30 protein-coding genes, 1 pseudogene and 1 CRISPR repeat array are annotated in these 45,743 nt (G+C 57.6%); of the genes and pseudogenes, 13 read left to right on the top strand and 18 right to left on the bottom strand.

Annotation, left to right across the window (positions count from 1 at the left end):
• The first annotated feature begins 457 nt into the window (after positions 1 to 457).
• Together VPK24_RS04455 and VPK24_RS04460 are read left to right on the top strand one after the other, a co-directional pair.
• Entirely contained in the window at positions 458 to 1,261 is an 804-nt protein-coding gene (locus VPK24_RS04455; RefSeq protein WP_393010911.1) for a DUF561 domain-containing protein, read from the top strand.
• A 208-nt stretch (positions 1,262 to 1,469) separates the two neighbouring features.
• Positions 1,470 to 5,063, top strand: coding sequence for a UvrD-helicase domain-containing protein (locus VPK24_RS04460; RefSeq protein ID WP_393010912.1), 3,594 nt, complete (start codon positions 1,470 to 1,472; stop codon positions 5,061 to 5,063).
• 4 nt (positions 5,064 to 5,067) lie between these two features.
• On the opposite strand, the gene VPK24_RS04465 is transcribed toward VPK24_RS04460, so the two are convergent.
• Complete coding sequence (locus tag VPK24_RS04465; protein WP_393010933.1) at positions 5,068 to 7,032, bottom strand: sensor domain-containing diguanylate cyclase; 1,965 nt, start codon at positions 7,030 to 7,032, stop codon at positions 5,068 to 5,070.
• Positions 7,033 to 7,492: 460 nt separating this feature from the next.
• On the opposite strand from VPK24_RS04465, the gene VPK24_RS04470 reads away from it, so the two are divergent.
• The 3 genes from VPK24_RS04470 to VPK24_RS04480 all read left to right on the top strand — a co-directional run bounded on the left by VPK24_RS04470 (position 7,493) and on the right by VPK24_RS04480 (position 11,121).
• Positions 7,493 to 8,173: a CsgG/HfaB family protein gene (locus VPK24_RS04470; RefSeq protein ID WP_158234356.1), complete on the top strand. Its 681-nt coding sequence runs from the start codon at positions 7,493 to 7,495 to the stop codon at positions 8,171 to 8,173.
• 225 nt (positions 8,174 to 8,398) lie between these two features.
• A complete protein-coding gene (locus VPK24_RS04475; protein WP_393010913.1) occupies positions 8,399 to 9,940 on the top strand; it encodes a glycosyltransferase 61 family protein in 1,542 nt (513 codons plus the stop codon).
• 560 nt (positions 9,941 to 10,500) lie between these two features.
• Entirely contained in the window at positions 10,501 to 11,121 is a 621-nt protein-coding gene (locus VPK24_RS04480; RefSeq protein WP_393010914.1) for an alpha/beta hydrolase, read from the top strand.
• Between the two features lie 40 nt (positions 11,122 to 11,161).
• On the opposite strand, the gene VPK24_RS04485 is transcribed toward VPK24_RS04480, so the two are convergent.
• Both VPK24_RS04485 and VPK24_RS04490 read right to left on the bottom strand, forming a co-directional pair.
• Positions 11,162 to 11,548: a hypothetical protein gene (locus VPK24_RS04485; RefSeq protein WP_199312387.1), complete on the bottom strand. Its 387-nt coding sequence runs from the start codon at positions 11,546 to 11,548 to the stop codon at positions 11,162 to 11,164.
• A 399-nt stretch (positions 11,549 to 11,947) separates the two neighbouring features.
• Positions 11,948 to 12,796 carry a (2Fe-2S) ferredoxin domain-containing protein gene (locus VPK24_RS04490; protein ID WP_393010915.1) on the bottom strand — a complete coding sequence of 283 codons (849 nt, stop codon included), beginning with the start codon at positions 12,794 to 12,796 and terminating at the stop codon, positions 11,948 to 11,950.
• Between the two features lie 279 nt (positions 12,797 to 13,075).
• On the opposite strand from VPK24_RS04490, the gene VPK24_RS04495 reads away from it, so the two are divergent.
• The gene (locus VPK24_RS04495) at positions 13,076 to 14,137 is read left to right on the top strand and encodes a dipeptide epimerase (RefSeq protein ID WP_393010916.1); all 1,062 of its coding nucleotides are present in this window, start codon (positions 13,076 to 13,078) and stop codon (positions 14,135 to 14,137) included.
• Between the two features lie 36 nt (positions 14,138 to 14,173).
• Here VPK24_RS04495 and VPK24_RS04500 read toward each other — a convergent pair whose 3' ends face one another.
• Complete coding sequence (locus VPK24_RS04500; RefSeq protein ID WP_393010934.1) at positions 14,174 to 14,728, bottom strand: DUF2854 domain-containing protein; 555 nt, start codon at positions 14,726 to 14,728, stop codon at positions 14,174 to 14,176.
• Positions 14,729 to 14,899: 171 nt separating this feature from the next.
• Here VPK24_RS04500 and VPK24_RS04505 point away from each other — a divergent pair, with 171 nt between their 5' ends.
• Complete coding sequence (locus VPK24_RS04505; RefSeq protein ID WP_099532295.1) at positions 14,900 to 15,088, top strand: hypothetical protein; 189 nt, start codon at positions 14,900 to 14,902, stop codon at positions 15,086 to 15,088.
• Positions 15,089 to 15,329: 241 nt separating this feature from the next.
• On the opposite strand, the gene VPK24_RS04510 is transcribed toward VPK24_RS04505, so the two are convergent.
• Positions 15,330 to 16,418, bottom strand: coding sequence for an NAD(P)/FAD-dependent oxidoreductase (locus VPK24_RS04510; RefSeq protein ID WP_393010917.1), 1,089 nt, complete (start codon positions 16,416 to 16,418; stop codon positions 15,330 to 15,332).
• A 414-nt stretch (positions 16,419 to 16,832) separates the two neighbouring features.
• Between VPK24_RS04510 and VPK24_RS04515 the strand changes: the two genes are divergently transcribed.
• Positions 16,833 to 17,681: a YaaW family protein gene (locus VPK24_RS04515; RefSeq protein ID WP_393010918.1), complete on the top strand. Its 849-nt coding sequence runs from the start codon at positions 16,833 to 16,835 to the stop codon at positions 17,679 to 17,681.
• 16 nt (positions 17,682 to 17,697) lie between these two features.
• Positions 17,698 to 19,020: an O-antigen ligase family protein gene (locus VPK24_RS04520; protein WP_393010919.1), complete on the top strand. Its 1,323-nt coding sequence runs from the start codon at positions 17,698 to 17,700 to the stop codon at positions 19,018 to 19,020.
• 89 nt (positions 19,021 to 19,109) lie between these two features.
• Here VPK24_RS04520 and argZ read toward each other — a convergent pair whose 3' ends face one another.
• On the bottom strand, positions 19,110 to 21,233 hold the full coding sequence (gene argZ, locus VPK24_RS04525) for a bifunctional arginine dihydrolase/ornithine cyclodeaminase (protein WP_393010920.1): 2,124 nt from the start codon (positions 21,231 to 21,233) through the stop codon (positions 19,110 to 19,112).
• Positions 21,234 to 21,447: 214 nt separating this feature from the next.
• The gene (locus VPK24_RS04530) at positions 21,448 to 22,542 is read right to left on the bottom strand and encodes a DUF3153 domain-containing protein (protein WP_393010921.1); all 1,095 of its coding nucleotides are present in this window, start codon (positions 22,540 to 22,542) and stop codon (positions 21,448 to 21,450) included.
• Positions 22,543 to 22,951: 409 nt separating this feature from the next.
• Between VPK24_RS04530 and VPK24_RS04535 the strand changes: the two genes are divergently transcribed.
• A complete protein-coding gene (locus tag VPK24_RS04535) occupies positions 22,952 to 23,971 on the top strand; it encodes a carbohydrate kinase family protein (protein ID WP_393010922.1) in 1,020 nt (339 codons plus the stop codon).
• Positions 23,972 to 24,161: 190 nt separating this feature from the next.
• Positions 24,162 to 24,314, top strand: coding sequence for a chlorophyll a/b-binding protein (locus VPK24_RS04540; protein WP_393010923.1), 153 nt, complete (start codon positions 24,162 to 24,164; stop codon positions 24,312 to 24,314).
• A 494-nt stretch (positions 24,315 to 24,808) separates the two neighbouring features.
• On the opposite strand, the gene VPK24_RS04545 is transcribed toward VPK24_RS04540, so the two are convergent.
• Positions 24,809 to 25,666, bottom strand: a complete 858-nt coding sequence (locus VPK24_RS04545) for a hypothetical protein (RefSeq protein WP_393010924.1) — start codon at positions 25,664 to 25,666, stop codon at positions 24,809 to 24,811.
• Between the two features lie 122 nt (positions 25,667 to 25,788).
• Here VPK24_RS04545 and VPK24_RS04550 point away from each other — a divergent pair, with 122 nt between their 5' ends.
• Both VPK24_RS04550 and tpiA read left to right on the top strand, forming a co-directional pair.
• Complete coding sequence (locus VPK24_RS04550; protein WP_393010925.1) at positions 25,789 to 26,901, top strand: peptidoglycan DD-metalloendopeptidase family protein; 1,113 nt, start codon at positions 25,789 to 25,791, stop codon at positions 26,899 to 26,901.
• A 90-nt stretch (positions 26,902 to 26,991) separates the two neighbouring features.
• A complete protein-coding gene (gene tpiA, locus VPK24_RS04555; protein WP_190354424.1) occupies positions 26,992 to 27,717 on the top strand; it encodes a triose-phosphate isomerase in 726 nt (241 codons plus the stop codon).
• A gap of 335 nt (positions 27,718 to 28,052) precedes the next feature.
• Here the strand turns inward: tpiA and VPK24_RS04560 are convergent, their stop codons facing one another.
• The 10 genes and pseudogenes from VPK24_RS04560 to VPK24_RS04605 all read right to left on the bottom strand — a co-directional run.
• Positions 28,053 to 29,540, bottom strand: coding sequence for a polysaccharide biosynthesis/export family protein (locus VPK24_RS04560; protein WP_393010926.1), 1,488 nt, complete (start codon positions 29,538 to 29,540; stop codon positions 28,053 to 28,055).
• Positions 29,541 to 29,665: 125 nt separating this feature from the next.
• Positions 29,666 to 30,460 carry a cyanoexosortase B system-associated protein gene (locus VPK24_RS04565; protein WP_393010927.1) on the bottom strand — a complete coding sequence of 265 codons (795 nt, stop codon included), beginning with the start codon at positions 30,458 to 30,460 and terminating at the stop codon, positions 29,666 to 29,668.
• A gap of 313 nt (positions 30,461 to 30,773) precedes the next feature.
• Positions 30,774 to 35,144 (bottom strand): CHAT domain-containing protein, encoded by a 4,371-nt coding sequence (locus tag VPK24_RS04570; RefSeq protein ID WP_393010928.1) that lies wholly within the window; start codon positions 35,142 to 35,144, stop codon positions 30,774 to 30,776.
• A 109-nt stretch (positions 35,145 to 35,253) separates the two neighbouring features.
• A CRISPR array of direct repeats spans positions 35,254 to 41,208; the repeat unit is 36 nt; unit sequence GTTTCCAATCAAGTGGGTGCCCCAGCGAGTGGGGCC.
• 197 nt (positions 41,209 to 41,405) lie between these two features.
• Entirely contained in the window at positions 41,406 to 41,681 is a 276-nt protein-coding gene (gene cas2, locus VPK24_RS04575; protein WP_393010929.1) for a CRISPR-associated endonuclease Cas2, read from the bottom strand.
• Positions 41,682 to 41,693: 12 nt separating this feature from the next.
• Positions 41,694 to 42,683, bottom strand: a complete 990-nt coding sequence (gene cas1 / locus VPK24_RS04580) for a CRISPR-associated endonuclease Cas1 (protein WP_393010930.1) — start codon at positions 42,681 to 42,683, stop codon at positions 41,694 to 41,696.
• A gap of 20 nt (positions 42,684 to 42,703) precedes the next feature.
• Positions 42,704 to 42,976, bottom strand: a complete 273-nt coding sequence (gene csx18, locus VPK24_RS04585) for a CRISPR-associated protein Csx18 (RefSeq protein WP_393010931.1) — start codon at positions 42,974 to 42,976, stop codon at positions 42,704 to 42,706.
• Positions 42,977 to 43,019: 43 nt separating this feature from the next.
• Positions 43,020 to 44,270 carry a hypothetical protein gene (locus tag VPK24_RS04590; protein ID WP_190529141.1) on the bottom strand — a complete coding sequence of 417 codons (1,251 nt, stop codon included), beginning with the start codon at positions 44,268 to 44,270 and terminating at the stop codon, positions 43,020 to 43,022.
• A gap of 20 nt (positions 44,271 to 44,290) precedes the next feature.
• Positions 44,291 to 44,896: a hypothetical protein gene (locus VPK24_RS04595; protein ID WP_190529143.1), complete on the bottom strand. Its 606-nt coding sequence runs from the start codon at positions 44,894 to 44,896 to the stop codon at positions 44,291 to 44,293.
• Positions 44,897 to 44,934: 38 nt separating this feature from the next.
• Complete coding sequence (locus VPK24_RS04600; protein ID WP_393010932.1) at positions 44,935 to 45,615, bottom strand: hypothetical protein; 681 nt, start codon at positions 45,613 to 45,615, stop codon at positions 44,935 to 44,937.
• Positions 45,616 to 45,635: 20 nt separating this feature from the next.
• Positions 45,636 to 45,743, bottom strand: a pseudogene (locus tag VPK24_RS04605) (IS5/IS1182 family transposase); the annotation flags it as partial.

The following is a 45,743-nucleotide window of genomic DNA, read 5'->3' on the forward strand; positions in this document are numbered from 1 at the left end:
CTACCACTACCGCAATGCTTGATCAACTGCTGGCGGTTGCTCTTCGATTAATTGATCCCCAATATCTCAGAAACTGGTTTGCTCATTGCTGCTACTGCACCTCATAGCACTGGAAAGTGCTGTAATTACGCGAATCTCCGATGAATTACTCGGATTTTCAGAGTTTGCAGTCGATAGACTAAGGTTTTGCATGACCAATGGGCATGGGGATTATGCGGATTGATTCGATCGCATTGTAATGATTTTTTGATAAGCAAAAATACTTACTCTATTGCTGATGCATGATCAGTCAACAATTTCTGAACTATTGCCCCACCTCGCACCCGCTCAATTGATGGTCGGTTGCCCATCTTTGGGGGCCAACGGTCGATTCGGGCGCTGCCGCTCCAGACGCTTGATACACCAGACGCTTGATACAATTGCCGACATCTGCAAATCACGCTAATCAGGTGAACCTATGAGTGCAATGTCCCAACTGCAATCCGCCCTCGATCGCGGCCAAGCCTTGAAAGCGATCGCTGGTTTGAACAATTTCGACGGCGATCGGGTCGAAGCGATCGTCAAGGCAGCCGAGCTGGGCGGTGCAACCTTCGTGGACATTGCCGCCGATCCCGCCTTGGTGCAACGGATTAAGGCGATCACCAGCTTGCCCGTCTGCGTGTCTGCCGTGGAACCCGCCAAGTTTGTGGACTGCGTGGCGGCCGGCGCTGACCTGATTGAAATCGGGAACTTTGACAGCTTCTATGCCCAAGGCATTCGCTTTGAAGCCGCCGAAGTGTTGGCCATGACCCAAGAAACCCGCCGCCTGCTGCCCGATGTGCTGCTGTCGGTGACGGTTCCCCACATTTTGGCCCTCGATGAGCAAGTGGCCCTGGCGGAAGCCCTGGTGGCCGCTGGCGCAGACATCATCCAAACCGAAGGTGGCACCAGCAGCCAACCCGTCCATGCCGGTAGCTTGGGCTTGATTGAAAAGGCGGCTCCCACCCTGGCCGCTGCCTACGAAATCAGCCGCGCGGTGTCCGTGCCGGTGCTTTGCGCGTCGGGGATCTCGGCGGTGACGGCTCCCCTGGCGATCGCGGCGGGTGCTGCGGGCGTGGGCGTGGGTTCGGCCATCAACAAGCTGGACAGTGAAATCGCTATGGTGGCTGCTGTGCGCTCGATCGTTGAGTCGTTGACGGGCACTGGCACAGCTTTGGGCACTAAGAACCTGCAAGCCGCCTCAGGCACTGGCACTGGTACAGCTTTGGACACCGAGAACTAGCGCCTCAGAGTTCCGATCGCTGCCAATTGCGGTGGGCGATCGGGATTGAGCCTAAGCTCAGCCAGCAACCTCACGGATGGCTGATTTTCCCAAACCTCAAAAATGAGCACAGAAGCCGCCTCTCAAGGGTGGCTTTTTTGGTCTTGTTTTTCTGATTTGATAGGATCAATCGCGATCATCCACCCATTTAGCAACGGCGGGATCATTGATGCTCACTCCTGATCAGCGGCGGGCCGCGGAAGCACCCCAGAGCGTGGCAGTGTTGGCAGGGGCCGGCACGGGCAAAACCCACATGCTGGCTGCACGCTACCTGTACCATGTGACGGCATTTGGCTTCTCCCCGATCGAGATTGTGGCGGTCACCTTCACCCGCAAAGCGGCGGAGGAGTTGCGATCGCGCATTCGGCAGGATTTGCAACAGCTTTTGGCCACCGAAGCCGCAGCTCTGGCCAGTGGCCATCCATCAGCCCTGACCCAACTCTACGATCGCTGGCCAGGCTGTGACCTATTGGCCGATTTGGAAGCGGCGGCCGTGAACACTTTCCATGCCGTGGCGGGACAAATTTGCCGAGAACAAGCGCACCATTTAGAATTAGCGCCCAACTTCACGATTCAAGAGGCTTGGGAAACGAGTCTTTGGCAAAAGGAACAGTTAGATTTGGCGTTAGATGAGCTGCCAGAGTCGCATTATGCGGCTGTGCCCTATTCCACTTTGCGCCCTATTTTGGAAGGATTATTAGCCGATCGCTATACGGCAGAACAGGCCTTGCAGCGCGATCGCGCCGATTGGGAAACACAGGTCGAAATTTGGCGACAAGCAGCGCTCGATCGGCTGGTGAATGCTCCCAGTTGGCAATCGGCACAACAGTTTTTATCCCAATGGGCTGGAAAGCCCGGAGACGGAGCCGAGGGCAATCGGCAGCGAATTTTAGAATTAATGGATGCGATCGCCCAAGATCGCAATTCCGATCAATGGGCCACTTGGGCAAAGGCGATTGATTTTAGTAAAGGACGAGGCAGCAAGAAAAATTGGGATTCTGCGGATCTTTTAGAATCCGTCAAAGCAGCGATGAAGGCTGTGAGAGGTCAGATTAACCAGGCCTTGAAAGAAGGAGCCATTCTTTGCAAATTAGGAGAAGTTGACGATCGCTTTGAGGAAAAACTGAAAACTATTCGCCAAGTCTATGGTTGGGTGCGTTCTCGCTTGGAAGTGGCGAAAAAGCAAGCCCGGCTCATGGACTTTAGCGATCTGGAATGGTATGCCCTCAAGGCGTTGGAAATGCCGGAAGTTCAAGCCTACTATCGTCAGCGATGGCAAGCATTTTTGGTGGATGAATTTCAAGATACAAATCCGGTGCAAAGCGCCTTGCTCGATCGCCTGCAACACGATCGGGCAAAGGTGACGATCGTTGGCGACGGCAAGCAATCAATCTATCGGTTTCGCCGGGCAGAAGTGGGGCTATTTCAAGATTGGTGCGATCGCCTGGCCCGCTCTGCCGAGGGCGATCGGGTCAGTTTGTCCCAGAGCTTCCGCACCCATCGGGATTTGGTGGCCGCTGGGAATGCGCTTTGTGAGCCGTTGTTGAACGAGTTGCACCAACCCTTGCGGGGCGATCGGGCAGAACCACCGCTCGATCGCCCCGTGACCCTGTTGGCGGTGGCGGCCACCAGCAAGGCGCAGAAGGTTGCGATCCGGCGGGTGGCTGAGGCCCAGGCGATCGGTCAACGATTGCGCGATTGGGTCGATCGGGGATTGCTGATTTTTGACAAGGCCTTAGGAACCCCTCGCCCGCTGGAATTTCGCGACATTGCAATTTTGGGGCGCACCCATCGGCAACTGAGCATCATTGCCCAAACCCTAACGGCGGCGGGGTTGCCGGTGAATCTCTGCTCCGGCGACTTGCTGGATACCCGTGAGGCAAAGGATGGAACCGCTTTGCTCCGGTTTTTGGCAGATCCGCAAGATAGCGTGGCCCTGGTCACGATTTTGCGTAGTCCTTGGTTTGCAGTCAGCGATCGGGCCCTGTTCGCGGTCAGCCGCCAGTTTCCAGCGCCGGAACCCGCCACCCCCGATGGATCCCCCGCCCCGCGCCGATCGCCCAATTGGTGGGCCGCTCTGCAAGAGTTGCTCACCGATTCAGCGACTTTCAATCAGTTGGACGAGGGCGATCAACAGGCCCTGAAGCGGGCGGTGGAGCAGTTGCGGCGCTGGCGGGGCGATCGGCGGCGGGAACTGCCCTCCCAGTTGCTGCACCGGGCCGATCGAGCCACGGGCTACAGTGCCACGATCGCTAACTTACCGGACGGGGCCCGCCGCCTGCGGGATTGGCGCGACTTTGCCGACTGGATCGCCCAATTGGAGGAAGGGGTGGGCGACACCTTTGGCGTGGTGCGGCGGTTGCGACGCATTGAAACCGTGCGCCGGCTGAATTCTGGTGACCTCAAAACCCTCTTTGCCCGATCGCCCCTGGAAGCCGGTAACGCCATTGACCTGATGACCATCCATGCGTCCAAAGGGTTGGAATGGCCGGTGGTGGTGTTGCCGGATCTGAATCCCCAGCGAGATTTCCAACAGTCAACTTCTTGGCGAATGAGCGCGGACTTGGGATTCGTGTTCCAGTGGCGTGACCAACCCCAGGAAAATCCGCAAATTCCCGCCCTGTGGCACTTGCTGGCAGCGGCCGATCGGGAAGCGGAGCAGGCGGAAACCCGCCGATTACTCTACGTTGCTTTGACTCGGGCCCGCGATCGGTTGCTCCTGAGCGCCAATTTGCCTTGGCATGAACAAAAGGCTGAAAAGGCTGAGAAACCGGACAAATCGGACAAACCCGAAACCAGCGAGGACGAAACGGGCGATCGCTTCCGTCCTTGGGATTGGGTGCAAGGGGTAGCCCAGGCCCAAGGCTGGCTGATCGACTGTGTGATGATCCCCGCAGACTCGCCGGATCTTCCCGATCGACCTGATTCAACCAATCAACCTGATCCAACCGATCAACCCGATCAGCCCGATCCAACCAATCAAGCTAATTCCCAAAGCCCCCAAGACCAAACTGCTCCGGGCAATTGCCCCCCAACCGCCCCCCGCCCACTTCCCGGCGACGGTCAGCCCCTTTGGGGTTGGGTGTCCTCCGGCTTGGATGAATTACCCGTAGTGGCGCTCAGGGAATATGCACGCTGTCCCCGGCGGTTTGCTTGGCGCATTGTGGACGATCGCCCCCCCAGCGGTGACGGGCCCGCCCGATCGCGCCGGATTGGCACGTTGGTTCACCGGGCGATCGAACGGCGCATTCAAAATGTTGCTACCCTAGCGGCCCAGGATCCCGGATTGGATCTCGAAGCGGTCAGCGAAGCCCTGACCCTCGCCGATCGATTTTGGCAAGATCCCGCCTTGGTGCCCCTGAGCCACGATTCCCAAGCTCAGCAAGAAGTGCCGATCGGGTTTGATTTGGCGCTGCCTCACGGCCAAACCCTGCGGCTGAATGGGGTGGCCGACTGGGTGGGAACCGCTGGAGTTTTGGACTTCAAGACCGATCGCGATCGCGTGCCCAGCGAACACCGACTGCAACTGTGGGCCTATGCCCATGCCTTGGGGGCCGATCGCGCCGCCCTGGTCTACTTGCGCCATCCCGATCGCCCGATCGAATGGTTCACTCAGCCCCAACTGCAACCGCTGCAAGCCCAAGCGATCGAGATTGCCCAACGAATTCGGGCAGGACAATTTGACCCCACGCCGGGCCCCGCCTGTCAGTTTTGCCCTTACCACGACACCTGTGATGCGGCCCCACGGGACATTTCAACCTAGGCCATTACCGAGAACTGGGGCGATCGCGCGGCACATCCCCCGCCAAGGAAGACGGTTGCCGGATTGCCTCATAGGGCAGCGCCACAATTCGATCGCGCCCCTGCTGTTTGGCTTCGTATAGGGAGCGATCGGCCCCGGCAATCAAATCAGAAATTTCATCTCCCGACTGGGGAATATGGCTCATAATTCCAATGCTTAAAGTCACGTGTCTACTCACCTGGGAACCACTGTGGGGAATCGCCAACTGATGAATTTGTCCGCGAATTTGATGTGCTAATTGCACCGCTTCCACTAGGGTCGTGTTGGGTAGCAAAACCGCAAATTCTTCGCCCCCATAGCGTGCCGCCAAATCACTACTTCGGCGGGCATGTTCCCGAAGAACTTGAGCGATCGCCGCCAAGCATTGATCGCCCATTAAGTGGCCATAGGTATCATTATATTTTTTAAAATAATCCGCATCACAGAGCATTAAAGATAAGGGTTGGGTCGATCGTAAACATCGATTCCATTCCGATCTCAACACTTCATCAAAATGCCGACGATTGGCAATTTGCGTCAGTCCATCGATGCGAGCTTGGTGAGCTAATTGTAATTCCAGTCGCTTGCGATCGGTAATATCCATTACCAAAAATCCAACACGATAGGGCTGATGATTTATATCAAAAATTGGAAAATAGGACACTAGCCAGGTATTCTCAATTCGAGATTGAGTAGAAATTTGGGCATTAATTTCTTGATTCAAAATCGAATCACCTGTGCTAAAAACCGCTTGAAACAGTGGCTCCAAACTCGATCGCAACCCAGGAACCACATCCCAAATCAAGCGCCCCAAATGCCCCGACTCCGGCAATCTATTAATCTTCGCCAATACCTGATTCACCCGCACATAGCGATAGTGATGATCAATAATTCCCATGCCCCAAGGCGCTGCCGAAAAAAACGCATCCAGTTGCGCTTCACTTAACCGTAAGTCAGCAGTTCGCTCTTCAATCCTAATTTCCAATGTTTCAAGCATTTGCACCAAATCTGATCGAATGGCTTGGCGCTCTTGAACCGTTGCCGATAAAATCAGCCCCGTAATTGCAAGAATTCCGATAAATGATTGCAGCAAAATAATGGATTCATTGGGCGTGCGATCAGAAAATGATCCTGTTCCTTGAGAAGTGGCGATAATTGCTGCTAAGGAAATGATCGCAACTCCCAATGCTGAAATCAGCTCCCCCAAGCGGAAAACGCTCCAAATTAAAATTGCAAAGAGAATATAAGCCAAAGGATAGCCATAAAAGAAGTCAATCCAGACAATGGCTGCCGTAATAACCACAATGGCACTACTTTCAAAATTCCAGTCCATTGCTTGGTGTAACCCCGCAAAAATCCGTCGCCACCCCAATTCCTTCAGCAGCAAAATTGGAGGAGTAAAGATTAAGTGAGCTAACGTGCTCGCCAGCCACCAGGACAACCAGCAAACTCCATAGTCTTGCCAAGTAATTGTGCCAATCCAATAGGAAATGGTGATGCCCATGGTGGCAGATACGAAGGGCCCGGCGGCCGCTGAAATGACGAAAAAGGATGCTGATTTCACTCGACCGGAGGCGCGATCGAGCGTGGCGTTCTTCTGAAAAATCCACGTGCTGATCAAGGGCTGAAGGCAGTTAGCCAGGGTGCAGACTAAGTTGAGAAGAACAAAACTCGCAAAAGAAAATTTCCAATCAAAAAATAGTGGAATTAGACCAAACATTGATCCACAGATAATTCCGGGGATTGCTTTAAGTCTGTAATAGTAAAAAATGGCAAAAGTTAGCCCTGAAGGCAGCCAAACTGAAGCAACTTTACCCGGCAAAGAGATAAATTCTAAGCTAATGGTTGCTAAGAGGGAGTAAACAACGGCGATTGCTAGGTTAGAACCAATAATCTTGAGAGAGTCTTGACCAGAGAGATGCTGGCGATCAGAATCAATCTCATTGAAAATTTGTTGCCAAAATTGTCTCATCGTTTCATGGGTCTCTTGATGTTTATCTACGTGTCAACGCATATAACAGACCTGTAATATTTTAAGCTTGCAACTTTTGTTCTACAGCTTAATAATCATAAATCCAAAAAAAATTAATGAGAAGATTAATTTTCGATCAATATAGATCTTTTCATGAATTTGATTCAAAGATCTGATCTGATTGGCACAATCTTAAGGGCCTTGAAAATGTACGATCGCCTAGAGTTGTCCCACTTTGGGGAAAACACCAAAGAAATGACAAGCCTTAAGGATTTCACCAATTTTTACCCATTGTCGATCTCAAGATCGCCAGCCTAAGATAGGCGTTGCGTTTATACAGCATCCAGCGCTGCATTCTGGTTAACGAATTAACGAAACGTTGACCCAATGCCGATGGATTGTTCAAGGAAGTTCTCGATCGAGCGACAAGGACATTTTTATGAAATCAACGATTGGACTGGGTTTTGCGAAAACATTGGTTGTCACCCTGCTGACAACGGGGGTCGCACTGCCGGCGGTGGCGTTGCCGGTGGCCACGGCCCACAGTGCGACTGCCGCGCAGACAGATAAACAAACCCAAAAGAAGCGCATTGTGGTGCTGGATTTTTATTACGGCAATACGGGCGACACGGGCTATTGGTCGAGCTACCGGGGCGGTGCAGCGGGCACGGGGGTGAGCGAGTTGGTGACCAATGCGCTGGTGGAAGGGGGTAAATATCGCGTGGCCGATCGCAGCCAAGTGGCGCGCACGGACGGAGAAGTGAGCACGGCGCGGGCGGTGGAAATTGGCAAGGCCAACGGGGTGGATGCGGTGATCATTGGCACGGTCACGCAGTTCACGGTGGAAAGTCGGCGGGCCAGTGGGGGCGCTTTTGGAATTGGAGGCAACTCGGAAGAGACGATCGCCCGGGTGAAGTTGTCGGCCCGCATTGTGGACACGGCCACGGGTGATATTTTGGGCACGGCGCGGGGGGAAGCGGAGGCCAGTTCCCGCAGCGGTGGCGGCTCGGTGTTTGGTGTTGGTGGCAGCAGCAGCAGCGCCGATGGCAATGCCCTGTTAAGCAAGGCGGTTGAAGAGGCCGTTGGTAAACTAGCAACGGATATTCAAGCGAAGTTTTAAGCGGCTTGGGCGGATCTCTTGTGCTGGTGCTCACGGATGCTCCCAAATGAGGGTTCCAACCGATCGCCCTGTTCCATAGCTCCTAGTCCATAGCTCCTAGCCCATGACTCTTAGGGGGCCTGAAAAGCCAAAACTGCCACCTTGCGGGTTTCAGCGATCGACGAAGACAAGGGGCTTCAGCCCCTTGCCCCACGACTAGATGCTTTTCAGACATCCTCTTAATCCATGGCAAAATCGTCGTTTCGATCGCGCCGATCGGGGTTGGCTTCTCGCCTGCCACCGGTCTCGCCCCCTGCTCCGCCGCCCGAATCTGCCCCACCGGCTCCTGTCCTGGTGCAGGAACCTGTTACGGCCCTCGCGCCGCTTGCCACTCCCTGGCAACTGACTTGGGGCCATGACTTGGCGCGATCGGGCGATTGGGACGGCGCGGCGATCGCCTATGGTCAAGCCTTGGCAGCCTACCCGGGAGATGGGTTAGCGGCCTTGGCGTTGGCGCGGGTGGAGCTACGGCGCGATCGGCCTGCTGCGGCCTGGGCCGTTTTGGAACCTCAGTTGCCCCAATGGCCCACCGCTGGGCCTCTGCTGCTCACGGCCAGCCAGGCCCAAGCGGCCCAAGGAGAACTGGCCATGGCGGAAGATTTGGCATTGCGGGCCTGGTTGGCGGATCCCGATCGCCCGGAAGCTCGCCGTTGGTTAGCCCAGCTCGATCGCCTGGCCCATTCTCCCTTTCAGCTCATCGATAGCTGGCGGGGGCGACTGGCGGATCATTGGCTTTGGGCCCTGGCCGATCGATTGGGCCATCAAGAGCAACTCACTCGTCTGGAAACCGAGACTCCCCTGGACGATCGTCCCTTTGCGGCCCAGGTGGACAATGGCTCCCTCTGGCATTGGCGGGGCATGGTGGGGGTGTTTGATGCCCAGCAACGGTTAATTTTGGAGCTGTCCGATGGGGCCTTGCCCCGTTGGCTGCAAATGCAACCGCCCAGACCCATGCCAACTGTGCAAGTGGCGGGTCGGGTGGCGGTGCTGGCCAGCGGCGCGGGGGATGCGATCGACCGTTGGTTTCAGGAACTGTTGCCTCGACTGCAGATTTTGCAAAGTTTGGAATCGGAGGGGGGAGCCTTTTGGGAACCCTTTGCGGCGATTGTGGTCGATCGCTTAGCCCATCCTTGGCAACGGGAAACCCTCGATCGCCTGGGCATTCCCGCCGATCGGCTGCTGGAACTCGATCAACACCTGCAAATCCAAGCCGACAGTCTTATTGTGCCGCGCCGCTTCAATGGCCCTTCCAGCTATGGGGTGGCCGCTCTGCGGGCCTTGGGAGCAGACTCGAATCGATCGACCCTGGTTGGGCTTCGGCAAACTGTGCCCAACCGTCGCCGTTGGGTACTTTGGGCCAGCGATGGGCGCGATCGCCCTTGGTTAAACGGCCCCGCCGTGGCCCAAGACTTGGCTCGTTGGGGGTTCAGCTTGCTGGATCCAGCCGCCTGCTCATTGGCAGATTTAATCGGGATCTTTCAAACGGCCGAGGCGATCGTCTCCCCCAGTCATCCGGCCCTGACGCTGCTGCCCCTTTGCCCGCCGGACACGATCGTCCTGGAAGTTGGCTCCCGCACCTATCAACCCTTGGCACAACTGGCAGGACTGCAAGGGCGATCGATCCCTGCGGAACCCTTGCTCCCAGGCAACACCAGCCCAGTGCTTTGGGTGCGATCGGCCGAAGTGCGTGCCGTGCTAGCCCGTTGTTTACGAGGCTTGCGGGTTTAGCACCGCAGCGCTCAGTTGACATCCCCTGAGAGTTTGGAAAACAACGCAACATCCAGAGTTCGCGCTCCTTATATTCCTGTATTCCTGGTTTCTCGCTGAGACAACCGTAAGGTTTGTTGCAGAGAATGAAGGAGTGGCTGCACCAAGACTTGATCCAAGCTATCTAGCCAAATCGTTGGTGACAGAAGGTGTAATTTCGCACTCTGAGTATCAAGTGCTGATGAATGCGCTTTTATTGCGTAATGTAGTTGCGCATGGCTTGAGGGCAATGCAAATCACGCAAGATCAATTACGCAAGAGTCTATATACAGCCTTTATGCCTACTAAGCACAGTCACCCGTAGGGTGGGCACTGCCCACCTCATAATTGCTCCGTAGCATCTGCGAGATGGCGTACCAATCGTTCTAGGTAAAAGCTGTATCAGCTCAGTATCAGCTACATCAGCTAATTGATATTGCAGAGCAATTGTTGACAATTTCACATATGAGTACCAAACCAGACTAATAACTCAAATGCAGCAGATAATTTCAACCCACCGGCACTGCGTTAGAGGTTCTCTGTTGTCGCTGATTTGGCCGAACCAAGTTGATTGCGCCTCGCTACCCGATCGCGCCCTGGCCCGTTGGATGATCGGTTCGATCGCCAGCCTCGCGATCACCTGGGGAGGCGGGACTGGCCCCGCGATCGCGGCGGAAACCATCACCCTCCGCTACGGCCCTTTGGGGGGAGCTTTACCGGTCACCGATTTGGTGACTTGGGCAGATCGGGGAGAACTCTCGGATGATTTGGAAACCTATTTGATCTTGAGCCAGCAACGACCCGATCGGGTGCGCCAAATTCTGACCCAGCGGGTGACCATGCCCCCTGCGTTGCTCGATCGGGCCCTGGCCAGTTCCCAGGGAGCAATCCTGTTGGAGCAGTTGAGCCAAGTGTTGCAAGGGCCCAAGCGCACCGATAACCATCAAAATCTCCGCCGGGCCCTGATGGCCGCAGCGGAGAATGACGGTCAAATTTCCCTGTTGGAGTTACTGCAAAAGTACCCGACCCCAAATGTGGATCTCCGGGTCGATCGACTGGTGAATTTAGCGGAAACTTGGCAACAATGGCGCGATCGGGGTGGTCAGTGGCTGGAGCAGCTCAATCAATGGGGAGACCGACTGCGATCGCGCCTGTTGTTTTGAGAGGGCATTACCCTGGCGACCATTCCCAGGTCTTGCAACCCTAGCGATACAGCAGTCGATTCAGAATGCTGCGACCATTGGGCGAAAACACTTCCACCCGAATCGTGTCCGGATCCGACGGTTGCCAGCTCACCCGATAGCGATGGCCGCTATTGTTCCAGGTGTAGGTGCGGCGGCTGGCATTGCCACCCACGGAAGCCCCGCTCAAAAACAATGAATCCCCGCTATTTTCATTGCGGCCGTAGTAGGTGAGCGCGTTGCCTTGGTAAGCAATGCGCACGGTCCATTCCCCATCGGAAAATGTGCCGGTGGGCAAGCTTTGGGCCAAAACCACCGACGGGGCGATCGCGCTTTCAATCACTGGAACTGCCAAACCGAGTCCAATGGCCAAGGCGATCGCCGGCAGAGACATCATCGACTGCTTCATAGGTTGGAAAACATTGGGAAACGGATCCAAAACGGCTGAGGAGCTGAGAAAAACAATCGGCAGAGATGTTACACACCCCCGCCGAGAAGATCCAACTCGATTTTTATCTACCGCTTCTGAACCCCAGAATATCGGTGGAACCCTGAGATGGAAAGGAGTTGTGACCGATCGCTCGCAATTTTTAACAGACTGTAGAACTTTGCATTGGTTAGTTACCAAAGCGCGAGTTCTCTGGGCAATGCCTCCGTTTCTCCAGGCCGCGCGACGCAAACATCAGGGTTTCAGAAAGAAGACGACAGACCCTAGGGCCTGTCGTTTGTTCCTGGAATCCAGCGGAAATGGTTAATTTTCGATGCCCAAATCGTCGTCGCAAGGGGCTTAGGGATTGGAAGACAACCCCTAAGACAGTTGCCCGAAGTGGGTTTCAATCAGCTCGGGGATCCGATCGGGCGAGATCCGGGTGTGGCGGGTTTTGTCCGGAAGGGTCACCACCGCCGGGCCGCGGCTACATTCCTTGAGACAGCCCGTGGTTTGTACCTTGACCCGATCGCTCAGTCCCCGATCGGCCAACGCCTGGTTAATGGCCCGGCAAACGCCATCGCTGCCCCGCTTCCGACAACTGGACTTTTGACAAATCAGAATTCTGCCGACGGGACGGTTAGAAGGGCCCGTGGTGGAGCGATCGGTTGGGCGATCGGTTGGGCGATTGGTGGAGCGATCGGTTGGGCGCGCAAATGACCGATCGGGTGAGGTGGACTGTGCAGGCGGCGTGAAGGGGGCCCGTTGGGGCATGGGAGCCGCAGCGGGGCGCGTGGGGGGCGCTGCCGGTTGCCGAGTCCAGGGCAAATTAGCCGAGCGATTGAAGGGCGATCGCCCTGCCGGTTCCATGGGTTGCACCGACGATCCCGTGAGGGCCTTGGCCTTGAACTTCACCCACCCTTTGTAGGGATGACATTTGGCCGTGCCCGCCAGGGAAACCCAACTGCCCACGTGCAGGGTGTGGCCCAGGCGCGATCGCAACGGCTTGGCCAATTTGATCTGCTCAATGCGTCCGTCGGTTTCGAGTTGAAGCGCCTTGCAGCGGCCGGCCTTGTCGGTGCGGGTGGCACAAATGCGACCGCTCAGTTGGAAAAATTGTCGTTTTTTAAAGGGATAAAAGACCGATTGCAGCCCAAGCCGAGGGGGCGTGGCGGAGTTGAAAGGATTATGCGCGTTATGCAAGGGGCGATCGAACGAAAACGGCTTCACGAAGTCCTCCAACTATCCAGAAAGATTTGCAATAAGGGAGGCTAAACAAAGGGGGCACGTCGATCGCCACCCCCGCTTCAGCCCATCAGGCTTGATTTATTGAGAAAACTATTCAATTAGAGTTTAGTGGATCTTGGCGCACTTGCATCAAGGTGATTGAAAGAGTTTGCAAGAGGTTGCCTGCGCACAGTTGGATGGGTTAACGGCGAATTAACGTTTGATTAATGGGGCGATCGGTTATGGATTGCCCTTTAGCCACTTATTCCCTCCTCTCTCGCAATGCAAATTTGCGTCGAACGTTTCATGGTCACCAAGCGATCGCCCCTCACCATCAGTCGCGGCACCAACCACGGCAGCACCAATCTCTGGCTGCGGATTTTTGCAGAGGGCTACGAAGGGTGGGGCGAGGCTTCCCCGGTGGTGCATGGGGCCCACGCCCAAACCACTGAGGCCTTGGCCAAGGCTCTGGAGTCGATCGGTCCGCAACTGGCCGGCTGCCACCCGCTCGATCGCCAGCAAATTGCCGATCGGGTGCGCTCGTTGCCCTCGGCGGCGCGGGCGGCGATCGATCTGGCCCTGTGGGATTGGACGGGCAAGCGATCGGGATTGCCCCTCTGGCAACTGTGGGGAGGCGATCGGGAACGGATTCCGCCCATTTCCGTAACGATCGGGATTGGCTCTCCGGTGGCGGCCCGGGAGCGGGTTCAACAGTGGCGATCGGTGATTGAAACCCCTTGGCTAAAGTTGAAGCTCGGTAGCCCCGAGGGGTTGGCGGCTGATCGGGCCCTGGTGGAAGCCGTGTTGGCAGAAGTCCCAACGGCCAAGATTTTGGTGGATGCCAATGGAGGTTGGGATTTGGCCGGGGCGATCGAGATGGCCCGCTGGTTAGCCGATCGGGGCGTGGTTTATCTGGAACAGCCCTTGCCCGTGGGCCAAGAAACCCAACTCGCAGAACTGAAGGCGCGATCGCCCCTCCCGATTTTTGTGGATGAAAGCTGTTTTGATGAGCGAGATATTCCGCAGCTTGCGCCCCACATCCACGGCATCAACATCAAGCTGATGAAATCCGGCGGTCTGACGGCAGCCACGGGGCTGGTGGCCACGGCGCGGGCCTGTGGCTTGCAAGTGATGTTTGGCTGCTATTCCGACAGTGCCTTGGCCAACACCGCCGCCTTGCAGCTAGGCCCCTGGGCCGATTACTTGGACTTGGATAGTCATCTGAATTTGATGGACGATCCCTTTGTGGGCGCGGCGATTGCGCCCGGTGGTCGGTTGTTGCCCCCGATCGAGCCAGGGCTAGGGGTGCAACGGCGCGATCAACCCGCCATTGAAGAGCCTTAGGCAGCAGCAGCCCCCGATCGAGACGGTTGGGAAGATCTAGGCCGTCGGGGCTGGTGAAATCAATGACACAACCACGATCGAACCTTCGCCTTGGGCCACCTCCGCTCGCAAGTTGGGGCCAAAGAAGCGCTCAATCTTGTCCCGCTTGGTCTGCCAGGTTTCAAAGGGCATTTTTGGAGATTCAAACTCCAGGATCAGCCCATAGTCTCCTTGCAAATCCACCTCTTCCACGCTGACCAGTTTGGGCCGTTCAGGATCCGTGGGAGCCAAGCCTAAACGCTCCAACGCCAGGGAAAGATGGGCCTCTTCGCCGTAGCGATAACGGGTGACATCCTTGCGCACCTGGTTTTGGGTGGAGGTGGCCAGGCGATCGCGCAGGGCAACGACCTCCGGCGACGTGGGAGTTTTGTAGGGGGCTGGTTTCAACTCCGCAGCCTTCAGGGCCAAGCCCCCCAACAGCAGCGGCACGCCGTAAAAAAAGGTGATCAGATTCAGGGTTGAGTTACCAATGACGTAGGCCACTGCCGCGATCGCCGTTAAGGCTCCACCGGCATAGAGCAAAATTCGAGCAAGGGGAAGGCTGCCAAACACGATCGCGTTCCGGGTATTCATTAACTAATGTAAATTCTGAGATGGAATGGCCCATTCGTCTAGCGGACGGGACGACCCCCAACTCCGCACCGACAGGACTGGACAACCGACCCGAACCCTTTTGCCCCCAACCCTTTAGAACGCTTTCGTAAAGCTGAGGATGACTGTGCCATGGATGTGCAAGTGCTGAAAGATCAGGTGCGATCGATTGCGGCCAAACGAGATTATTTATTGTCTCTGCTCGATCGAGCCGATTTGGGCCCGATTCGGATTGACGTGAACCAGGCCTTGGAAGAATTGGATGATTTGATTGCGGAATATGAGGAAGCTTTTCCCGGTGAGGCGATTCCCCAGGTCTAATTCCCCAAACCTGGGGGGCGCGATCAATCCCCAATCCCATCGGTAGCGGGGCCCCGCAGGAGACCCGAAAAACGTAGTAGCGCGACAAGCTTAATACATTGGGTCAAAGTTGCGGAGCCAGTCGTGGTAACAAGGGGCTTAAGCCCCTTGCTGCTTAACGATCAGGTGACGGTAATAGCTATGTAATTTAACCCAGATGAATTAAGGTAGCTACTTTAGTAGGGTCTTAAAAGTAAGGGCCTTAAAAACAGTGAACTAGCAGTCCTTGGGCGGCAGATAGTCCCGATCGCATTGCCGCTTCTAGGGATTGTCCCGGCGGATGAGCTGCACACCAGTCCCCCGCCACCGCCAGGGCGCGATCGGGATCAATCCAAAACCCGTCATCCAGCGGGTTTCGGGTGATCGCATAACGCCAACGGTGTACCTGAATCCATTCGGGCTGTTGTAGGTGCAAGCCCAGATCGGCCCCGGCGCGATCGAGCAGCGCTTGCCCCACGGCCTCCAGCGTTGGCACATCCCACAGCCGCTCGGCCACCGCGGCCGAACTTTGCAACAGCAACACCGGTTGCCCCATGGCCCAGATCCCGTCGGCCTTGCTGTCTTCGCGGGCTAACCAGCGCCAATCGGTGGGAATTTGGGCCCGAATTCCCTGCCAAGCTTCCCCACTGGGCAACTGCAATTCCCGATCGGGGCCATAGGCGGCCGTGACGCTGAAGCAGGGATCGAAGGTCACTTGGCGGGCCCGGCTGGCCCAGTCGGGAGCCACCGACTCCAGCAAGTCCGCCGCCTGGGGAGCCGGGATGGCCAGCACGATCGCCCCAGTGGTCCAAAATTCCTGCTGTTGCTCCGGTTCGATCGCCGCCGGAAAATCACACTGAATTGTCCAAGGTTCTCCCGGTGCCTCGGGAGCCGTCAGGGCGATGGCCCGGTGGCCACGGGCGATCGTTAACCCCGCTGCCAATTGTTTGGCCGCAACGCTCAGGCCAGCGGGCATGGCCCAGCGTTGATCCCCCGGGATGGTTTGCAAGCCCTCGGCGGTCAGGTGATGGAGCGGTTGGGGCCAAGGTTGCAGGTCGCCAGTGTTTTGCAGTTCCTGGATCCAAGCTTCCGTTAAGGGCCCCTGAGGTTCCAAGTAGGGCACGCCTCGATCGGCCCGACTGTCCAAATGGCGACGGGTATTTAACCGCCCACCCAAGCCCCGGGACTTTTCCAGCACCACGACCGATCGCCCGGCCGCTTGCAGTTGGCGGGCTGCCGTGAGTCCCGCCAAACCTGCGCCAATCACCACGACCGAATTAGAGGGAGTCAAAGCCGAGGGAAGCGTTGTCATAGGGACTTGATATCGGGGCGATCGGGCCAGGAATTTTACGGAGACTTTGCGTTATTTTTGGGGCAACCCAGCATCACGGGCTAAACGGCCAAGCCAATGGTCAGGGTTACCTGAACTTCAGACACCTAAGACGGAATGCAAAGAAAACCTAAAGATTGTAGCGAGATCTTACGTCAAGGCCATGGGCGTTTTCCCATCCCTTTGTACAATGGGGCTGACCCCAGGGCAAAGCAAATTTAGGCGTTGAGTTGCCATTCCTGCGCCCTTGTGTGACACCCTTGGGGGCGGTTGGCGCTGACTCATCCAAGCCATAAAAACCAAGCCATAAACAGGCTATTAGCGAGCCATTCATCGGCGGTTCAAACGCTATTTAAACGCTGGCAATCACGCTGGAAATGATGCGGAGTGGGGGCTGTGGACGAACTGCGAGCAGCATTGGAATTAGCAACTAATGATGAGTTGCGCGAACTGACGGAGATGCTGTTCGCGCGGAAGTTTAACCCATTGGACTACGTTGCTACGCCCGATCCCCTGTCGGTGCAGAGCCGCGATCGGGAAGCTTGGTTAGATGCGATCGACCGTCGATTTCGCTACTTGGCCGCCGATGGGCTAACGGTCTTGCGAGGGCGGTTCCATGAGGTGACCTACCGCGATGTGTTGGTCAGGGTTTGCCAACATTTGCGATTGCCCTACGGTGAAACCTGGACGGCAACGGAGTTGGAGGCGGAAATTTTTCTGCATTTGCTTGATCGAGCCTGGAAGCGATTGCCCAAGCGCCAGCGGGCCGCCCTGACCAAGGACTTGCAACGGTCGATCGCCACGATTCCCGGTATAGATGCCATTCCCGCAGCCCTGCGGCGTGATCCGGTGCGGCTGCTGTTGGAAGGGGGCGGCGCGATCGCCCTGGATGCGGTGGTGCGGCCCCTGGTGTTGCGGCAAATTGCCCAGCAGTTTGTGACCCACATGGTGCGATATCAGTCGGCCCAGGTGGCGATCGCGGCTTCCGGCGGCGCGGCGGCGGCCCTGGAAACCCAAGTGGCGGCCAAGATGGCCCAACGGGGAATGATGATGACGGCCGCTCGCTATGGTGCTGCGCAAACGGTATTGGCGGTGATGGGGCCCCTGATGTGGGGCTGGTTTTTTGCGGATTTGGGTTGGCGAACGATCGCTACCAACTACGGGCGGATTGTGCCAGCGGTGTTTGCCCTGGCCCAAATTCGGATGACGCGCGGCGATGACGCGATCGCCTACGGATTTGCCTAGGGAGCGAGCCTAGGCCATGGGGAAGTTGGCCGCGCTGGGGCGGGTTTGGCTGTGGCCCACACGCTCGATTGTGATTGACCCGGCCCTGTTGGGGCCTTGGGCGGGGCTTTGGTGGGGGCTGTTGGTTTTGCCCCTGAGTCCGGCCATGGGGGCGGTGGCGATCGGGCTGGGGATCCTTGCCACCTATTGGCAACGCTGGAATGCAATTCGGCGAGATCGGCTGGTTTGGGCCTGGGGGGCGATCGGCCTGGTGATGTTGCTGTCCTTGCCCGGTTCGCCCAACTTGGAGCGGGCGGCGTTGGGGCTGGCGAATTTCTTACCGTTTTTTTGGGCCTTTGGGGCCTTCAGCCAACTGATCACCCATCGATCGCACCTGCGGCCCTTGGCTCAGGCGATCGTGTGGGGTTGCCTGCCCGCCGTGGGGTTGGGGTTGGGGCAACTGTTTGGGGGATGGCGCGGCCCGGTGCGCATTGTGCCGGTGATTGACTGGATTTTGGCCGCGGGCGGCAATCCGCCAGGGCGACTGTCTTCGGCTTTTGAATATGCCAACGTGACCGCCAGCTACTTTGGGGTGGCGCTGGTGCTGGCCCTGGGGTTGTTGGTGATGGATGGGGAACGGTGGCGACAAGCGCAAACCCATCGATCGACCCATGCCGCCCTCGGTTGGGGGGTGATCCTGGGCAATGGATTATCGGTGCTGTTGCTGCTGGGGGCGATCGGGCTGACGGACTCGCGCAGTGGGTGGGCCCTGGCTGCGATCGACCTGTTGGCCACAGGACTATACGTTGGTTGGTTTTGGTTGTTGGCCCTGGCGGGCGGGGCGATCGCCTTGGCGCTGGGGGCGGCCTTTGGCCCGGAACCGGCCGCCGGGCCCCTGAGGGCGATCGTCCCGAAGGCCATTTGGGGCCGGCTGAATGATGCCCTTTATCCCGATCGCCCCGAAGCCACCCTGCGCCGGAGCCAGTGGGACTTTGCTTGGAATTTGGCAGCCCAGCGGCCTTGGACGGGGTGGGGATTGGGAAACTTCACAGGACTGTATCAACAGGCTACGGGCAATTGGCTAGGCCATCCCCACAACTTGGCCCTAATGTTGGCCATGGAAACGGGTTGGCCAGCGGCTTTGGGGCTGATTTGCCTCTGTGGCTGGATCATGACCCAGTTCACCCGGGCGATCGGTCGTTGGAGCGATCGGGAATCCCAAACCCGCTTAGCCGCTTGGGGCTTGGGATTCGCCAATCTTGCCGCTTACCATTTCTTGGATGTCACCCTGTTTGATTTGCGGGTGAATTTATTGGGCTGGGTGTTGTTGGCGGGAATGCATGGCTTGCTCAAGGCCTAGGCCGGTTGTGGCAGGCATGGGCTGACAGGGGCTGGGATCGGTTGCCAAAGCGGATGGCCCCGAAACCCAGCCCATTGAGCGCCTAACGCCTAAACTGCCAGTTCGTAGGGGCTTTCCAGCTTATCCAACTGCCGCATCAGCAGGCTCAGGAACAGACCCACATCGGTCACCACGCCCACGGACTCCAGAGAGCCGCGATCGGCCAGTTTTGTCACCACCGCCGGGTTGATGTCCACGCAAACCAGCTTCACACCCGCTGGGGTCATGTTGCCCACCCCGATCGAGTGGAGCATGGAAGACAGCATGATGATGGTGTCTGCCCCTTCCAGCAGTTTGGCGTAGGCCTGCTGGGCTTCCACCATGTCCGTCACCGTATCCGGCAAGGGGCCATCATCGCGGATTGATCCCGCCAGCACAAAGGGCACATCCTGTTTGACGCACTCATACATGATCCCGTTGGTCAACACGCCCTGTTCAACGGCCTTGGCAATGTTGCCGCAACGGCGAATGGTGTTGATCGTCTTCAGGTGGTGGCGGTGGCCGCCGCGCACGGCGATTCCTTGCTTCATGTCCACCCCCAAGGAAGTGCCCATCAAGGCCTGTTCCATGTCGTGAACGGCGATCGCGTTGCCGCCCAGCAATGCATGGACATAACCTTCGCGGATCAGCCGCGAAAGGTGCTCACCGCCGCCCGTGTGGATCACCACTGGCCCCGCAACCACAACGGTTTTGCCGCGCCGTTCCCGCACCTGGCGCAGTTCCCAAGCAATTTGTTCCACCACCAGTTCCACGCGGCGCTCGCTGGAAACGCCGGATCCCATGAAGGTAAATTCCTGGGACTCGCGGGCCGTGCGATCGCCCCGGGCCTCTGCCTTGCGCACCGTGCGGATGCCGTCAATGCCGGTCACCACATATTCACCCAACTCCAGATCCCGCAGCAGTTTGCAGCGAGCCACCGGTTGCCCTTCGTTCAGACCCGAGATCGCGATCGCCCCGTCCATGCGTTGGTTTTGCAGACGCACCCACCGGCCTTGGATCCGCACTTCCGTGGGGTAAATGGTGGTGACGTAAAAGTCATCGGGAGCCACGCCGGGCAGCTCAACGGGTTCCAACTGAGCATCCCGTTCGGAGCGATCGTCCGGAGCCACGGCCCCCAGATCGATCAACTGAGCCATCAATTCTTCCATCACCTCATGGGACGGTGCGGAAACCTTGATCCGAGCGGCGGAGGTGCTTTGGCGCTGCTCACCCAACCGGAAATCCAACACTTGGAAGCTGCCGCCTCCTTCCACAATCAAGTCCAGGGCGCGGTTAATTAGCCCCGAGTCCAGCAAGTGCCCTTGCATTTGGATCACACGGGTTTCAACGCCGGCCACCGCATGGCGATCTTCCATCACCGGCTCATTCACCCGCAGGGTCAGGCACTTGGCCGCACCACCCGCTTTCAGAAATTCCGTGAGGGGCGTTTCCACCACCTCAAACCCGGCCCGCGCCAGGGCGGATTTCAGGCTGTTGCTGGCCTTGTTCATGACCACCACTTGGCCCAGGTTCACGGAGTTGCAGGCAAAGTTCACCGCGTCGGCTTCCTCGATCGCGATCCGCTTGGCCGCCGGAACCCGTCGCTCAATCAGTTGGTTGGAGTAGGCATCGAATGCACCGGGATAGTAGAGCAAGTAGCCGCCTTCGAGGGGGCAGAAGCAGGTATCCAGGTGATAGAACCGCTCATCAACCAAGTGCAAAGACAGCACCTCAATATCCAGCCATTGGGCCAGGTAGGGGTGCGAGTCCAATTCGGAGCGGAAGCCATAGCCCGCCCAGAGCCAACGCCCTTCGCGATCGAACAGGGCATCGCCGGCCCCTTCAAAGGGCAAATCCTTGGGCAGTTCGTAAACCGTGAAGCCGTTTTGCTCAAACCAGGCTTTGAAGTAGGGTTCTTCGCCCTGCCGTTCCTTGTGATAGAAGCGACTGAGAACGGCCTTGTCTCCCAGCACCAGGCCGGCGTTGGCGGTGAACACCATGTCGGGCCAACCTTTGGCCGGTTCCACCAAATCGACGATCGCCCGAGCCTTGAGCACTTTGTAGAGTTTTTGCCACTGCTCCACTGCCCGATCGCGCGAGGACTTGTGGACATTGCCCTCCATCCAGGGATTAATCACATAATCCACGTCGTAGTGGTCAGGCGAGCACATCAGAATGCGAAGCTGGGCGGTCATAACAATGTCAGGTTGTGTGTGGGCCGAGGTTGAGCAAACAAGCCGTGGTCTAAACCCCGATCCAAGGTTGAATCAGGGAGTGATTGGGGCGCGGGTTCTGTGGAGGTTATTCTAAAAAATGCCCCCGTTCCGCAAGGTTCACAGGCGACAGTTTTCAGAGTCATTTTCAGGGCCGAGGTTGGGGCGATCGGGTGCCGATGGGCACGGAAACGGCTCAGTGGGCAGGGGTGGAATCGGTTGGGTTGGGGGTTTGGGCGGGTTCCGTCTCTGAGGGAGAACTGATCGGGATCGGTCGCCAACGCCACCACCCGATCGCCCCCAATAGCCCAATCATCAGGCCGCCAATGCCCACCCAACTAGGAACCCAAAACACCGCTTCGATCGTGGTGACCGTACCCGGCTCCAGAGTCCAAACCCAGCGCCCCAGTTGCCGTTGGGGGCTGGGGCGGTTGGGCTGGATCGGGCCCGGTTGTCCCGTTTGGGGGTTCAAGTCGGGTTCCGGGTGGGGCGGTTGGATGGTGCCTTGGCCCCAATGGGGCACTCGCAAGCCAAATTGCCAACGCAGGAGCCGGCTCGTGTCCACCAGGGCCAACTGCTCGCCGCCCAGGGCCGCCAGCGATCGCAAGTCCACCTCGTAGCGAAGTTGATTGCGGACGGCGACTAACCAATTTTGCTGCTGCAATTGGAACTGGCTGGGAAAGGCCAAGGAATCGAGCAAAGCCGGATCCGGCAACGAATTCCCATTCACCTTTGGCGTTTGATCGGCCAGCCGATCGCCCCCTCTGGCAATGGACTTCGTTTGGGCTGCGGTGGTCTGGTGGCCGGAGCGATCGCCAGACTTTGCCGCCTCTTGATCGACGAGTCCCAGGGTCTGGCCGAATGTCTGAAAGGTGGATTGTAAATCTTGCCCGTTCTGGAAGGGAATGGCGATCGTCAGGGTTCGATCGCTTTGTTCCAACACTTGCCCTCCGATCGTCCTGGCTTGGGCGGCCCAGCGATCGAGCCAAGCCTTAGCCGTGGCCTCGCCCCACACCTGCCACCCTTCACTCAGTCGCACCGTTTGCACCAACGTGCCATGGTTGGCATCCGGAAACCGCACCTCCGTATCCAAATCCACACAGCCACCCAGCAACACCAGCCAAGCCACCACCAACAACACCCGCAACGGGCGCAACCCCCACGCCCCCCTCGATCGCCCCCGACGTTGCCCAATGTTTGACCGCCTTCCGGTTCCCGTTAGTCCAGCAGGGCGAGGATGAACGGTGGAGGCTGGGGTTGAGAGAGGCGATCGCTGCGGCATGATCCTCATGAAGGCCTGGGCAAAGGTTAATCAACTGCTTTTAAATCAACTGCTTTTAACAGAGGGATGCACTCGTTAACAGAGATTCATTTTTTGTCACAAGCAGCCTAGAAGTGGCTTGTTATGCTGGATTCAGAGGACAGACCCCATTGAACCGGGCTAAAAACCCTCGGTCTTCGGAAGATCCTGCCGATTGCCGATGGGAGTGGCAACATCCGCTGAATTGAATTGGCTGAATTGAAATCAAATTTGCTGAATTTTGCTGAATTGCCTTCGTGACTGGCGGGAGCACCATGAGGCGGTGATCTACGGCCGAATAACCGCGAGTAACCGTCTAATCAATAAACCGCCCAAATAAGTCCAATAACTAGATAGATCGGCATTGACCGATCGAATCCAGCTTAACCGAGGAGAGATCATGACGACTGCGCGCGTCTCCTCCCCGCAAGTCCTTTGCGTGGGTGAATTGCTTTGGGACTGTCTGGCTGATCAACCCGGCCTATCGATCGAAGCGGTGGAGTCTTGGACAACCTACCCCGGTGGTGCGCCGGCCAATGTGGCTTGTGCCCTCAGCCGGTTGGGGGTGTCGGCTGGGTTTGTGGGCTGTATGGGCAGTGAGCAGTCGGCCGATCGCCTGCTGGGGGAACTGCAAAGTTTGGGAGTGAATTTAGAGGGGGTGCAACGTCATCCCACGGCCCCCACCCGTGAAGTTTGCGTCTTGCGGGACGATCGGGGCGATCGACAGTTTGCCGCCTTTCGCAGCGGTGGATACATTGGCCACGACACCCGAGAATTTGCTGATACCCGGCTGCAGGCTTCCTTGCTGTTGGCGCGGCAGTTCCAAGCTGCCGATTGCTTGGTGTTGGGCACTTTGGCCTTGGCCTATCCCGACAGCAGCGCCGCCATCCGCCGGGCCTTGGACTTGGCCGATGAGCACTATCTCAAGATTGTGTTGGATGTGAACTGGCGATCGGTCTTTTGGCCCGACCCAGGTATCGCACCGGGATCGATCATGCCGTTGCTGGAGCGGGTGGATTTTCTGAAGTTGGCGCGGGAGGAGGCCGATTGGCTGTTCCATACCCACGATCCCATCGCGATCGCGGACAAGCTGGATCACCTAGAAGCCGTGCTAGTCACGGACGGGGAGCGCGGTTGTCATTACTGGATCAGTGGCCATGGGGGAGTGATGCCCGCTTTCAAGGTGCCTGTGGTGGACACCACCGGGGCAGGCGATGCTTTCACGGCGGGGTTTGTGGCGCAACTGTTGGAACGGGGGCTGGCGGCCTTGGCGGATCCGGCCATTGCCCGATCGGTCGTCGCCTTTGCTAGCGCGGCCGGGGCCCTGACCACCACCAACCCGGGGGCGATCGATGCCTTACCCCTGCGATCGGCCATTGAGGATCTGTTGCGATCTCAGGGATTGTCAGGCTTGAGCTGAGGTTGCCATGAACCACGAGTGATGATTGCGATCGACCATGCGACAACCAGGGTGGATCAACGGGGCTGATCCATGGGGCTAATCAACGGTCAAAAAATGCCCATTTCCGTTGATTTGGCAAGCACTTGAGAAACAAAGTTGCACGATCAACAAGTATTTGTTACATTATTTTACAAATAGGAGTTGGTCGATGAAAACCAACAGTCGCACAGCCCATCCGTGGGGCTTCACCGCCACCGCCGAAGTTTGGAATGGTCGCTTGGCAATGCTTGGCATCCTTGCGGCTATGGTCACAGAATTGCTTTCCCGACAAGGGGTCATGCACTTTTGGGGACTGCGCTAGCGGCAGCACGAGGGCAGATAGCGACTGTCGTGATTCGGATACCAGTCTCTCTAGTCTCTAAGGTCTCTAAAGTCAGGTGAGTGGGAGTTTTAAACGGCTCCCATTTTTTTATGGATAGTTTTTTATGGATAGTTTGGGTCTTTTTGATGCGTGCTGATGGATTGTTTATGGCTGTTTTTGATCAATATTGCGACCCTCGGCATTGCGACCCTCGGCATTGCGACCCTCAGCCTGAGAGGATGCCTGAGAGTTAACTTGGGGCACTTACACAGCAGGTAGTGTTGGGGTAGTGCCGTAGTGCAGTAATGATGGGCTAGTGAAAGGCTGACGCTGTAAGCGATCAATTGCCAAAAAATATTATCAATTCACAAAATTAACTCTTTCAAGTATAAAGATATAAACTATAAAAAATACACTATAAAAATGCACGCTATTTATGTTTTTGTGAATAGCAAGCTTGCCACTTTGAAAACCTGAGCAAACGAGCCACTCGTTCAGGTCGATCGGGACAGGGGCGATCGGGAGGAAAGGTCGGCACTGGAATTGGAATTGGAATTGGATGAAGAAGGGTTGCGGGAAGAGTTGGGGAAAGCGGGCAATTCATGCACCGACTCAGCGGGAGGATTCAGAGGTGGAGCCGGAGCCACCCGCTGGGCTGGGCGGGGCAAATCATCGCGCCAAGGGCCCAACAGTTGCACCGAAACCCAGGCATAGCCCGCATAGGCCGGAATGGTGGCCGCCGCGAGTAGGGCGGCAATCCCCCAACCCCAATTGCGGAAGCCGGGCCCTTGGTATTGGGTGCGATAGGGATCAAAGGGCAGAGCCGATAGATCCAGTTCGTCGCGCAAGTGCAGCGGCCGCCGAAATCGCACCCGACGATCATCAAACTTTTCCAACAAAATCCAACCGGCCAGGGCTTCTTCGCGACAAAGTTGGGCAAAGGTGACAGGATTGGCAAAGAGGGGGCGCTTGGCTCGCACAATTTTGTATTCCCACTCGATCGCCTGGCGCTCCGAAGGCGCGGTGTCTAGGGGGGGTAAGGCGGCCACGGCCGGATCGATCGGGCGGTGCAAGCTCCGCAAAAACTCAACGCAATCGATTAAGTCGGGCTGTGGTGCGAGGTCGCGTTGCCCGGCGCTGGGGTCTATTTCCCGCAGCACCGATGTGAAGTCTTGGGGCGATCGGCTGGCGGGGGAACGGGTCATCCGGCGCGTGGGCCACAATGGCACCTCACGGGAATCGGCATCGTAATCATCGCGATCGTAATCATCGCGGTAATGATCAAAACCTTCTTCACGAGCTTCATCCGCCGAGGGGAAGCCGGAAGCATCGGGGCCGGATTGCACCGTCATTGCTGCTGAAGCCTGTTGGAATGCGTATGGTGGAATGCGTATGGTGAAATGCGTATGGTGAAATGCGTATGGTGAAATGCGTACCGTGGAAGATATATCCGCTTTGGGCATTGGGTGGCGAGATGAGCCTCATTGTATCTGAGATATTTCCGTTGGTCGGTGGTGGGCTGGGCCAGACCCGGAGCCAGGAAGCGGGTGGGCGATCGCCCCTGAATGAGCGATCGCTGAAGGGTCGATCAGGCCCTTGGCGCTGGTTGCTTTGGGGGGCGATCGTCCTGGGGCCCGTGCTGATACCCGTTACCAATGCCAATGCCCAAGCCGCCGAACCACCCACCCCCGAGCCAAACAGCAACCCCTGCGGCCCGGCGGTGCTCGATCGACTAGTTCGCCATCGGTTGGCCGCCGGAGAAACCGTCGAAAGCCTCGCCAGTCGCTATAACCTGCTGCCGAGCACCCTGTTGGCCCTGAATCCCAACCTGCGGGGCGGCCAACTGCCCAAACCCGGCACGGAAATTTTGATTGCTCCCATTAACGGAATTCTGGTGGAAACCCAACCGGGCGACAATTGGCAGTCGATCGCCCAGCAATACCGCGTTCGGGCCGACTCCTTGTTTACGGTCAATGGTTGCCAGACCCAACCGGGGCGATCGGTCTTTGTGCCCGGCGTGCTTTGGTCCCCGATTGACCCCGGAGTCGGTGCGCCCCCCAGTGCCAGCGACCCCGACAACGACCTGCTGCGCTACCCCCTGTCGGAAATTAGCCGCCCCCTGACGGACTTTGGTTGGCAAGTGGGGCCCGCCGGAGCTGCCGTCTTTAACAGTTACATCACCCTTGAAGCCCGACCCAGCGCCGTTGTCTTGGCCGTTGGGCCCGGAACCGTCGCCTTTGTGGGCCCCAACTCCGGCTATCCAGGGCAACTGGTGGTGATCAATCACCAGGGCGGCCGCCAAACCCGCTACGCCAACCTGGGAGCCACCTCCGTCCAGCGCGGGCAGCGGGTCAACGCTGGCACTCGCTTGGGCACGATTCCCAGCCGCCCCGTCAACGGCCGCAGCCGTGGCCTGTGGTTTGAAGTTCGCTACAACTCCTCCGTAGGTTGGGTGGCGCAAAATCCTGGCCCCTACCTGCAACGCATGGAACCGGCTCGATCGACCCCACCCAATCCCACCGCCCCCGCTGGCAACCGACCCAGCCCACGCCCCAGTCCGCCCCGTAACGGTTCCAGCAATCGATGACGGTTGGCCTTCGCTTCTGAATTGACCGCGATCGCCCGACCCGATAAGGTTCTAGGAGGAAATTTCTAGCGCAATAGGCAACCCCGAACCTTGGCTAAGACCGTCATTGCAGGCAACTGGAAAATGTATAAAACCCAGGCCGAAACCCTGGAGTTTTTGAAGCCCTTCGTTGAGCAAATCGCCGAAACCCCGGACGATCGCGAAATTGTGCTGTGCGTTCCCTTCACGGATCTCAGCGTGCTGTCCAATGCTCTTCACGGCAGCCGCATTCGCATCGGCGCACAAAACGTCCACTGGGAAGCCAACGGAGCCTATACCGGCGAAATTTCGGCTGAAATGCTGACCGAACTGGGTGTTCGCTACGTGGTGGTGGGCCACAGCGAACGGCGGCAATATTTTGGTGAAACCGACGAAACCGTCAACCGCCGATTGAAGGCGGCCCAAGCGGCCGGTTTGACCCCGATTTTGTGTGTGGGCGAAACCAAACAACAGCGCGACGCAGGCGAAACCCAAACCCACATTGCCCAACAATTGAAGGCGGGGTTGGTGGGCGTGAACCTCAGCAATCTGGTGATTGCCTACGAACCCATTTGGGCGATCGGCACCGGGGACACCTGCGAATCCAAAGAAGCCAACCGAGTGATTGGCTGGATTCGCGATCAACTCAATGGTGAAGACTTGCCGATTCAATACGGCGGTTCCGTCAAGCCCGAGTTGATTGATGAAATCATGGCCCAACCGGAAATTAACGGCGTGTTAGTGGGTGGCGCTAGCCTTGACCCGATCGGCTTTGCTCGGATTGTGAATTATCAATAATTGCCATCATTATTGCCACGATCTGCTCCACTGTTTTCCTTTGTTTTTTCAACCATTTCTAACCAATAGGTAGGCGATCGGGATTGCATATTTGCTCGATCGTCTGCCTACGTTTTTATAATGCCAATTACGTTGATACCAATTACGTTGATACCAATTACGTTGATACCAATTATGCCGATTTTCAGAAACTTGCCCTGAATTGCGTTGCAATTGTTGCTTGAAAACGCTAGGCACTACCTGTGAGGTGATGACTTGCCGCATTCGATCTCCCGCACCCCAGGGTTTTCGCTAGCTCATCATGACTGAATCACAGCACTATTCCCCATCATTCCCTAATCATTATTACTACTGCTACCTTCCTCTTCCGTTTCTGCCTGCCCTCCAAACGTGCCGCCGGGGCCAAATAAGGACGTGGCCGCCTCATCCAACTGCTGAAAAAAGAGCAGGAAACCCAAAACATCTCGGAACGGTTGGGTCACGGTGTTCAAGGCATAGGTAATGCGAGCGATGAGGTTGCGATTCACAACCACCACGTCGTTATCGCGCAGGGGAGGATTATTTGCCGGATCGCCCATAAACGCAGCTTTGCCATCCAGAATCCGGGTGACCGGTTTGCCCTGTTCTGGATCAAAACGAATGAGGGCAATTCGCCGGAGCCGGGCGGTATCTAATGACACGCCATTGAGCGCATCAATGAAGGTGCTGCCGTTGGGCAGGGTGAGGGTGACCAGGCCACCGCGACCGGCATAGTTCACCATCCGAATCCGAATGGCGGCGCGGGCTACGTTGCTGCGGGCCATCAGGTCTGCGTCATAGCCCGGATCAATGCCGGATTCGCGCCGAGGCACCACGATCGCATCGCCATCTTGCAGATAAATCCGTGGTTCCGGGGCCCCCTCCACGAGCAGCGAGAGCAGGTTCACGTTTTTCTCGATCGTGGAGCCGTCGGGCAGTTGGCGGCGAACTTTGATGGCCCGTAAATCGGCCCAGTCGGTTGCTCCACCGGAGGCCACTAGGGCGGTCACAACCGTATCAAAGGGACTGACTCGATAGAACCCGGGTTTGACCACTTCACCAGTGACCACAATGTCGGGATTCACGGGGGTGAGCACGCCGACGGTGACGATCGGGTTAACGAGATAGCGTTCGTAACCCTGCTGTAGAAACTTTTGCAGTTCGGCGGTGGTTAGCCCTTCCGCATTGACGATTCCCAGTAGGGGGACGGAAATTTGCCCCTGAACATTGACGATGGTGGAGGTGTTCAGTTCGGGGAAGCCTTGCACCTGAATGGCGATCGTGTCGTAGGACGAGAGGCGATAGACCCGCCATTCCGGGGGCGGTGCGGTGAGGGATTCGGGCCAGTCGGGAATGGGTTGCCCCGGTTGTCTCGGTTGTCCCAGTTGTCCCGGTTGTCCCGGTTGCCCCGGTTGCAAAAGTGGCACTGGGGCGGCGTTGGGGCCAGAGGATTGAGCCGGGGCCGGGCCGGGGGCCGGTTGGGCTGGGGGTGTTAGGGTGGCTGGCGGCCGGTTGGGCTGGGGGGCCGCTTGGATGGGTCGGAGTTGGGGGCGATCGGGGCCCGATCGGGGAATGTCCGGAAACACGACTTCAGCGGTGGATGCGGCGGTGGACGGATCGGAATTGCGATCGGGCTGATTGACGGGCTGATTGGTGGGCTGATTGATAGGTTGATCCAAACCTGAGCCATTCGCTCCCTGGCGAGGCGTTTGGGCCAAGACGGCGATCGCCTGACTACTGAGCAGGACGATCGGTAAACAACGGCTGAGGGCCAAGGTCAGGGCGGGCAGGGAGGAACGGGCCATAGGACAGAAAAGGGCAGCAACGGCAGAATCAGCGGCATCCAACGCATCCAATCAGCAGAATCCAATCAGGGGCCAAGGGCAGCAATGCCACCCCGATTGAGCCATGCAGCAATTCGCGATCGGCGCTAGCGATCGACCTTGGGTGGGGCGGGTTTCAGCGGCCCCGTCAGCAGGACTTGCTGCACCTGTTGCGCCAGGTCGGTTAAGCGGGCTTGATAGTTCTGATCCCACTCATCCAAAGGCTTATCCGTAGGCAACAGCAAACTGACCGCTACCCAAGGGGTGTGGCCCTGTTGCCATTGGGCCAGTTGATCGCGCCAAAACCATTGGCTGGGGGCCGGGTCGCCCCCTTGGGGCCAGGCATACCAGGACAGCAGGAAATAGGTTTGGTGCTGACTGGTCCAAAGCCGCAACAGCCGGGCCCGGAAGGGCGGCAGGCCCGTCGGGGCTAGGGTCAAGGTCTGTTCTGAGTCTGTTTGCAGGCCGTCGCCCAACCAGTTGCCGGAGTCGAGGGCGGTCCATTCCACTTGGGGCCGATCGCGCCCGCGCTTCATGGGCATCAGCAGCAACACGGCGCGATCGCGTTGGGTCGCAGCGTTGGGAGTTGCGCCCGGGCCTTGGGGCCGCACTCGCTCGATCGGCTGCCAAAGCCACTGTTCACCGCCCAAACTGCGCTGGCTGATCTGTTGGGTTTGCCAACCGGGGATGGCTAAACCCTGTTTGGGTAATTGCCGCAGGGTTTTCAGTTGGCTGGGGTTGCCGGCCCGTTGCCAGCGCCAGGCCCCGCCCGCCACATAACCCGGCAAGGATCCCAGGGCGATCGCCCCCAACAGGCCCAGGGCCAGCAGTTTGGAGCGGTGGCGGCCCCAGAAATTTTGAGCGGAGGTGGGTTGCGAGTCCGAAGTGGAAGAGTCGGTCATGGGAGAACAGCAGCGGCGGGCAAGGACAGGCTCAAGAGCAAAAATTAAACGAAAGCAATCAAACGAAAGCAATCAAACTAAAAACCAAACTAAAAACAAAGCAAAGCTCAAAACACCGACTACAACACGAACCCAAACAGCAACAGATGCACCACGATTAGCTGATCCGCAGGAAAATCCTCTCGCCAGGATAGCGGGCTGGGGCTGGTGGCCGCCAAGGGCAACGCGATTGCCCGGGGAGTCGATCGACCCGTCTGGCGATCGATTCGGGATCGATTCGGGATCGATTTGAAGTCGATGAGATGGCCGCAAATTACCAAGGACTGCCAATCGTGGTGAAGCTGGCCCAATAGTAGGGGTGAGCTAGGGAAAAAGTCGCTAACTTGCTCGACTCCGGCGGCAAATCGACAACGCCACCGGGAAACACCAAGCGCCCATCTTCGGCCCGGGTTTGCCCCCGCAACATGGCAATTTGGGCCCGACGCAGGGCTTCCGCTTTGATGGGAGCCGATCGCAGGGCATCATAGAACCCCGCCATCAGCCCCAAGGTTCCCTCATCACTCACATACCAGAGGCTGGCTACAACGGATTTCACCCCCGCATCCACCGCAAAGCCCGCAAAGCCCAACTCTGCCGACTCATCCCCGATCGCCGTGCGACAAGCACTCAGCACCAACAATTCCACGGGCGGACTGCCCAACCCCAAGTAGCGCAAATCACTGACGGCTAACCGGCGATCCCATAACCGCACAAAGGAATCCTGGGGAGAGCCGGGCCGAAAGTCCGCGTGGGTGGCCAGATGCAAAATCGGGAACGGGTTCGATCGCCGCTGGCGTTTCAGGTTTTCTAAGTTGAACTCTTCATTCAGAAAGGTTTTGTCCCGGGGAATGAGTCGTTGGATCGTGGCCAGTTCCACCGGCACGGCGGGCAACGGCGGCAAATCCGTGAACTCCGAGGCCCCAAAACTGAGCACCGGGGCCGATCGAATGGGTTCAAACTGCGTATCGGTCAGGTTAATGCTGGGAATTAACCCAACGCTGTATTTTTCAATCAAAAACTGCTGGCCATCGTGCAATACGGACACGGGCAGCGATCGCATTCCGCGATCCATCGAAAAGGCGATCGTGTCCACCTGATGGCGCACCAAATCTTCAGCCACGGGCCCCACAATCCAGCGGTATAGCTGCTCGGCCGGGGGGCGGTAGGTGTTGCTGATGCGAGCAACGGGGGTGGTGATGGCGGCTCGCAAATCAATCACCGCCTTCAAAACCCGATCGCGCTGGGCCTCGCGCACCACTCGATAGATCGGTGGCGCATCGGGAATCACCAAAATCACATCCAACTGCTCAGGGCGAGCGAAGGTATACAAAATCGCCGGTTTCAGGCCCGTTTTTGACTCCAAGCGGCGCAACGTGCCCTGAAGATCGGGAAAACTCTGCACATCGTTGCTCAGGGCCCGACCCAGGTGGTTGTTGGTGAGGGTGGTATAGAGTCGATCGATTTCCACCGCCGCCCGATCCGAAGCACCGTCTTTCAGGTGACCCATAATTTGACGACGGGCCGCCTGTTCAATGTCCGTGTCCGTCAAATTGTCCCCCGATTGCTCCCCGTCGCCCACGGGCCATTGCTGCACGACGCGCTCCGCTTCCGGGTCGGCGCGATCGCCCTCCACTTCTGGTTCCATACCGGGCGTGGGCGTGGGTGTTGGGCTAGGGATAGGACTGGGACTGGGGCTAGGTGTGGGACTCGGGGAAGGACTGGGACTGGGGCTAGGTGTGGGACTCGGGGAAGGACTGGGACTGGGGCTAGGTGTGGGACTCGGGGAAGGGCTGGGACTGGGGCTAGGCGTAGGGCTTGGAGTAGGGCTAGGACTGGGGCTAGGCGTAGGAACTGGCTCACCTGTGGTGATGAATTCGATGTTGCCCTGGGTGAAGGGGCCGGGAAACGAACCGGTGCTGATGGTGCTGCTGCCGGTGGAAACGCCGCCCGCCAAACCATTGCCGTCCCTGCTGGGCGTTTCGCCCACCACCAAGGGCACAACGGGCGTTTGGGAACCGCCGCCATGGGTGATGCGCACGGCATTCCCTCCCTGGCCGCCGCCCGTGGCAATGCTGGTCAAAACGCCCGATCGGTCAATGAAGGCCCCCAGGGCCCGGAAAAAGCGCGTGCTCACAATGTCCACGCTGCCGCCGAGACCATCGCTCCCCCCTTGGGCGTTCAGGCTGGTGATTTGCACATCGCCCGGGCCCGTGAGGGTGAGGTTGGCGTTGCCGCCGTTGCCCCCAATGGCGCTGAGATTCAGGGTTCCCAAACTGATGCCGGTGCTGGCGCGGGCCTGGAGATTGCCGCCTTGGCTGTTGCCGCTGGCGTTCAGGTTGCCCCCACTGATCTGCTCGGTGGCGCTGATCAGCGTGATGCTACCGGCGGTGTTTTGTCCCTGGGTGCTGAGGCTGCCAAAGCTGAGGGCCCGTTGGGCCGTGAGGGTGATGTTGCCGCCGCCGTTGCCCGCGGCCGTGATCAGACCGGCGATCGCGGCGCTGTTGTTGCTGCTGGCGATCGCCACATTGCCGGCCACGCCAATCACCGGAGCACTGGTGGATAGGTCGCCACTGAGGGCGATCGGGCCGCTGCTGTCGATCGTCACGCCGCCGCCGCTGCCATTATTGCCGATCGCCTGGAGATTGCCCCCCACCGTCACCCCCGTGCTGCCATTGAGCGTGACCGCTCCGCCGGACTGACTGCCGCTGCTGGTGATGGCTCCGGTGGCGATCGCCCCGCCCGAGGTGCGCAATGTCACTTGCCCCCCGATCGGGCCCTGGCTGGAGATTGCGCCAGTGGTCAGGTTACCCGGCGCAGACAGGTTAATCGCCCCGCCGATGGTGTTAATGTCGCCCGTGGTGATGGAGCCGCTGCTGCTATTGAGGGTGATCGGGCCACCTGTGCTACCGGTGGTGCGCAAGGAGCCGGTGGTGATGCTGGAGCCGGCCGAGAGGTCGATCGCCCCGCCCTGGGTTTCCAGTCCCCCGATCGAGATCGCCTCGCCCGCTTGAATGGTGATTGGTGCGCCCAAGGTGCTCAACACATCGGCGGAATCCAAAAACCGCAGATCGCGCCCGGCTGTGAACCGCACCGACCCACCATTGGTCATCTGTAGGCTGAGGCGGTTATCGGGCAAGTTTTCCAGCAAAATATCCCGCTCCGCCTCCAGGATCAGGTTAGCGGTGCTCAATAACCGCTCCAAGCTCCCCTCACTGATTGTGAAGTCCACGGGAGCGGGTGGCCCCGTAAAAAAGCCTTGATCGGTGCGCAGAATCTGATTTTCTGGCTGGCCAAAGGGCACATTACTACTCAGTTGTGAATCATCAATGCCCACTAAACCGGGCACAATCCGAATATCCTGGGGATCCAGCAGCAGCGTGCCCAAGGGGCCCAAGGGAGCCGTCAGATCCACCGTTCCCCGCACGGCCAATTCCCCCTTGGCCGACAGCTCCACAAAACCACCTGGGCCACCGTTGGGGCCGCCCCGGGCCGCGATCGCCCCGCTATACCAAGTCAAACCATCGGCCCAGACAATCACCTGACCGCCGGCCCCTTGATCGGTGGCATTGGCCTGAATTTGGCTGGCCCGATCGACCCAAGTGGCCCAAGCGCTGAACAGGTTACCGCTGCCCCGTTCGCTGCCGCCAATTTGTACCCGACCGCCCCCCTGAGGGCCGCTGGCTTCCAAGTTAGCCCCCACCAAACCCACCCGATCGCCCCCGATCGTGATGCTACCGCCGGGGCCGGTGGAGCGGGCGGTGTCCAGGTTCCCAGCCACCACCACACCCCGATCGGGCAAGGCCACGGGCCCCGATGCGGCAGACTGCAACAGCACCGAGCCATCGGGATTGATCACCAACTGGGATGCGGCGGCGGTGGGGCTACCGGCCAACAAGTCCGCCAGCGATCGCCCCCCGATCGCCCCCGGTTCCGGCAAGGCCACTTCCAAGGTCAAGGTGGATCCATCGGGCGCGATTCTGACCCGATTCGTACCGGGAATGGCGGCCACGGTCACGTTACCCCCGGGCGCTTGCAGCCGGCCCGTGGACACCACGGAACCACCGCCCAACAGCCACAGATTTTGTCCTTCGCCCACGGCTAGGGAACCCCAGCTCAACAGATGACCCGGGCGATCGCTCACAAAATCTAGCCATTGCAGGGAACCGCTCAAGCCGCGAAAGTCCACGGGCCCTTGGGCAGAAAACCAACCGCCATCGCTGAAACCCAGCCGATCGGCGGTGGTGGCCATAAACGAAGCGGGCACATCCAACCGGGCCCCAGCCCCAAACAGGATCCCCGCAGGATTCATTAGATATAAGTTGGGCTGGCCGCCGGAGATCCGAATCAACCCTTCAATCACGGACGGTTCACCCCCAGTGACGCGCCCGACGATCGCCCGCAAGTCTGGTGTGGCCAAAAAGTTGGCAATTTCCTGGGGACTGAGGCCCAGCCGCTGAAAGCTATGGAACAGGTTATCGCCCGATCGGGTTCCGCCGCCGATGTTGTATTGGTTGCCCTGTTGTTGAACGGTAGTGCCCAGGCCGTCGTTGGCGGGAACGATCGCCGGTTCGGCATGGACGGGGCTGGCCATGAGGGCCATGCCGATTCCAAAAATCCCGATCGCCGTTTGCCGGTAACTACCCATGGCTTTTCCTCGCTCGATCGCTGGGGGTGGATCTGTCCTTAGGGCGATCGTAGCTCGCAAACGGTTGATTAACCCTGGCTTAACGTGAATTCGGGATCGGTTTTTGCGAGTTTCCAATCAAGTGGGGGCCCCAGCGAGTGGGGCCACCTTGCCCGCCGCCGCGCCCAGCCCCGTCGCCGTCTTTTGTTTCCAATCAAGTGGGTGCCCCAGCGAGTGGGGCCCTGGAAACGCGCTTGGGCGGGTAACGGTTTTTGGGTTTCCAATCAAGTGGGTGTCCCAGCGAGTGGGGCCTGTGCATTTGGCGCGATCGGGCGCACTGGCTCGCGAGTTTCCAATCAAGTGGGTGCCCCAGCGAGTGGGGCCCTGATATGGACTGGAATCGTGTTGTTTCGATTTGCCCTGTTTCCAATCAAGTGGGTGCCCCAGCGAGTGGGGCCTCACCATGCTGCTGACACCGCTAGCGCGGCCGCTAGTCACGCGAGTTTCCAATCAAGTGGGTGCCCCAGCGAGTGGGGCCGCCCCATCCGATCAATCAGACGAAGATCTATTGATCGAACGTTTCCAATCAAGTGGGTGCCCCAGCGAGTGGGGCCGGCAGACTTGACTCGCCCGATGGCTGCTTTTGCAGACTGGTTTCCAATCAAGTGGGTGCCCCAGCGAGTGGGGCCCCGTTCTGCATCCTCAGTCACGGTTACCGCAGATGTTTCCAATCAAGTGGGTGCCCCAGCGAGTGGGGCCCTCGGAGAAGGTGCTGATCAGCCATCAGACGAACCCATAGAGTTTCCAATCAAGTGGGTGCCCCAGCGAGTGGGGCCCTCGTCGATATTGCTGGCGCAAAAGCAAGAAGGGAGGTTTCCAATCAAGTGGGTGCCCCAGCGAGTGGGGCCGTTCCTTTGATTGCCTATTTTCGCTAGATGCTTCTCTGGGTTTCCAATCAAGTGGGTGCCCCAGCGAGTGGGGCCTTGCATTTCCTGCCTGAGTCTTTTCTATGAAAATCAAGTTTCCAATCAAGTGGGTGCCCCAGCGAGTGGGGCCTGATGGCACTTCCACTGCTTGGCATCTCTGGCTCGTGGTTTCCAATCAAGTGGGTGCCCCAGCGAGTGGGGCCCGATTGGGCTGTTGAGGTTCTGGAGTTGCAGCAAGACTGGAAGGTTTCCAATCAAGTGGGTGCCCCAGCGAGTGGGGCCAAGAGCTACCGGCAACGCGCCGGGGGGTGACGGTAGGTTTCCAATCAAGTGGGTGCCCCAGCGAGTGGGGCCGCCAGCTCGGTTTCCCCCGAACTGCTGATCAGCCAGTTTCCAATCAAGTGGGTGCCCCAGCGAGTGGGGCCCAGCGCTGGCGGCGGTGGATTGGTGATCAGCTTGATTCGGTTTCCAATCAAGTGGGTGCCCCAGCGAGTGGGGCCAAGCAGCCACTTCGGGAGCCGCCCCCCGGTGTGCAAAGCAGGTTTCCAATCAAGTGGGTGCCCCAGCGAGTGGGGCCTTGCGGCTAATGAGCTGATTGAGGGTGGTGCAAACGGCGTTTCCAATCAAGTGGGTGCCCCAGCGAGTGGGGCCGGCTGACAGCGGTGGCAAGTAGTAGTCAATCGAGCGGATGTTTCCAATCAAGTGGGTGCCCCAGCGAGTGGGGCCCGGTGGAGCCTGCTCTTCTGTGGCTGGTTGTTCGCGTTTCCAATCAAGTGGGTGCCCCAGCGAGTGGGGCCAGGGTTAATTAGTTGGCTTAGTTGGTGTAAATAGGCAGGTTTCCAATCAAGTGGGTGCCCCAGCGAGTGGGGCCTCGGCATCCCAGTATGTCGATCAAAAACCTGTCGGGGTTTCCAATCAAGTGGGTGCCCCAGCGAGTGGGGCCTCCGATTGGGGGTTCGCAGTTTAGGCCCCAAAAGGTGGTGTTTCCAATCAAGTGGGTGCCCCAGCGAGTGGGGCCCCCCGCTGCCCGAAAATTCGGACGCGATCGACGCGCTGTTTCCAATCAAGTGGGTGCCCCAGCGAGTGGGGCCTTCCAAGCACCGCAATGGGCCAACGGGCACATTCAAGTTTCCAATCAAGTGGGTGCCCCAGCGAGTGGGGCCCAGATACCAGGTCAGCAGGGCGATCACGCTGGACGTTTCCAATCAAGTGGGTGCCCCAGCGAGTGGGGCCCCAGACAGCACCCCCGCCTTGCGGATTTCGCCGTCAAACTGTTTCCAATCAAGTGGGTGCCCCAGCGAGTGGGGCCTTAAGTATTGCGTTGTGCAGTGCGATGACGGGACGGTTTCCAATCAAGTGGGTGCCCCAGCGAGTGGGGCCACTTTTACCGCTACCACTAGCACCATGAAAGATTGCCACAGTTTCCAATCAAGTGGGTGCCCCAGCGAGTGGGGCCGGCTCTTTTTGGGCCGCCAACAGTTGAGCCGCCAATGTTTCCAATCAAGTGGGTGCCCCAGCGAGTGGGGCCTTGCAAATTTTCGGCGGCGGGCGGCGGAAAATTTGTTTCCAATCAAGTGGGTGCCCCAGCGAGTGGGGCCCCCTGCCTAACTTACGCCTCGATCCCAGTGTCGAAGTAACAGTTTCCAATCAAGTGGGTGCCCCAGCGAGTGGGGCCTCAATTGCTTGTGTCTGGCAAAACTCAATTCCTAGCGCTCAAGTTTCCAATCAAGTGGGTGCCCCAGCGAGTGGGGCCTTCTGTCTACTTAAGGGCTGGTGATAATGCTCTTTTAGGTTTCCAATCAAGTGGGTGCCCCAGCGAGTGGGGCCTGCCTTAAACAGTCAAAGATGGGTAGATTTGGAGACTCAAGTTTCCAATCAAGTGGGTGCCCCAGCGAGTGGGGCCAGCGAAGATCTTTTTGATCTCGACAAGACTCTAGCCCAGTTTCCAATCAAGTGGGTGCCCCAGCGAGTGGGGCCACACTGTCCTAGCAGGTCATCAACAGCTAGCGGAGTTTCCAATCAAGTGGGTGCCCCAGCGAGTGGGGCCATTGAACAATTCAGTGGTAACCAGTTTGTTACGGGAGTTTCCAATCAAGTGGGTGCCCCAGCGAGTGGGGCCCCGTCCAGCCGCCTACACGGGCGATTTTGCCGAAATTGAAGTTTCCAATCAAGTGGGTGCCCCAGCGAGTGGGGCCGGGTCGATCGGTTCGAGGCCGACTACTGGAACCGGGTTTCCAATCAAGTGGGTGCCCCAGCGAGTGGGGCCAAGGTGGCCAAGGCTCAACAGGATATCGAATCAGCCAGTTTCCAATCAAGTGGGTGCCCCAGCGAGTGGGGCCATCGCAGCGGCTTGTTGTCGCGCCGCCTAGCCATTCTGGGTTTCCAATCAAGTGGGTGCCCCAGCGAGTGGGGCCGAGAAGAATCATGCTGAAAAGCTATTTGCTGAATGGGGTTGGTTTCCAATCAAGTGGGTGCCCCAGCGAGTGGGGCCCTGATCAAGGGTGGGTGGATCTCCGAAGACGGGCGCTTGCTGGTTTCCAATCAAGTGGGTGCCCCAGCGAGTGGGGCCTCGCTCGAATTGCAAACTGATTGGGCGATCAACCGAGTTTCCAATCAAGTGGGTGCCCCAGCGAGTGGGGCCTCACGAACCAGTTGCATTTTTCAATCTCCAAAAAGGTTTCCAATCAAGTGGGTGCCCCAGCGAGTGGGGCCTCCATCGCCGCAGCCTCCGACCCGGGCGAGAGCGCTGTGTTTCCAATCAAGTGGGTGCCCCAGCGAGTGGGGCCTCAACGAAGACGGCTCGTTCAAGCAACAGCACTATCGTTTCCAATCAAGTGGGTGCCCCAGCGAGTGGGGCCGGTCGCAAGACCGGGTACGAACCCCGCACGTTCCGTTTCCAATCAAGTGGGTGCCCCAGCGAGTGGGGCCGGCTGATGGCAAGGACGGTTCCCCCGGTAAAGATGGGTTTCCAATCAAGTGGGTGCCCCAGCGAGTGGGGCCCCAGGAAAGACCGCCGCCCGCAAATTAACGATGCCGTTTCCAATCAAGTGGGTGCCCCAGCGAGTGGGGCCTGGCGCTCTAGGGCGATCGCCCGTTTGGTGGCCATGGCGCTGGGTTTCCAATCAAGTGGGTGCCCCAGCGAGTGGGGCCTTTGGAACCCGGAGACGACGATTACGACTGGTATCGCAGTTTCCAATCAAGTGGGTGCCCCAGCGAGTGGGGCCTGACCTACTCGCGCTATCCCCTTGTAGGGCTGATCTCAAGTTTCCAATCAAGTGGGTGCCCCAGCGAGTGGGGCCACCCGAAAGAAAGCCGTAGTGACTGAAGAATAAGCAATCAAGTTTCCAATCAAGTGGGTGCCCCAGCGAGTGGGGCCCGTATGGACGTGTTTGGCTGAAATAGAAGTTTTGAGACGTTTCCAATCAAGTGGGTGCCCCAGCGAGTGGGGCCGGCGATCTCTTCAAGGCGATCAATGACTTTGCCCGTCCGTTTCCAATCAAGTGGGTGCCCCAGCGAGTGGGGCCATTACAAGGGTCGCTAGGGTGCGCTGGGTTACCCAGGTTTCCAATCAAGTGGGTGCCCCAGCGAGTGGGGCCCCCCCTGGCTCAACAGGCCCGTCAAGCGGAAGCAACGGTTGTTTCCAATCAAGTGGGTGCCCCAGCGAGTGGGGCCCTGTTGAACAAAAACGGTTGGCAGTGCTTGATCAGTGTTTCCAATCAAGTGGGTGCCCCAGCGAGTGGGGCCGACAGGAGCGGTTATATTCCAGCTTCAACACAGGCGACGTTTCCAATCAAGTGGGTGCCCCAGCGAGTGGGGCCTGGGATTGCAAGACTTTTCTAGCGAATCTATTGAGCTAACGTTTCCAATCAAGTGGGTGCCCCAGCGAGTGGGGCCAAATCAAAGCTCTACGGATATCGCGGTGATTTGCAGTTTCCAATCAAGTGGGTGCCCCAGCGAGTGGGGCCTGATTTGATCCGGACGGGCGATCACGATACTGATGTTTCCAATCAAGTGGGTGCCCCAGCGAGTGGGGCCTTGGCAAACACCGCCCGCCAGCGGTTGGTTAACTTGTTGTCGGGTTTCCAATCAAGTGGGTGCCCCAGCGAGTGGGGCCTTGCATCTCACAAAGGTCAACCTAACCAGGATTGAGTTTCCAATCAAGTGGGTGCCCCAGCGAGTGGGGCCTTGTCGAATGCCTCGGGCACGGTTGCGTCAGCTCGGGAAAGTTTCCAATCAAGTGGGTGCCCCAGCGAGTGGGGCCATGGCAAGCAATTCAATTCAAATGTTTGGCTGGCTATCCCGATGTTTCCAATCAAGTGGGTGCCCCAGCGAGTGGGGCCTTAACCGTACCTCCCTTCTTGCCCTGGAGGTCAATCAAAGGTTTCCAATCAAGTGGGTGCCCCAGCGAGTGGGGCCTGCAAACGCGCGGGGTGTTTGCGATCGACTGTCGGCGGTTTCCAATCAAGTGGGTGCCCCAGCGAGTGGGGCCGAGTCCATAGGCGGCGATCGTCCCAAAAACCCATCGGTTTCCAATCAAGTGGGTGCCCCAGCGAGTGGGGCCTTGAAGGAATGAAAGAACAAAGGCTAGGAGCTGACAAAAGGCTGTTTCCAATCAAGTGGGTGCCCCAGCGAGTGGGGCCATTCACCAAGGCCTTGGGGTGCTCACCCACCCGGGAAGTTTCCAATCAAGTGGGTGCCCCAGCGAGTGGGGCCTTTGAACGAGATTATTGACGCGGGCGACTTCCTTGGTGCTCCAGTTTCCAATCAAGTGGGTGCCCCAGCGAGTGGGGCCATCTCTTCACTACCTTGGAAATTGGCCTTGATCGTTGGTTTCCAATCAAGTGGGTGCCCCAGCGAGTGGGGCCTGGCAATTCAAATTCTTCTAACTGTAACTGCCAGTTTCCAATCAAGTGGGTGCCCCAGCGAGTGGGGCCCCACTAACACCAATAACCGTTCTGGCAATCGTTCCAAATGTTTCCAATCAAGTGGGTGCCCCAGCGAGTGGGGCCTAGGCCACCGAGCGACATGCGGATGTATTTCCGCCCCGTTTCCAATCAAGTGGGTGCCCCAGCGAGTGGGGCCTACAGCGGTACTGTCTTTAAATTCAACCTGTTCCCAGGTTAGTTTCCAATCAAGTGGGTGCCCCAGCGAGTGGGGCCTCCCCCCTAAACTAACCCTTGCTGCATAAGGGTTACAAGTGGCTAGATCTACAACCCCCCTCAGACCCGGACAAAACCCAAACATTTCATCTGTGGAAAAACCCCAAAACCCTTGCCCCACAACCGATCCACAACCTCCACGACAGAATGTGGGTTCCAGCCGATCGCCCCAGGTTGTAGATTTCCGATACATTGCGTTACAAAATGACCGATCCCGGCGGCGAAGACAGGGGCCGCCCGCCCCAAACCTCCACCTGGGCCAGCATTTGACTCGATAAGGGATAAAACCGAATCGAATCCTCCTTCGGGTTAAACCACTTGCGAAGCCGCCGCCGCAGTTGGGCATAGTGACTCGGAGAGAGATAGCACTCAAACACGCTGTATTGCACCCGCTGGCCATAGCCCTCCAAGGTCGCCGCAATTTTGCTGCGCCGCTTCTGATTTGGACTGTCGTAAGCAACCACATAAAACACAGGTTCAGCCGCTTAGGTTCGCAGGCGATAGGGCTGGTAGGTGTAGACCGGCTGATAGACAAATTGCTTGTAGGCGCGCACTTGCCGACTCAGTAGCTCCCACCGGGGAATCGAACCGCCCTCGTCTTGGTCGATCGCCCCTTCCATGCGATCGATAAACGCTTGCAGATACAACTTGCGACCCGCTTCATTCAGAAAACAGCCCCCATCCCGCTGTTCCGTGTGCTGAGTGCGATCGACCTGACCCCGATTCACCAGCCCCAACACCACCGCATCCACCAACGGTGCCCGAAATTCCTCCAGCAAGTCCGACACCAAAGCCGGGTGGCGATCGGACGGTTCGTGCAAACAACCAGCGTAGGGATCGAGTCCCTGAAGCTCCACCAACACCAACAGATGGTTCCACAACACCTGGTAGCCAAAACTGAGGAAGGCGTTGATTGGGTCTTGGGGCGGTCGCCGGTTGCGATCGCGAAAGCCCAGGCCTGAGTCCGCCAGAATCGATCGCCACGCCCCAAAGTAAGCCGCAGCCCCCGCCCCTTCCAAACCAAACAGTGCATCAAGGCTAGTGGCCTGGCGGGCCCGATCGCCTAGGTGGCGGAATTGATCGAGATCTGGGCCCAAGTCGTGGCCCCGTTGGCGATAGCGCTGCAGCAAAATCCGGGAGTTGTGCAGCTTGTTGGCCACGATCGCCCGGGCCACCAATAGGCGATCGCCAAAACTGAGATCCGCTTGGTGACGCGCCAGGGCCCGGTAGCCGCGATGGATAGCCGTGAGGCGACCGTGACAGTAGCCCATGCGCGACAGGTAGACCACCGGCACATCCCGCACCAAACAGGCCCGCAGCACTTGGGTGGTGAGCTGCACATTGCCAAACACCAGAATTTGATCCAGCAGCGGCAGGGCGATCATTTGGGCGGGTTCGTCGCCCTGCTGCACAGTCAGGCGATCGGCGCGGACGGTGACGCGACTCCCTTGCTGGGACAGATAGAGCGATCGCATGGGGGACGAGGCATATGGCGCTAGGGGCGATCGAGCGGGCCGGGGCGATCAGACAGTCGTTCTAGCTCGGCTAGGGGATCAGGGTTGGCATCCAGCGAGCGAGTTAGTTGTCGGCCCCAAAGGCGATCGGCGATCGTGCAAGTGTAGTAGCTCGCTAAACCCACGAGCAGCGTGTTGACCAAGACAGCGGCTAACCCCAAAGGGGCAATCAGCAAAATAATCAGGGTCAGGCTGCTGTTGGTGAGGGCGATCGCTTGGCGGCGTTTGGGGAGCGTTCCAGGGGCAAAGTACATAGGACTGAGGGAGGATCAGCGGGCAAGGTCTAAAGGTTCAAAACTAGCTAGTCAAAGCCGATCGAATTTCGGCATTCAGGCGATCGAACGGATTATCCGTCAGCGAAACCGTGACAATTCCCTTCAAAATGCGCCGCAGTTGATTCAACACCTCTTCGGGATTTTCCATGCGGGAAATGCCCTTAAACTCATGCACCATTTGGTTGCGATCGGCGCAGAGTTTTTCGATTTTGTCTAAATCTCCCAGTAGCTCTTTCGAGTCAGGATCACAATCTAAAATCAGCCGCATGGTCAGGCGATTTGGAAAGTAGCTGGTGCGGACAGCACGATTTTTGGGGGCTGCCTTCTCTAGGGCGCGATAGACTTCACCCGATTTGAGGGCCTTGACCTCTTGCCAAAATCGATCGGTATCGGCCTCATCTTTAGGAAACTCAGCCAACTGCCCGATCGCGTATTTCAGCACATTTTCTTGGATGCCAAACACCCGCGTAAAAACGGTGAAATAGTCACGATTGTGCAGCGATAAAACTGCATTGAAATAGGCTTCCGCCAAAACTGTGGGCTTGTGTCCCGATCGCAACTTGGCAATGTCTTTAGCCCAGCGATCATCAATAGCTCCCGCAAGCTCTTGAATCGCGTCACTGGCTCCGTTGAAGTCAAATGCCTTGCGACAACGGGCATATTCCAACAAGCCCTTGAGGCGATCTGTTGCTAACTGGCTGGCTGTTAATTCCAACCAAGCACCACTGTAGTTGTAGTCCGCAATTTGTTGTTCAATGCGTTTGCGATCAAACTCCTGCCGCAACGCCAGAACATTGGTTGGAAAAACCCGATCTTGGCCTGGTTTCATCTCCTTCGGGTTACGAACTTGCCAAATTTGGCTATTGCTGGCGTAGCCTGCCGCCTGCAACAAACTGAAAGCCGACTTCATGGCTGGCGTTCCCGACGATGCGTTGAAATCTACCCGATCGCCCGGTTCCAACTGCGATTGCACCCACTCCAAACCGCGCTTTGCTTCTTGCGCCGCCAGCCACAAATCAGTGGGATCTTTCGACAATTCCCAACTGGTGGGAATCAGTTCCACCACCAAGCCAGATAATTGCGACTCTGACTCCATGTGTTCTTGGGTGTCTTGAGCATTTTTCGCTGTACCTTCTGTGTGCAGCAACACCACTTTCTTGATCGTTGTTCCTTGGTTTAATAAAAATCGCAGGAGGCTAATAATTGATCCTTCCGTTTCGGTGGCTGCAAACGGATCTTGATTGCCCACAAACGACAAAACAACACTACTCATGATTAGGTATGCTCCAAAAATTAGATTTTTAGTTCCAAAAAACTCAGCAAAATTCCTAGAATTTGATCGATTTGAGGCAAGTAATATTCATCCAAATCAATCAAAACTTGGGTTTCTTGAAGTTGCAAAAATCGCCAAACTGTTCCCGTAGACACTGCCCCATAAACTGTTGATTGAGGAGAACCTTCCTGCTGATTAAATCGCCAAGCACCAAGCATTTGGGCAATACACTGACCCAAGCCCGATCGCATGTTGTCGTTTTTGGCTTCTACCAAGGTCACAATTGGCGCAGTGATGATTGAAGCTTCCGGTTCGGCAGTCAAAATGAAATCGCATTCTCCGACTAGATCTAATTCTGGCTCTACGGCAAAGTTCACACCCGAAAAAAAGCCAATTTGGTAGTTTTTGAGGCGGCGAACTTCCAGCAAAACAGGTGCAATAATCAACTCAGATCGTGCCTTTTCGGTACTGAGGGTGGCAGCAAGCGCGGCATTTTCTTCGAGCAGGGTTTTCAAGATTTCTGAAGGTGGATGAGGCTCCCGATCGCGAAAAAGATGAGAGCGATCGTGAATTTCAAGGCTAAATGCTGCTTTAATTTGGGCAATTGAGAAGCTACTATAGGGCATGAGATTAATTCGCCAATTCTAGGCGATGCGCAAAATAGTTACGATTCAGTAGCATTTTCATTTCTAAATTTCCTCGTATTAATCTCCGTCTGAATTTGAGCATAGAGCAACTGAGCTTGTCCTGCAATAGATAAACTTAATGATATGCCAATGAATTGCCCTATAAACCAGCCCACAAAACCACACAAAGCACCAAAGAGAAAAGCACCCACAATTCCACCAATTACAGCCCCTAATCCAAAACCAACAGAGAATCCAAAAAATGCACCAACAATACAGAAAACAATAATGATTGATTGTGCTTTTCCATGCAGTCTTTCAGCCGTTCTGATCGCAAAATTTTGATCATAAACCAGGTCATTTCGTCCACTAGGTTGTGCAACTTCGTGGTTCAAAAACTTAAATCGATCTTCACTATTTTCGGTATTACTTAGATAAAAAATTTCATTCCATACAGGTCGAAGTTGACCAGTTTTTCTGGCTTCAAGGTTCAGGACTTCGATACCCTCTGGCTGAATCATTTTTAGACCGCGCATCAGGCGATCGCGAATTTGCTCAAGTTGGGGTGGATTTTCGCCCTCAAAGGTCAGCTTCAGTTCGTTGCCATTGGTGCGGCCCTTGCAAGTCCAGCCCTCTTTTTGGAACGATCGATTCAGCATCGCCGCGATCGCTCCTGGTTTACCCTGTTTCGCCAAGTTGAGAAGTGTGTTATCCGCCATGATTAGACCTCTTGCACGAATCAAATTGGATGTGTTGCCTGGTAGTTGAGCAACCCGGCCAGCAGATGAAGCCTCAAGCCAAAACGGCGACGACGATTGCGATAGCGTCCTGAGAAGATCCGAAATCG

Origin of the sequence: Limnothrix redekei LRLZ20PSL1 (assembly GCF_043235035.1) — a bacterium.
Lineage (GTDB): Bacteria > Cyanobacteriota > Cyanobacteriia > CACIAM-69d > CACIAM-69d > CACIAM-69d.

What these genes read in the sequence shown, in the direction of transcription:
- csx18 (WP_393010931.1), bottom strand. Translation starts at nt 42,976, where the DNA reads ATGTACTTTGCCCCTGGAACGCTCCCCAAACGCCGCCAAGCGATCGCC.
- VPK24_RS04460 (WP_393010912.1), top strand. Translation starts at nt 1,470, where the DNA reads ATGCTCACTCCTGATCAGCGGCGGGCCGCGGAAGCACCCCAGAGCGTG.
- VPK24_RS04570 (WP_393010928.1), bottom strand. Translation starts at nt 35,144, where the DNA reads ATGGGTAGTTACCGGCAAACGGCGATCGGGATTTTTGGAATCGGCATG.
- VPK24_RS04550 (WP_393010925.1), top strand. Translation starts at nt 25,789, where the DNA reads ATGAGCCTCATTGTATCTGAGATATTTCCGTTGGTCGGTGGTGGGCTG.
- VPK24_RS04455 (WP_393010911.1), top strand. Translation starts at nt 458, where the DNA reads ATGAGTGCAATGTCCCAACTGCAATCCGCCCTCGATCGCGGCCAAGCC.
- cas1 (WP_393010930.1), bottom strand. Translation starts at nt 42,683, where the DNA reads ATGCGATCGCTCTATCTGTCCCAGCAAGGGAGTCGCGTCACCGTCCGC.
- VPK24_RS04540 (WP_393010923.1), top strand. Translation starts at nt 24,162, where the DNA reads ATGAAAACCAACAGTCGCACAGCCCATCCGTGGGGCTTCACCGCCACC.
- VPK24_RS04600 (WP_393010932.1), bottom strand. Translation starts at nt 45,615, where the DNA reads ATGGCGGATAACACACTTCTCAACTTGGCGAAACAGGGTAAACCAGGA.
- VPK24_RS04520 (WP_393010919.1), top strand. Translation starts at nt 17,698, where the DNA reads ATGGGGAAGTTGGCCGCGCTGGGGCGGGTTTGGCTGTGGCCCACACGC.
- VPK24_RS04485 (WP_199312387.1), bottom strand. Translation starts at nt 11,548, where the DNA reads ATGAAGCAGTCGATGATGTCTCTGCCGGCGATCGCCTTGGCCATTGGA.
- VPK24_RS04505 (WP_099532295.1), top strand. Translation starts at nt 14,900, where the DNA reads ATGGATGTGCAAGTGCTGAAAGATCAGGTGCGATCGATTGCGGCCAAA.
- VPK24_RS04590 (WP_190529141.1), bottom strand. Translation starts at nt 44,270, where the DNA reads ATGAGTAGTGTTGTTTTGTCGTTTGTGGGCAATCAAGATCCGTTTGCA.
- VPK24_RS04475 (WP_393010913.1), top strand. Translation starts at nt 8,399, where the DNA reads ATGGCAAAATCGTCGTTTCGATCGCGCCGATCGGGGTTGGCTTCTCGC.
- VPK24_RS04510 (WP_393010917.1), bottom strand. Translation starts at nt 16,418, where the DNA reads ATGACAACGCTTCCCTCGGCTTTGACTCCCTCTAATTCGGTCGTGGTG.
- VPK24_RS04535 (WP_393010922.1), top strand. Translation starts at nt 22,952, where the DNA reads ATGACGACTGCGCGCGTCTCCTCCCCGCAAGTCCTTTGCGTGGGTGAA.
- VPK24_RS04470 (WP_158234356.1), top strand. Translation starts at nt 7,493, where the DNA reads ATGAAATCAACGATTGGACTGGGTTTTGCGAAAACATTGGTTGTCACC.
- VPK24_RS04560 (WP_393010926.1), bottom strand. Translation starts at nt 29,540, where the DNA reads ATGGCCCGTTCCTCCCTGCCCGCCCTGACCTTGGCCCTCAGCCGTTGT.
- VPK24_RS04565 (WP_393010927.1), bottom strand. Translation starts at nt 30,460, where the DNA reads ATGACCGACTCTTCCACTTCGGACTCGCAACCCACCTCCGCTCAAAAT.
- VPK24_RS04595 (WP_190529143.1), bottom strand. Translation starts at nt 44,896, where the DNA reads ATGCCCTATAGTAGCTTCTCAATTGCCCAAATTAAAGCAGCATTTAGC.
- argZ (WP_393010920.1), bottom strand. Translation starts at nt 21,233, where the DNA reads ATGACCGCCCAGCTTCGCATTCTGATGTGCTCGCCTGACCACTACGAC.
- VPK24_RS04495 (WP_393010916.1), top strand. Translation starts at nt 13,076, where the DNA reads ATGCAAATTTGCGTCGAACGTTTCATGGTCACCAAGCGATCGCCCCTC.
- VPK24_RS04530 (WP_393010921.1), bottom strand. Translation starts at nt 22,542, where the DNA reads ATGAGGATCATGCCGCAGCGATCGCCTCTCTCAACCCCAGCCTCCACC.
- VPK24_RS04545 (WP_393010924.1), bottom strand. Translation starts at nt 25,666, where the DNA reads ATGACGGTGCAATCCGGCCCCGATGCTTCCGGCTTCCCCTCGGCGGAT.